Raw genomic sequence first — 57,671 nt, 5'->3', positions numbered from 1 at the left:
CGTTGGCCGCCTGCTCAACCACTTCAATACCACGCCATACATCGCCTTTGGCATCTTCAAAGGTCTTACCAAGCTCATGGCAGATGATAGTCGCAATCTCTTCCTGGTGCTCTTTTAACAAAGCCGCATAACGCATCATGATACGCGCACGCTCTGTTACCGGCACATTGCGCCAGGTTTTAAATGCTTCTTGTGCAGATGAAATCGCTGCCTGAACTTCTTCGTGCGTCGCGCACGGCACCTGTGCCAGCACTTCCTGATTGGCCGGATTGACGACATCCAGCCACTTGTCTGACTGAGACTGGGTAAATTCACCGTTGATGTATAATGGTACCTGGTGCATGTGCACTCCTCCCCCAATTAAAACGAAAAAGCGCCGCTTAATTATTGTCGTTGCGGCGCTATACTTAACTTAAACTTCGACGGCTAATGCCACCGCTTCGCCACCACCGATACACAGTGAGGCAATGCCTTTCGATAAACCGCGATTGCGCAGTGCATGAATAAGCGTTACCAGAATACGCGCGCCGCTGGCACCAATTGGATGACCCAGTGCACACGCACCACCGTTCACGTTTACTTTGCTCTGATCCAGACCAAGCTCGCTGATAGCCAACATAGTCACCATAGCGAACGCTTCGTTGATCTCCCACAGGTCGACGTCGTCTTTAGACCAGCCTGTTTGCTCAAGTAACTTGTTCATTGCACCTACCGGTGCCACAGTAAACTCAGCAGGCGCCTGCGAGTGTGTAGTGTGACCAGCAATTTTACACAGTGGTGTTAAACCGTGACGTTTCGCTTCTGATTCGCTCATCAATACCAGTGCTGCTGCACCGTCAGAGATAGAAGACGAGTTCGCTGCCGTGATGGTGCCATCTTTTTTGAACGCCGGGCGCAGTGATGGAATTTTATCCGGCCGTGCATTGCCAGGCTGTTCATCAATCGCTACTTCCACGTCACCTTTACGGGTAGCAATGGTGTGCGCAGCAATTTCATTATTAAAGCTGCCGTTTTCAATGGCGGCGTTGGCTTTGCTCAGTGAGCTCAGCGCAAACTCGTCCATGTTGTCACGGGTAATGCCGTATTGATCGGCCGTATCTTGTGCGAAGCAACCCATTGCTTTGTTGTCGTAAGCATCTTCCAGGCCGTCTGCCATCATGTGATCTTTAATTTCACCATGACCCATGCGCATACCACCGCGCGCTTTAGGAATGAAGTAAGGCGCATTGGTCATGCTTTCCATACCACCGGCAATGGCATTTTTAATGCTGCCTGCTTTGATCAAATCGTGCGCAAACATGGCCGCTTTCAAACCAGAGCCACAGACTTTATTTATAGTCGTTGCGCCCGTTGAACGAGCCAGACCCGCATGTAACATCGCCTGACGCGCTGGCGCCTGACCTAAACCGGCTGGCAGTACACAGCCCATGATCACTTCATCAATACTGGCATCTGACAGGCCAGTCTCGGTCATCACCGCTTTAATTGCGGTTGCACCTAAGTCAGTAGCACTGGCGCCTGACAGGCTACCCATGAATCCACCCATCGGGGTGCGTTTTGCGGCGACAATGACAACAGCTTCGTTACTCATTAAAAAAACTCCTGTTTACAAGCAAGTTGCTTGCTTTTAGTAATCTCTTACGTCGAGCATACCTAATATTTACGTTTACGCCAACGTAAATCTAAAATCAAGCAAATTGCGATCTCTGAAAGTGTAAAGTTAAGTTGCACATCGAGGTTGCCACTGGCGTGACTTCCGATGTGTCGTCCTCCTCGCCGTTCAGTCGCGGACAACGCGACGATACTGCTGTGTGACGTACCATCTGGAGTGCCTCAGCGGGTCTTCTGTAAGCTAAACGAATACCTAAAGTAGACCAGTATGGGCGGTTGCGATATGCGACCAATGGATGAAACAAACGCCATACTTTACCTTTACGTAAACTTCACTTATATTGGACAAATCAGTTTTGATGTAAGTGCGTAAACGATGCTAGACAACAAAGAACCAACTTATTCAATCAGCGAACTCGCCAAGGAGTTTGATATTACCACCCGAAGTATTCGGTTTTATGAAGATCAGGGATTACTTTCACCTGAACGCCATGGCCAGACCCGCATTTATTCTAAGCGTGACAAAGTGCGCCTGAAACTCATTCTGCGTGGTAAGCGATTAGGCTTCACCCTGGCAGAAACCGGTCGTTTGTTCGAGCTTTACGACGCCGATAAATCAAGCGCCAAACAGCTTCATACTATGCTGCAACTGATCGAAGAAAAAAAGGCCGATCTGAGTCAGCAAATGGACGACATTAAAGTGGTCCTGATGGAGCTGGTAACAGCGGAGCGCCGCTGTCTGGATACATTAAAGAATTTAGATGAATAGTGATTGAGCAATGTAGCACTTAAAGCAAGCCGCGGCGAGTGCTTAATCAAGAATAACTCTCACACAGGATAACTACAGATGAGCACAGTATCACTTTATAAAGAACTTAACTTTGGCCTGGGCGAAACCGCGGACATGATCCGTGACCACGTCAACAGCTTTGCCAGCAGCGAAATCGCCCCACTGGCAGAAAAAACCGACGAAGAAAATGCCTTCCCAAATGAAATGTGGCCTAAGTTTGGCGACATGGGCCTGCTGGGTATCACAGTGCCGGAAGAATTTGGTGGCGCCAACATGGGCTATCTGGAACACGTCATTGCGATGGAAGAGATCAGCCGTGCCAGCGCCTCAATCGGACTGAGCTATGGAGCGCACTCAAACCTGTGTGTAAACCAGATCAACCGCAACGGTAACCAGGCACAAAAAGAAAAATACCTGCCTAAATTGGTTTCCGGCGAGCACATTGGTGCGCTGGCCATGAGTGAACCAAACTCGGGCTCAGATGTAGTATCTATGAAACTCAAAGCCGAGAAAAAAGGCGATAAGTTTATTCTTAACGGCAATAAGATGTGGATCACCAATGGTCCGGATGCCGACGTCTTTGTGATCTATGCAAAAACCGATTTAGAAGCCGGACCACGTGGTATCACGGCATTCATCGTTGAGAAAGACTTCCCCGGCTTCTCTACTGCACAGAAGCTCGACAAACTGGGCATGCGTGGTTCGAACACCTGTGAGCTGGTTTTTGAAAATTGTGAAGTCCCTGAAGAGAATATTCTGGGTAACTATAATGAAGGCGTTAAGGTCCTGATGAGTGGTCTGGATTATGAACGTGTGGTACTGGCCGGTGGCCCGCTTGGGATCATGCAGGCTTGTATGGATGTGGTTGTGCCTTATATCCATGAGCGTAAGCAGTTCAATCAGTCTATTGGTGAATTCCAGCTTGTACAGGGCAAAATCGCCGACATGTATACGCAAATGAATGCAGCTCGCTCTTACGTATATACAGTGGCAAAAGCCTGCGACCGCGGCGAAACCACCCGTAAAGATGCCGCCGGTGCAATTTTGTATGCTGCTGAGCTGGCAACTAAAATGGCGCTCGATGCAATTCAGTTGCTGGGCGGTAACGGTTACATCAATGAATATCCTACCGGACGCTTACTGCGTGATGCCAAACTGTATGAAATTGGCGCGGGCACCTCTGAGATCCGCCGTATGCTGATCGGTCGTGAGCTGTTCACCGAAAGCCGCTAAGGAGGCAGCATGACAGTACTAAACTCGACTGTTAATAGTCATGATCCGCAGTTTAAGGCAAACCAGGACGCTATGGCGTCTTTGGTTGCCGACCTCAATGATAAAGTCGCCACATTGTCTATGGGCGGCGGTGAAGCGCTGATCGCCCGCCACCAGAGCCGTGGCAAGCTATTTGTCCGTGACCGCATTGAGCACCTGCTTGACGAGGGCTCTCCCTTTTTAGAGATCTCTCAGTTTGCCGCCTTCGGTGTGTATGAGCAAGATATTCCCTGCGCCGGTGTCGTGGCCGGTATTGGCCGGGTAAAAGGCGTGGAGTGCATGATAGTAGCGAACGATGCCACTGTTAAAGGGGGAACCTATTTCCCGCTGACGGTGAAAAAGCATCTGCGCGCACAGGAAATTGCTGAACGTTGCCACCTGCCCTGCATCTATTTAGTTGACTCGGGCGGTGCGAACCTGCCGGAGCAGGATGAAGTATTCCCGGACAAACTACACTTTGGCCGTATTTTCTATAATCAGGCGCGTATGTCTGCCAAAGGCATTCCTCAAATTGCCGTGGTAATGGGTCTGTGTACCGCTGGTGGTGCATACGTGCCAGCAATGGCCGATGAAAGTATCATAGTAAAAGAACAAGGGACGATATTCCTCGCGGGCCCGCCACTGGTAAAAGCAGCAACCGGTGAGGAAGTCAGCGCTGAAGATCTCGGTGGTGCCGATGTACACTGCAAAGTATCCGGTGTTGCTGACCATTATGCGGAAAACGATGAGCACGCGCTGTCTATCGCCCGCCAGTGTGTATCCCGCCTCAATCACCAACGCCCTGTTCGCCCCGTACTGAAAGACTTCAAAGCACCAAGATATGATATTCGTGAGATCTACGGAATCGTCGGAACAGACCTTAAAAAGCCGTTTGATGTACGCGAAGTCATCGCCCGTATCGTGGACGACTCACAGTTTGATGAATTCAAACGCTACTTTGGTGAAACCCTGGTTACCGGCTTTGCCGAAATTTATGGCCATCCAGTTGGGATAGTCGCCAATAACGGGATTTTATTCTCAGAGTCGGCGCAAAAAGGCGCGCACTTTATTCAGCTCTGTGCCCAGCGCAACATTCCGCTGCTGTTCTTGCAGAACATCACCGGCTTTATGGTAGGTCAAAAATACGAAGCAGAAGGCATTGCCAAACACGGCGCTAAAATGGTGACCGCTGTATCTTGTGCAGACGTGCCGAAATTTACCGTGCTGATCGGTGGCTCATATGGTGCCGGTAACTACGGTATGTGCGGCCGAGCGTATGAACCCACTATGATGTGGATGTGGCCAAATGCCCGTATCTCTGTCATGGGTGGCGAGCAGGCTGCCGGCGTACTGACACAGGTTCGTCAGGACGGTCTGGCACGTAAAGGTCAGTCGATGAGTGATGAAGAAGTGGCAGAGTTTAAAAAGCCCATTGTCGAGCAATACGAAAAGCAAGGCCACCCCTACTACGCCAGTGCGCGCTTGTGGGACGATGGCATTATCGATCCTGCCGACACGCGTACGGTTCTTGGTCTGGCGCTTGAAGCGGCTGCCAATGCACCAGAGCAGGATTCAAAATTCGGCATTTTCCGGATGTAAGGAGGCCCTATGTCAGTAACCTTAAATATCACCAAGAGCAAAGTCGCCATTTTGGAACTTAGCCGCCCGGAAAAGCACAATGCCTTCAATGCTGAGGTCATTGCCGAGCTAATTAAAAGTATTGAATACGCTAACGAGCTGGATATTCGTGCATTGGTTTTAAAAACTAATGGCAAGCACTTCTCTGCAGGTGCCGATCTGGCGTGGATGAAGTCCATGGCTGGTAATAACTACGACGAGAATGTCGCTGATTCTATGGAGCTGGCCAAACTGATGAAAGTGCTGGCAAACAGCCCGCATCCAACGGTTTGTCTGGTTCAGGGCGCTGCATTTGGTGGTGCGCTGGGCCTCATTGCGTGCTGTGACATCGCCGTTGCGACCCCGGATGCTAAATTCTGTCTGAGCGAAGTCAAGCTGGGGCTTATCCCCGCCGTGATCAGCCCTTATGTGATCCGCGCCATTGGCGAGCGTCAGGCACGTCGCTATTTCCTCAGTGCAGAGATCTTTACTGCAGACAAAGCACTGAACATGGGCCTTATTCACGAAATCGCCGAAGACTTAGCCGGTGCCGAATCTCACTTTATTGAAACCTTGCTGAACAATGGCCCGGTGGCGGTCAAAAATGCCAAGGCACTGATAGACGAAGTGGCAGGCCATGCCATAGACGACACACTGATTGCACACACCGCAAAACGGATCGCAGAGATCCGTGTTAGCGAAGAAGGACAGGAAGGCCTGAGCGCCTTTTTCGACAAACGTGCCCCCGGCTGGCAAAACGCGGCCAGCAAGTAAGGAGTACACTATGTTAAAGAAAATTCTGATAGCAAACCGTGGTGAAATCGCCTGTCGCGTGATGCGCAGCGCCAAGCGCCTGGGTCTGAGCACCGTGGCGGTTTACTCCGATGCTGACGCCAATGCCATGCACGTCCAACAGGCAGACGAAGCCTATCACATTGGCCCGGCGCCAAGTAAAGACTCTTACCTGGTTGCTGAGCGTATTCTGGACGTTGCCAAACGTGCCGGTGCGGATTGTATCCATCCGGGTTACGGCTTTTTGTCTGAAAACGAAGCCTTTGCCCACGCCTGTGAGCAGGCCGATATTGCCTTTATTGGTCCGCTGGCCAGTTCAATTGAAGCCATGGGCTCAAAAACCCGCGCCAAAGAGATCATGGCCGAGGCCAATGTGCCTTTAGTGCCCGGCTATTACGGCAAGCAACAGGATACTGATTTTCTGGCTCAGGAAGCCGAGAAAGTGGGCTACCCGGTGCTGATTAAAGCCGCTTACGGGGGCGGTGGTAAAGGCATGCGCGTAGTGCGCGAAGCCAGCGAATTTATCAGTGCCCTTGAAGGCGCTAAGCGTGAGGCCGCAGCCAGCTTTGGTAACGACTTGGTGCTGCTGGAGCGCTTTGTCGATAAGCCGCGCCATGTTGAAGTACAAGTGTTTGCCGACAGCCATGGTAACTGTGTTTATCTGGGCGATCGCGACTGCTCATTACAGCGCCGCCATCAAAAAGTCATAGAAGAGGCTCCTGCCCCGGATCTGAGTGCAGAGCTGCGCCGTGAAATGGGTGAAGCCGCTGTGCGCTGTGCTCAGGCCATCAATTACCGCGGTGCCGGTACCGTTGAGTTCTTACTCTGTGGTGACGAGTTCTTCTTTATGGAAATGAACACGCGCCTGCAAGTAGAACACCCGGTTACGGAAATGGTGACCGATCAGGACTTAGTTGAGTGGCAAATTCGTGTCGCCAATAATGAAGTACTGCCACTGACCCAGGATGAGATCCGTCTCAGCGGTCACAGCTTCGAAGCACGTATTTATGCCGAAGATCCGCAGGAAAACTTTATGCCCTGCTCTGGCGTATTGTCTCATCTGGGCTTCCCACAAGCCAAAGACGGTGTGCGCATCGATACCGGTGTACAACAAGGTGATGAGATCAGCCCATTCTATGACCCAATGATCGCCAAGTTGATTGTGCACGGTCGCGACCGTCGTACTGCGCTATTAAAATTACGCAGTGCGCTGGCAGAGGTACATCTGGCCGGTCTGAAGAGCAATATTGCCTTCTTACATCATCTGGCAGGTCACCCGGCATTCAGTACCACAGCACCGGATACTCACTTTATTGACACCCAAACCGAAACGCTGACAGCATCTCAGGCGCCTAATGACTTATTGGTTTGTCTGGCCAGTGCGGCCTATCTGGCGCATCAGCAGGCAGAAAAAGTCACCTCGCCGTGGCAGCTGTCGGGCTTTAAGCTCAATCAGCCGCGCCGTCAGGTACTGCCATTTGCCGACCATCTGGTGATAGCCGAAGCCAGTGGCAATCAGTGGCAAGTGTTTTATCAGGACCTCGACCATACGATGGATGTGCGCCTGGATGGGCATAGCCTGGTCGCCAACCTGGATGGTAAACGTTTGCTGGCGGATGTGGTGATCACCGAAGAGCAGATCACAGTGATGTTCGGTCCCTATCAATTTGATGTGGCGCTTAAGTCGAAGCACTACGTCAGCGAACATGAACATCAGGAAGCACCATTGGCTGCGCCACTGAACGGCACGGTCGTGAAACACCTGCAAAGTGTTGGCGCTCAGGTGAGCAAAGGCGACCCTGTAGTGGTTATCGAGGCAATGAAAATGGAATACACCCTGAATGCGCCGTTTGATGGCACGCTCACCAGCTATTGCTTCGATGAAGGCGAGCTGGTCAGTCACGGCGCTATGCTTGCGATTGTTGAGGAGGCCTGAAATGGCGAACTATCCTGCCCAGGTCAAAATCGTTGAAGTAGGTGCACGTGATGGCCTGCAAAACGAATCCAGTGTATCGACCGACGCGAAAATTGCGCTGGTCAATGCACTGGCCGAGGCCGGTTTGAAACACATTGAGGCCGGCGCATTTGTGTCGCCCAAGTGGGTGCCGCAAATGGCCGACTCCAGTGATGTGATCCAGGGCTTTGTGCGTCGTGATGGCGTTGAGATCAGCGCTCTTACGCCAAATCTCAAAGGCGCCGAACTGGCGCTTGCCAATCAGGTTGACGAGTTTGCGATTTTCACCGCTGCCAGCGAAGCCTTTACACAAAAAAACATCAACTGCTCCATTGAAGAAAGTATTGAACGCTTTCGCCCGGTGGTTGAGCTTGCACAAAAAAACAACATCAAAGTCAGAGGCTACGTAAGCTGTGTGGTTGGCTGCCCGTATCAGGGAGAGGTCGAACCAGAGCAGGTGCTGTCGGTGTGTAAACAATTATTGGCATTGGGCTGCTATGAGATCAGCCTGGGCGACACCATAGGGGTGGGCACAGCCAATCAGGTTAAGCAGTTGCTCACCTTATTGCTGTCACATATCCCGGCTGAGCGCCTTGCCGTGCACTTTCATGATACCTATGGCCAGGCTTTGGTAAACATACATACCGCACTGGAAATGGGCATTGCCACCATAGATTCAGCCGTTGCCGGACTGGGTGGTTGTCCCTATGCTAAGGGCGCGTCAGGAAATGTTGCCACTGAGGATGTTGTTTACTTGCTGCAAGGACTTGGCATTGACAGTGGAATTGATTTAGAAAGACTGGCAAAAGCAGGCTGGCAGATTTGTGAGGCGCTGGATAAAGCGCCAGTAAGCAAGGTGTCTCTGGCGCTGAAAAACAGCTGTCAGTCATAACAACCGAAAAACAACGAACAACTAGGAGTGGGCTAATGGCCGGTTTCGATAAAGTAGTTTCAAGCTATGAAGCAGCAATGGAGGGCCTCAAAGACGGCGATACCATTATTGCCGGTGGCTTTGGATTATGTGGTATTCCAGAAGGGTTAATTGCAGAAATTAAGCGCAAGCAAACCAAAGAGCTGACCGTGGTTTCTAACAACTGTGGGGTTGATGACTTTGGTTTGGGTATTTTGCTTCATGACCGCCAAATCAAGAAAATCATTGCTTCTTACGTGGGTGAAAACGCCCTGTTTGAGCAACAGCTGTTAGACGGCATTATCGACGTTGAACTGACGCCTCAGGGCACACTGGCTGAGAAAATGCGCGCAGGCGGTGCAGGTATCCCGGGTTTCTATACCGCGACCGGCTATGGCACCCCAGTTGCCGAGGGTAAAGAAGTCAAAGAATTCGATGGCCGTCCTTACATTCTTGAAGAGTCTATCACTGGCGAATTCGCCATCGTTAAAGCCTGGAAGGCTGATCGCTATGGCAACCTGGTATTCCGCCACACTGCGATGAACTTCAACCCTATGGCTGCAACGGCGGGTAAAATTACCGTTGCCGAGGTCGAAGAAATCGTCGAGCCGGGCGAGCTGGCACCAAGCGAGATCCACACACCGGGGATCTATGTTAATCGCGTAATTCAGGGTAGCTTTGAAAAACGCATCGAACGTGTCACAACCCGTAAGTAAGGAGATCACCATGGCTTTAAATCGTGAACAAATTGCAATGCGCGTGGCGCAGGAGCTTCAGGATGGTTATTACGTTAACCTGGGCATTGGTATCCCTACTCTGGTTGCCAACTACGTGCCTCAGGGTATCGAGGTAATGCTGCAATCTGAAAATGGTCTTTTAGGTATGGGTCCTTACCCAACAGAGGACCAGGTCGATGCTGATATGATCAATGCGGGTAAAGAAACCGTGACAGCAGCCACAGGTGCGGCTATTTTTAATAGCGCCGAAAGCTTTGCCATGATCCGCGGTGGTCATGTAGACTTGACGGTACTGGGTGCATTTGAAGTGGATCAGAATGGCAATATTGCCTCCTGGATGATCCCGAAAAAGTTAATCAAAGGCATGGGTGGCGCGATGGATTTGGTTGCAGGTGCACAAAACATCGTAGTGACCATGACTCATGCCAGCAAGCACGGCGATTCAAAGTTACTGGAGTCTTGTACTCTGCCGCTCACCGGCGTGAACTGTGTGAAAAAGATCGTCACAGATTTAGCTGTGCTTGAAGTGAAAGATGGCGCGTTCCATTTGCTAGAGCGCGCACCGGGTGTTAGTGTAGACGAAATTATCAGCAAAACTGCAGGCAAACTTATCGTCGATGGCGATGTTCCTGAAATGCAGTTTGCCAGCTAAATAAACACGGTCTGACACGAAAACACCAACTATGTACCGACCTCATTCCCAGTGCCAAAGGCGCTGAGTTACCCAAAATCCCTCGCAAGAGGGATTTTTTTTACCTGTTTTACCCTCAATTGGTGCGATTTTATTCAGTTAATAGCACATTCATTTACTTTTATATTCTAGCGCTTACACTTATAAACTAAGACTTTTTCGGCAAGGTGGTACACATACCCCGTTTTGGTCGGTTTATCTTAATTACATCGAAACGTCTTTTGGACGATAAGAAGACGATTGTAATGGCAAACCATTGGCGTGCCCATTACCGCTGTAACTAACATAAACCCATCGCATGCAGTTTGCATCAAAGCCGGGTGTTACAACTTTGCCATTTCATTTCTCAACTATGAGGTAACAATGGCAGACAATCACGATAAGTATAGTATCGATAATACTGACTATACGGTGGGCCAGGACAACGTACAAAAATGGGGGTTTGATGTTCATAACCCGGTTTTTGGCGTCAGTGCAGGCCTGATCTTATTATTCCTAATTGCAATCCTGGTAAGCGACGCCGAATCAGCAAAAGCAACACTGGATGGCCTGAAGTGGAAAATCATCGGCGCGTTTGATGCCGTCTTTATGTGGTCGGGTAACTTCTTTGTGCTGTTTTGCCTGGCGCTGGTGCTCTCTCCCTATGGCAAAATCCGCCTTGGTGGCGACGCGGCCAAACCTCAGTACACCACCCTCTCCTGGCTGGCTATGCTGTTTGCCGCGGGTATGGGGATCGGGCTGATGTTCTGGGGCGTTGCCGAGCCGGTGGCCTATTACACCGGCTGGTTTAAAACCCCGCTGAATGTTGTACCCAATACACCTGAAGCTGCGGAAATGGCCATGGGCGCCACTATGTACCACTGGGGCTTGCACCCCTGGGCGATTTACGCCGTCGTCGCGCTCTCTCTGGCTTTCTTTGCCTATAACAAAGGCCTGCCGCTGTCTATTCGGTCTATTTTCTATCCTTTGTTAGGCGACAGAGCCTGGGGCTGGCCGGGTCATATCATAGATATTCTGGCGGTACTGGCCACCTTATTTGGTCTGGCGACCTCGCTTGGCCTGGGCGCACAACAGGCCAGCGCAGGGATCCAGCATGTGTTTGGCATAGAGGCAGGTCTGGGATTGCAGATCATGGTGATCGTGGGCGTCACTTTGCTGGCCATCATTTCTGTGGTGCGTGGCATTGAAGGGGGCGTTAAAGTGCTCAGTAACACTAATATGCTGATCGCTTTTGCTCTGCTGCTGTTTGTCATGCTGGCCGGCTTTGCCGTGGCACTTGGTAATATTCCCACCACCATAATGGCCTATGTAGAGAACATCATTCCGCTGAGTAACCCACACGGGCGTGACGACGAAGCCTGGTTCCAGGGCTGGACTGTGTTTTACTGGGCCTGGTGGATCTCCTGGTCACCATTTGTTGGTATGTTTATCGCACGTGTCTCTGAGGGCCGCACCATTCGTGAGTTTATCATTGCTGTGCTGCTGATCCCGACTTTAGTCACCACCTTGTGGATGTCAGTATACGGTGGCATCGCCATAGATCAGGTTAAGTCTGGTGTGGGTGCACTGGGCGAAAATGGCCTGACGCAGGTACCGCTGGCCATGTTTGAAATGTTTGAACAACTGCCTCTGGGCGATCTCTTGTCATTTGTCGCCATCGTACTGGTGCTGGTGTTCTTTATCACCTCGTCGGATTCAGGCTCTCTGGTCATAGACAGCATTACAGCCGGCGGTAAAATTGATGCCCCGATTCCGCAACGGGTGTTCTGGGCCACGGTAGAAGGTGCTATCGCTGCGGCGCTGCTGTGGATCGGCGGCACAGAGGCCATACAAGCCTTGCAGGCGGGTGCCATCTCAACCGGTCTGCCATTTACGGTCGTGCTGCTGCTGATGTGTCTGAGCCTGATCCTTGGGCTGCGTACGGAGCAAACCAAGTCCTAAATTAGGGTATATCTGTAACAGGATAAGGATTGAAAATGGCATGTTTCTTAACATGCCATTTTTGTTTCTGTTTGATCACATCCACAGCGACTTGATGTCTGTGTGCTGCGTGTAGTGGTGCTGAAATTGTGCCTGAAATAACTCAGCCGTCGCCAGGGCATCACTGAGTGCGTGGTGCGCCACATAGTAAGGCAGACCATAACGTTTGCGGCTGTCGGCCAGGCGAATAGACGGGACCGGCTGGCGTTTTATCCGCTGCCAAAGCGTAAGCCGGTTGGTTTCAATGCGATGTTCCAGCGCCATGGTATCAATCAGTGGAAATTCAATCCCTTCGCCCAGCCGTTGCATTAGCGCCTGATTAAAGAACGGCCGCTCAATATGGCGGTAATGAACCACAATGACCTTACCGGCCAGACAAGTCAGCAGCTCTTCCAGTATGGCGTCCAGGTCGGGCGCTTCACTGACCTGCGAATGGGTTATCTGATGTACCACCACCGATTCTTTGTGCAGTGGCGTAGAAGGCTTTAAGATCCAATGCCTGGCATCGCGGCAATAGGCTCGTCGCGCGTCAAAGGGCACCAGACCGACGCTGACAATGTCATCGGTTTCATAATTCAGCCCGGTGGTTTCAAAATCTAGTGCCACGAACTGAGCCTGAGACACTGGCGTGTCGGGCGCCTGTACGCCCGCGGTATAAAATGCCCTGAGCCGCTCATCACTACTTTGCCGCGCTAAGTGAGCAAACCGGTTTGGCCAGGATAAAATGTCGCCTTGCATTGCCATTACTTGAGTATCGCCTTGTTCTGGTAGCGGATCTTGAGGTAGCTTTGCGCTTTGTCCAGTACCGCAAATGCTTCTTTGAGGTTGCGCTGTTCAAACTCAGATAGCCGTTTTGGCAAAATATTGTTGTCGGGCTGTTTACCCTGCTCTATTTGCCGGGCCTGATGGCGAATACGGATCATGGCAATATACTCCAGCGCCGCCTCTAAATCCTCTACTTTACCCGGTGGTAATAGCTGGGCCTCTTTAATGTCCTCAAGGCGCTCAAACGAGTTTTGTTTACGAGAGCCGATGGCCAGGGCATGCACACGCACCAAATCGGACAGCGGCGCGGTGCCACGGCGCTTAATATTCAGCGAGTGCTTATGTTCACCGTCCTGCTCCAGTACGAAGTCTTTAAAAAAGCCCAGCGGCGGGGTTCTGCGCAGTGAGTTACTGGCCATAGCCGCTAAAAACCGTGGCGTGATCTTCGCTTTCTTTGCCACCAACTCACTCAAGCGGCTGGCCAGCTGGGTACGACCAAACACCCCATCCAGGTCGAAGAAAATAGAACTGTGTAACAAGGCCTCGGGTTTGGGGTTATCCATCCAGTCTTCAAACTGAGCCTGCCAGTCACTGGCACTTAGGCGCCATTGCGGGTTGGTTGCCATAATGCCGCCATCACAGAGCTTATAGCCACATTGTGCCAGGCCGTCACAGACAAACTTGGCCAGCGCGGCAAAGTAGCTGTCATGTTTATCAGCCTCAAACGCATCATCCAAAATTAAGGCATTATCCTGATCGGTCACGATAAGCTGCTCATCCCGTGCCATTGAGCCCAATGCGATAAAGCAGTAAGGCACCGGCGGTTCACCCAATTTATCTTCGGCCAGCTCCAGTAAGCGCTGCTTGATGGTGCGGCCAATGACCGACATAGCCGTGCCCACCATGTGTGAGTTAGCATCTTCGTTGACCAGACGCACAAACACACTGGCCAGTGACTGCGCGTAGTGCGCCAGGTCCTCAACACTTTGTTGCTCCATGATCCCTTTAACAAACAGTAAGCTGCTCTGAGACTCATAGCGCAAAATATCCGACAGGGCTATCACACCAATGGGACGACGTTTATGCACCACAGGCAAATGATGCAGGTTGTCTCTGAGCATCATCATCATGGCCTCAAACACATAGGCGTTGGAGTCGACTATGGTCAGCTCCCGGGTCATGATAGTGGCAACCGGCTGGTTGGTGTCTAAGCCCTCCGCCACCACTTTGATACGCAGGTCTTTATCGCTCAGGATCCCGACAATTTGACCGTCATCATCCTCAGGATCGTCACTGACCGGTTTGCTTGGATCGTACACCAGTAAAGCAGATACCTGCTCTTCGGTCATCAGTTTTGCCGCATCGCGAATTGAGCGCGTCAGCTCTACCGACACCAGCTCGCGCAGTAACAGGGTTCTGACTTTGGCCGTGGTCAGGTCATTGCTGTCGGCCTGATCCGACACCGCCTGGATCAAACCGCCACTGTCATCGGCCTCAAAAAAGTCTGCAAATGCCTCGTGTTCATCACAAAATGCTTCAAACAAGGCCACGGGAATACAGTAAACCAGGGTGTCTTCCAAAGCCATCACCGGAAAACGTACTTTGCGATTCATCAACAAGCCGCGCTGACCAAACAGGCCCCCTTCTGAAATGCGGTTATAAAGCTCACCATTACGACGATATACCTCCACCGAACCGGCGCGCACCACATATAAATTAGCGATAGATTCTCCGTAATGAAGTATTTCACTGCGTGCACGGTAATAGCCAACCTCAACCTCACTGGCAAGTTGTTTGAGCGCGTCTTCGGGTAAATCGTTAAATGGCGGATGTGCAGATAAAAACTGCATGATCTCAAAGTGTTCTATTTGCATAATGACTGTTTTATGACCCTGATTATGACTATTGTGGGTAATTGCGCAGATGAACGCAAGGGAAGCACCTGAGTCGGCTTGTTCTGCGTATATTTTGTCACACTAATTTTTTATCGTATGACTTGTAATAATGGTCGTTTGCCATCATATTCACAGCGTGCTTTGGAAGCTGACAATACTGCAACTAAGCCTATGATAAAACGTCGTGTTGAAGGAAATGGATCCCGCACGGCGCTGTAGGCAAACGTACGCAAGTATAAAGAGTCCGACCGTAAAAACCGTGTTCGGTTTGGGCGGGCTGCAAACAATAAGTTGAGTATAAGCTTGAGGTTAAGATGAAACGAATCGTGCTATTTTTAATCACCAACCTGGCAGTCATGCTGGTACTGGGGATTGTTCTGTCTATCGTCATGTCTGCGTTAGGTCTGTCTAACCGCAGTTATGGCGGCATGTTACTGATTGCCGGTGTATTCGGTTTTGGTGGTGCTTTTATTTCGTTGTTTATGTCGAAGTGGATCGCGAAAAAATCAACGGGTGCTTATGTCATTGAGCAACCCCGTAATGAAAGCGAACACTGGCTGGTGCAAACCGTTGCCAATCAGGCCAAACAAGTGGGTATTGCGATGCCCGAAGTGGCCATTTACGACAGCCCTGAAATCAACGCCTTTGCAACGGGCCCGAGTAAAAACAACAGTCTGGTGGCGGTCAGTACCGGATTGCTGCACAATATGACTCAGGACGAAGCAGAAGCCGTACTGGCACACGAGGTATCTCACGTTGCCAACGGCGATATGGTCACACTGACGCTGATCCAGGGTGTGGTCAATACCTTTGTCATTTTCATTGCCAAAGTGCTGGCGAATTTGGTGGACGGCTTTCTCAATGGTGACGAAGAAGATAATGGCGTGAGCTGGACGTATATTATTTTCGATATGATTTTCCAGATCCTGTTCGGTATTCTGGCATCCGTCATTGTGGCTTACTTCAGCCGTCAGCGCGAATTTGCGGCCGACAAAGGCGCTGCTGATTTAGTGGGTGCACATAAGATGCGTGCCGCCCTTGAGCGCCTGCGCCATAACCATGAATCGCAACTGGAAGGGTCAATGATGGCCTTTGGTATTGCATCAGGCAAAAGCTTGTCTGAGATGTTCGCCTCTCACCCGCCACTTGAGCAACGTATTCAGGCGCTACGTTGATTCTGAGCTAAAAAGAAAAGGCTTCGCAGTGCGAAGCCTTTTTTGTAGATTAAACTGCAGATTACTTTTCTATCCAGGGCGTAACCGATACAACTTCGCTTAACGTATTAAAGCGTGCCGTGTCGTTTTCCCAGTCATCCGTTACCACAAACTGGCAAACCTGCTTATCGCAGCTAACACCCGGTGCTGACAAGTTAGGCTCACTGGCAAAGGTTACCTTGACGCCCTTTTGCTGTGGCAGTAAAAAGCCCATGAGCTTGCTGACAAAAAAGCCAGATAAGTCGGACAACAACTCATCAAATTCGTGGTGCAGCTGATACAAGCGTTGCTTGGTCAGATGTGTATTTGTGAAATACGCAGACTCAATTTGAAACTTGATCTGACAGTCGTGCTGCGGATTTTTTGGCTGTGCGACTATCACTGCCTTGTCTTTGTCGAGCTTCTCACTAAATGGCAGCAACAGCTGCGCCTGCTGAGTATAATTAAGCGGCTGCTCGGTGTTTTCTGTGACAATTTTACCTGACTGGATCTGACACGGTGCCAGTGAGGCAATGTCTACCAGGTAAAAATTAACCCGGGCAAACTCAAACTCGCCCTTTTCTACCACCTTGAGGCGGTCATAAAAGCCATCATACGAAACCACAAACTCTTCTTGCGCCTGCACGCTACTTGCAGCCCCAGCCAGCCCCAGTAAAAGTGCCAACATCCTATTCTTCATCAAAATAAGCCTTGTTATGTCTGATCATATCGTTAAGTTCTTCAATATAATGCACGCCACGCTCCGAGTATGACAAGAGTCCTGCGGTCAATGCCGTGGCTTCAATCGGCTTTTTCTGCGCGCGCAGCTCAGCACGCGTGGCCCTGAGGTCTTTATAGGCATCATGGGTATTGATGTTTCTAAAATACGACTTAACCGATGCCCGAACCGACTGAAAGGCAGCCACTTCGTGAGCCGCTTCATCGTCACGGCGTTTTGGGATCATCCCGCAGCCCTTTCGATAACACCACTGACCAAAAAAGTTCAACCCGATCCGTGCAAACCGGGATGTGCCCCAGGCCGATTCATTGGCTGCCTGCATCAGCGCCAGCTCTTTGGGGATGATGTCTACCCTGCGCAGCGCCCGCTTGAGATTCTCAACAGAGATGGTCTCGTCCTCTATTTTGTAGAGTTTGAACACCTGTTCGATTCTTTGCTGCTGAATGTCGCTCAGAGGCTCTTCAAACTGCAGCATCATCAGTGCAATTTCAATGCTGGCACGTTGCTGCAAGATCAGCTCGTTCTCCGCTTCAACGTGTGGCTTGATGAAATCAAAGAAACGTTTTTTCTTGGTGGCAATATCGCGAATTTTGCCAAACTCCGGCAACTTTACCTTGTGCAGTGGCTTTTCCACTTCTTTAACCTGAGGTTTCGTCACGGTCACTTCCGGTTCGGGCGCAGGTTCAGTCGGGGCTGGGGGTTTGACGATAAATGGATACAGAATCGCGAATATTGAAATCGCGACAATAATAACTTTAACTAGTAAACGCATGATTCTCCTCACACTAGTACCAACTACCAATTCAAAGTGCTGAAAACACCCGAAAAATGGCGTGACTTCGCAGGTTTTCTGAAGATCCCTAACAGAATAACCCTGCTGTACTTTGCTCTTTCATTTTCAAATTAGCGGACAATGATACCAAAATTTACCACTGAACGCGAATTTCCGCATTCTATCGTAGCTGCCCCTGGCTGAACATCAAAAAATCACCTAGCGCTTTGATTAGTTTTTCTTTTTCCCGGCACGCTCAGTAGATATACTGAACACAGTAACGTGTTTAATGAAGGACACCTATGAGCCAGTCTCCATGGCAGCAAAGACAGCTGGACCAGAAAAAACATCGCCCCAATGACAACCGCTCACCCTGGCAGATTGACCGCTCCCGGATCATTCATGCGGCAGCATTCAGGCGCCTGCAGTCAAAAACCCAAATTATGAGCATCGGCGTCAATGATTTTTACCGAACGCGTCTCACCCATTCGCTGGAAGTCTCTCAGATTGGCACTGGGCTATTACGCCATCTCAGAACCCAGCATCCGGATTTTACCTGGTTTCCCTCCTCCAGCCTGATGGAAACCATCTGCCTGGCGCACGATATAGGTCACCCGCCCTTTGGTCATGGCGGAGAAATCGCCCTCAACTATTTGCTGCGCGATCATGGCGGCTTTGAGGGCAACGCACAAACGCTACGGATCGTTACCAAACTGGAACCTTATTCCAAAGGGTACGGGATGAATCTGACTCGCCGCACTTTACTTGGCTTTATTAAGTATCCGGCTTTCATTGATGAGTTATGGCTCTGCCACCCGCAACCCGACCCAAACCAGCGTTTTATCTATGCTCAGCAATGGCTGCCCGCCAAAGGCGTCTATCAATGTGACAAAGACGTACTGGACTGGATCCTGCAACCGTTCAGCACAGCAGATCGGGCGCTGCTGCAAAGCCATACACCCGTGAATGAGTATAAAGCCAAGACCCGCTTTAAATCGCTAGACAGTGCCATAATGGAATATGCCGACGATTTTGCCTATGCAGTACACGACTTAGAAGACGCCATTGCCACTGAAACGTTGAGCGAGCGGGAATGGCAGCGGTACGCCCTGCCAGAATTGCAAAAGATTGATTCCCCCTGGCTGGATAAGCACCTCGACAGTATCAGTGAACGCTTGTTCTCCCATGACGAGTCGCTGCGTAAAGACGTCATTGGCGAGCTGGTGAATCTGTTTATCGTCAACTGTGAGTTGGTTATTCAGGATCCCGCTTTTAGCGATCCGCTGCTGCGCCATACCGTTAAGCTCTCTGCTGAGTTTGAAGCCATTTTAGGTGTGTTAAAGCAGTTTGTTTTTTCAAGGCTTATCCGCGACCCAAAAATGCAGCAAATTGAATTTAGCGGCCAGAATATGCTGATCGACTTATTTGGCGCGTTTCAGAGCGACCCTTTACGCTTACTGCCCCATACCACGCAAGCTCACTATGCGCAGGCAACAAATGAGACCGAGCAAATGCGGGTACTGGCAGATTACTTGTCAGGCATGACAGATGAATATGCTCGTCGCTGTTATCAGCGCCTGTTTGGCAACAGTCCAATGCAAGCTCCGGTGAAAAGCGGCCCGCATATGTGAGCCGTTTCTGTTGTCCATCGCAGTGCAATGACCCCTGACAGCAAAATGTGCCTAGTCTGAAAGTTTGGCTACTGGGGTCCCTCCTACATCCATCTGCGTTACCGGCATACTTTGGCGCAGCGCAACTGTATTTGCCGCTGTATTACCTAAGAACACGGTCTGAGCTCCTTTTGTAAAACTATCGTTGTGAATACACTGAGGCCGGATTGCCAATGCACTGCCATTGTTAGGTACTTCAAATACAGTAAAGTGGAACTGCTCCGTGGTTACTGTACGGTAGTACCCATCCTCCTGAGTATTATCAAGTCGGCGCCCAAGTAATATTCTGGATACAGTCGGCTCTTTGAACGCGGGGTCAGTGCCTGTTGCTGGCAACCAAATATGTGGAAAAGGGTGATGTTCCACAAACAATCCACCCCCTTTATTTGGGCTAAATTCATATTCCGTGACGTGTGACATTTGCTTGCTCCTTAACTTGATTTGCTCTGCGTATGTAGGCGCTTGATTGCCCCCTTTGGTCAGTAGAGTCTAAAAATGCCGCTTTTGCCATTACGGTTGATTACCTGAAAGTGAATTGAGACAGGGATGCACCTTTGCTTTCGGTTCTTTTTTGATAAAGATGCCTAGAATATGAGGAATACAGTACCGGAAGCTTGGACTTTGGTATGGTTGGTGATTACTGTGGTGGTACTGGCGTTTATTGTTGGTTTGTAGATCATGAAGATATACAGATACTTCAACCCGTTCGAACAGGCTGATCAAGACAGTATTGACCTTGCCCAGCTGACTTAAAATCGAGACGGATTTTTCACACTATTTTTATCAGGCTACTGAGCGGTCTGCAGGGTTTTATCTTGTATATCAAGCCGGCTCACATTGACCGGCTTGATATATTGCCAAAGTGCTTAGACGATTATAAACCGAACACCACTTTTTCACTTTTCAGCATTCTGCTGCTCAGGTAAGTAAACAGCGCAAACAATGCCAGCGTTAGCCCTGAAGCCAGCCCCAGTGGTGCAAGCGGTAAGGCATTGCCCTTGATCAACTCTATCATCGCGTATTGCTGAGCAGCGATCGGCAGCCACTGGATGGTCTCTGTGGCGATATCATAGCTGGTCATCATACTCAGACCGACGGGCACCATCAGCACCATAGTGACGTAAGACTGCGCCTCTTTAAACGACTTAGCCATAAAAGAAACAAAAATCAGCATACTGGCCGACATCAGCGCAATGGGGATCCCGATGAGCAGGCTGACTAAAATAAAACGCAGATCCAGGGTGATGCTAAAACCCAGTTGCTCCCAGGCCACCATGGCATAGGCAAACTTTGACACCACCAGTACCAATGCCAGTCCCAGAATCGAGAAAGCGGCAATCGCAGCGACCTTGGCTAGCACAATCTGCACACTACTGATAGGGTGGCTAAGCAGCAGCGCCAATGAATTACGCTCACGCTCACCGGCACTGGTGTCTATGCCCAGGTTCATGGCTGAATAAAAAATCGCTATGATGATAGACAAAGTGACGATACCAAGAAATAACCCGCCCTTTGCATCGGGCGTGGCCTGATCCTGCGTCTGTACATCCAAAGCACGCATCAGGCCGGGATCGATACCGCGCGCTACCAGCCGCAGCCCGGCCACTTCGCTGTTGTATCTGAGCAACGCCGTTTCCAGTCGACGGACCGACTTGATCAACTTGCTGTCAGACTTATCTGCCACTATCACCACAGTGGCGCTGCGGCCTGTTGCCATATCCTGTTGAAAAGCGGCGTCTATTTCGAGCTGGATCGACTTAGCTTCGGCATCATCGCTGTGGCTTATATCGACGCTGTCCAGATACTGCACCAGATTTGGCGCGCGCTCGGCACCTGAAATGGTGATTTTCAGCGCCTCTGGCGACGCCATTTGCTGCAAAAGCACCGAAAACAGCAAGCACATCACAATGGGCGCACCAAAGGCATAATACAGTCCGGCCATCACCGAGCGCTTATCACGATATGCATCCAGCAGCTCTTTTTTAAACAAGATAGTAATTTGCTTCATCATGCTGCTATCCCCTCGTCGCTGCCGATCAGCGCGATAAACGCTTCTTCCAGGCTTGCTTTACCCGTTTGCTCACATAATTGCTGCGGTGTGCCCTGCGCAACCACTTTACCTTTAGCCATCACCACAACGTGGTCGCACAATGCGGCTACTTCCTGCATTACATGACTGGAGAATAACACGCAGTGCCCCTGCGCTTTGAGCATCAGTAATAATTCGCGTAATACGCGGGTACTCATGACATCCAGGCCGCGGGTTGGTTCATCAAGAATGATGTTGCGCGGCTGGTGAACAATGGCCTGAGCCAGTGCGGTTTTCATCCGCTGCCCCTGAGAAAAACCCTGACAGCGACGGTCTGCAATGTCCGCCATTTTCAGCTGCTCAATGACTTTGTCTGTGGCTGTCTGAGCTTGCGAATTGGCCATGCCACTTAGCTGCGCATAAAACTGAATATACTCTCTGGGCGTCAACCGCTCATACAGGCCACAGGGGTCGGGAAATAACCCCAGCTGCTGCTTGGCTGCCATGGGATCTTCGTGCACCTTAACCCCATCAATTTCAGCATAGCCCTGATCGGCCTGTAACAATCCAAATACCGTTCTCAGGCACGTTGTTTTACCTGCGCCATTGGGGCCAAGTAGCCCGGTGATTTGGCCGTTTTCGGCACTGAAGCTCAGTCCGTCCAGCGCATTTACCGATGCGATTTGTTTTTTAAGATTATGTACTTTGATCATGTTATGGCTCCTGGCTTGCCACTGCGGGGCCATTGGGGTTCATAAAATAGCGTCTGACAGCGGTTTTCTCCAAACAGCCGGCATCAAGTTCTTTAGGCTCCGTGTGGTTTATAAACTCAGCAACCAGTTTGTCGGCGCAGCTTTGCGCAGCCACACCATGGGTTGCTTGTTCAGCAACTAAGTGCCGTGCATTTTTCATTTTGACCATAGCCAGCTCGGCCCAGCCTGGCGGCGTCGCGGGGTCGAGTCCACCTGATAGCAACAGGGTTGGAATATCTGTGCTGAGCGGCTGATAAAAATCTTTTCCGACGGCTTCAACCTGCCAGACAGGGCAGCTGGCATCGAGGGATTCAATCATCATGCGGCCAAAGTAACTCGCTGAAAAACGCGCTCTTGCTTGCTCCGTTAATAGTGGCCAGTCCTCAGCGCAGACAATCGCACTGTGCATACCCATCGCCAGCGAGCCAAACCCGGAATCACTGCCCATCAACCCGACCAGAGGTAAATAATTACCTTTTGCCGCCTCGCTGATGGCCAGCGGCACCAAGGCGCGGGAGGTATGGCTGTAAAGCGCCATACGGATGGCTGAGCGTACTTTGCTCTGCGTGAGTACCAGTGGGATAGTGTTGTGGGTTCTCGGATGTGGTACCTGAACGCTGGCAGGTTGCGCCTCAAGCTGGGTTAACAGCATTTGATATTGCTGTTCCAGCTGCGGATACTGACCGCGGCAATTCGCTTTATTGGCACAGTCGCTAAAAATGGCCTGCAATGAATCATCAATGGCGTCGCCAATAGCAACTAAGCTTTGCTGCATCGGCACGACCCCATCCAGTGTGGCACTGGCCACAGCTTGTGGGTAGCGACGCATATACTCCTGGGCAATACGTGTGCCATAGGAAGCACCAAACAGATGTAACTTCTGGTAACCCAGCGCCTTGCGGACCGCTTCAAAATCGCTGGCGGCGGCAACGGTGGTAAAGTGACTCAAGTCGGTATTGAGTTTGCTTTTACACTTTTGGGTTTCTTCCCGGCTGTATTCAAAAATGGGCAGCGCATCGTCATTAAAAGCAAACTGCGCCTCAAGAGGATCCATATCACACTGCAACAGAGTGGACTTTCCGGTACCGCGCTGATCCACCAAAATAATATCCCGTTCTTCTCGGGCATAGCGCAACACCCGTGCAAACACGGCAGCAACTTCAATAGCCGACTGCCCGGGGCCGCCGGCAAATGCCATAATAGCCTCAGTTGGGTGCACCAGCTTAATCGCTGGGATCACCGCAAAGTGTATGCTGATTTTTTCGCTATTGTTTGCCGATAAGGGCTGCTCAACACTGCCGCACATCAGCCTGTCCGCCAACCCCTTGGTATAGCAAGGCGTCAGACCGGCTGTGTCTGGACTGGCAGCATAACTCCCTGCGCTACTGAGCAGGCCCAAAGCAATCGCACTTTGCCTGATCTGTGTACGCAAGTGTCCACGTTTTTTTATCATTGTATCGTCCTTTTTTACGCCACTGCGGGCATTGGATACGTTATTTGGCCCAAGTATATCATTGTTAGAAAAGCAGTTCCCCTAATCAAAAACATTCGATTAATCCCCTAATCACATTCACTTATCTTTAAGAGTGATTTATTTCGTTGTTCTTTTTTTGTGTTTTAGTTTAAAAATTCACTGTGACGAAACGTTACACTAAACACAAAAGGAAACATCAATGAAACTATTTTCAGCCCTGGCGAGCTGCGTTTTAGCCGCTACTTTAACTTCAACTTCAGTCGTTGCTGACGATACGCAACTACAAAGTGCACCAGCCAGCTTAGTTGCTGAGCTGACACAAATGTGTGTTGAATGGGCTCAGGATGACGAAGTGGCAGCCGATGCGCTACGTCAATACGTTTTGCAGTGTGTTAACGAGGAGCTCTCTGCCGGCGGCTACGTGGCCGTGACAGAAGTAGACATCTGATCTCTAAGATCGAAAAAGGCCAGCATTGCTGGCCTTTTTGTTATCGGTTACACACTAACCGAAAGCGTACTTAAGATTTTGCGCTTTTGCGCTTTTTCTCTTCCTCAACCCACTTGCCGTTGACATAGGTCGCTTTCCAGCCTGTGGCTTTCCCTTCAACTTCTGTCATCACGTATTGTGACTTAGTTTTACGCGAATATCTGACAACAGCCAGATTGCCATCGCCATCCTGCTCAGGCGCATCCGCCAGATAATAAAACTTAGGCGAGATACGATCTCTGAAGCGCTTAAGCTCGGCCACTTTTGGCGCACGCGTTTCCCGCGATTTCGGGAAAGTATGTGCCGCCAGGAAAATACCCGATGCACCATCACGCAGCACAAAATAGGCTTCTGATTTCTCACACGGTAATTCTGGCAAGTGTACCGGATCTTCTTTTGGTGGCGCAGGCTCACCGCTTTTCAGCAGTTTACGCGTGTTTTTACAGTCTTCACTGGTACAATCGAAGTACTTACCGAAGCGGCCAGACTTAAGCTGCATATCTGAGCCACATTTGTCACACTCAATCACCGGGCCGTCGTAACCCTTGATCTTGAAGCTGCCTTCCTCAATCACATAGCCACTACAACCCGGGTTGTTACCACAAACGTGCAGCTTACGCTTTTCGTCTATCAGATAAGAGTCCATCGCGGTTTCACACTTTGGACAACGCTTCATCTGTCTCAGACTTTCGGTCTCCGCGTCTTCCACATCGGCATCAACCGCTTCATCGCCCGAGATCAGGTTCATGGTGGTCGTACAGCGCTCTTTTGGCGGTAAGTTGTAGCCCGTACAGCCCAGGAATACCCCGGTAGACGCGGTGCGGATCCCCATCTTACGACCACAGGTTGGACAGTCTATGTCAGTCTCAACCATGACATTCTGACGCATGCCACCTTCAGCTTCCTCTTTACCTGCCAGTTCCAGCTGACTCGAGAAGTCGGCATAAAACTTATCCAGTACCTGCGTCCAGACACGATCGCCCTCAGCAATTTCATCCAGACGATTTTCCATTTTGGCAGTAAAGTCAAAGTCCATCAGTTCGTCGAAGTTTTCGATCAAACGGTCGGTGACAATTTCGCCCATTTTTTCGGCGTAGAAACGGCGGTTTTCAACTCGCACATAGCCACGGTCCTGAATGGTCGAAATGATAGACGCATAAGTTGACGGTCGGCCAATGCCGCGCTTTTCAAGCTCTTTAACCAAACTTGCTTCGCTGAAACGTGCCGGTGGCTTAGTAAAGTGCTGCTTTGGATCCAGCGCCTGCAACTGCACGGTATCACCCACGGCAACCGCTGGCAGTGCCTGCTCTTCTTCATTTTTCTTACGTACCGCTGGCTGCACACGTGTCCAACCATCAAAACGCAATACACGACCGCGTGCTTTTAGCGTGTAATCGCCCGCACCGACTGTGATATTGGTCAGGTCGTATTCTGCCGGTGTCATCTGACAGGCAACAAACTGACGCCAGATCAGCTCATAGAGCTTCTTGGCATCGGCGTCTACGCCTTCTACATGGCCAGACAAAATATTTACGTCTGAAGGACGAATCGCTTCGTGCGCTTCCTGAGCGTTATCTTTTGCGCTGTATTTTATCGGTGCACCTGGCAGGTACTTATCGCCAAAGTTGTCCTGAATATAGCCACGTGCCATTTCAACCGCATCATTTGATAAGTTGGTAGAGTCGGTACGCATATAGGTAATATAACCGGCTTCATATAGACGTTGTGCCAGCATCATGGTCTTCTTAACACCATACCCTAGGCGGGTACTGGCGGCCTGCTGCATAGTCGAAGTAATAAAAGGCGCACTGGGGCGGCTTTTACTTGGTTTTTCTTCAACCTTAACAACCTGGTACTGTGCTTTTTGCAGTTCACTGACCGCTTTATTAGCCTGTGCTTCGTTCAGCGGCTTAAAAGCTTCACCCTGATATTTAGTCACGGCAAAACGAACGTCCTGATCAGCTAACGCTGTATCTGCATGAATATCCCAAAACTCTTCCGGGATAAATGCTTTAATCTCACGCTCACGCTCAACCAGTAAGCGCACTGCTACTGATTGTACACGGCCCGCAGACAAGCCACGTGCCACTTTTTGCCACAACAAAGGTGACACCATAAAGCCGACCACTCGGTCCAAAAAGCGACGTGCCTGCTGCGCGTACACCATGTCGGTGTTTAGCTGGCCCGGTGCTTCAAACGCCTGAGTAATGGCATTTTTGGTGATTTCGTTAAATACTACACGTTTGTATTTGCTTGCATCGGCACCAATCACTTCTTCTAAGTGCCATGCGATGGCCTCTCCCTCTCTATCCAAATCGGTTGCGAGATAGATGGTGTCGGCATTTTCTGCGAGCTTAGCCAGCTCCTGAACCACTTTTTCTTTACCGGGCAGCACTTCATAGTGCGGCTCCCAGCCTTTTTCCGGGTCTATCCCCATGCGGGCAACCAGGTTCGCGTAATCTTTCTTTTTTCTGTACTCAGCTTTTTCCTCAGGTGACATCTTTCTCACTTCAGCAGGAGATTTAGTTGCCAGGCCTTTGGTTTTGCCTGCGCCAGAGGTAGGAAGATCACGGATATGACCGACACTGGATTTCACAATGTAGTCTTTACCCAGGTACTTATTGATAGTTTTTGCCTTTGCGGGAGACTCTACGATTACTAGCGATTTGCCCATAGCTGCCTATTTGACTTCTGTCTGGTTGTTGCCCTTCATTGGGCGCGATTAAATATAGGTATATCCACAAATACCTATTGTTACAAGCTTTTCATTCGATCTTTTCGCCAAGCAGTGATTTTATGAACAATTGCTGCTGTTAATTTACCCAGGCGTATAGATTGCTTGATGGAAAGGGCGAATATAGCGGATATAAAAGGAATTTCAAGGGGTAAAGGTAAAGAGGGTAATTTAGGACGAATTTAAACGAGCTAGTCTGGACGAATTTTGGTGCCATCGAATAAAGGCCAGAGTTCCCTCTGGCCTGTCCAAATTAGGTCAAGTTAACCTGCATCTTCAACGGACACCGTATAGACTACGATTGAGCTGTCACCCCCCTCAAAAGCACTTGGGACAGTAAACTGAACAGTTAGATTGCCAATCGCCAGACTATTTGCTGCTTGCTCTCTTGATATTGTAACCGTCGCACTCTGGACGCCATCATTTGATGCTCTGGATACAGTACCCTGTAACCCACTGACCGTGGCGACGCCATTATCCGTTGTGATTTGAACTTCTGTTCCTTCTGGTAACGAATTGCCATAAAGATCTGAGTAATACACAACGAATGTAACATTATCGGTCGCAGGCAAAGTAGCATCTGTTAAATCGATACCGCTAAAATCACAGTAATTACTATTGTCTGACTCTTCCAGGCCCAATACACCACGTCGTGCAATATCAAAACCTCTGATATCTACCTTGCTCACACATGTATTGTCTTGATAAGCCAACCCAGAGACAAACTGAGGACAGTTAGTGCCATCCAAACTTAGGTTACCATCAACGCCAACAACGGGTGTGCCAATGTTTAGCGCACAAGCAGTGCCCAGGAACTGGGGTCCGCCGGCCACCGCATCAGTGTTATTGAACTGTAAGCAGTTTCTATTATCGAGATCCAAGTTACCATCAGTATTTAGCAGTGGCGCACCTTGATATAGAGGGCACTCAGCACCGGTTTCATATTGCACAGTGATATTATTTTTGAGGACTGCGAAACGAATATAGGGCGTACTGCCTGAGGCTATAATTTCGAACTGTTTACGAACCTCAATGAGATCTCTGGAACAATAAGGACCGCCTTCAGCATTCATGGCTTCTTCGGAACACAGCAACCCATTATAGATGCCATCTCCATTATCATAGATACCATTGTTGTTGCTATCATTAAAGGTTTCGTTATGGCCACCGCGCGTGCCGTTAGGCTCACACACACCACTACCATCGCAGACTACGGGTTCACCACAATTATTGCCATCAACATCACATAGAAACTTACCGTCTTCGTTGTGATCGACAAACGCTTCGGGCAAGTCGAAAGACGTATAAAATTCTCCCTGATCGAACCGGCCATTACGACGTTCAACGGTCACATTACCGTCACCGTCAACTGTACTGGGTCGGTCTATAAACGTCTCCTGCCCTTTCGCCGTTACCAGAACAGAAATTCGTCCTCCCCGGATTAAGATATCCCCATCCCGATTTACCTCTGGCCAGGCGCTACAAGGTGCAGGTGCCCCGAAATAATTATCACACACTTTATCCAGGGTGTTGCCCCACTTGGGGTCGGTAAATGGCATTTCACCCTGGCCGCGCCACTGCACGGTACAGCGACCGTCTACCGCTAAACACTCGTAGGTATTTGTGCCACCCTGACCATCAATACTTCCCACGATGCCCGCCTCAACTTGTACGTTTGCAACAATATTGTCACCCGTTAGCTGATTGAATTGGTCACCAAAAAATATACTAATGTCATTCGTGAACCCTATCGTGTCCATGGCATTCATATAATAAGTCGCGGCACCTGCATCAAAACTGTTTTGATCTGGCACACCAGATGACAACACAATCCCAGATGACACAGCATTAATTTGCTTGTCCGCCGCCAACAATTGCAGGGTTTTACCACTCGGACAACGCACATCGTTAGGCTCTGCGTTACAAATATCAATACGCGATTGCCAACAGGTGTAGTCTTGATCAGCCGGCAAGCTCGCCAGATCCTCATCTGAGATATAACAGGCTTCAACAATAATATCACCGGGCACTATACCCGAGCGGATTGTTGTCTGAGCAATACCTTCATTATCCGTGCTGCCAGTATAGGCAGTTAACAAGGCATCGCCCGTTAAATCTGAGAGTTTAAAATCGATCCGCTTTTGATTAAGGGGGCGGTTATCACTGTCGATCAACTTAAATCTGACGGTTGACGTAGTCGGCACACCGCCAATACCGGGCGGCAAACCGATAAAGCCCTCGCTGGCATCCAAAAATTGAATCGCCTGCGCTGAAGCTTCAGACACAGTGAAAGAGAGATTTGCAGGTTGATTCACGCCACCACCTGAGACCACAGTTGCAGTCACTGTATCCAGCCCTCTACAGCCGTTAGCACTGTATGTGGTACCTGCACGCCCTTCACTAGAACTTACCGTTTTATCAATTGTTGCAAGCCCTTCGTCAACACACCCAGATGTGAACTCAACATCTATAGGCTGCGTATAACGCGCCGATTTGAGTTCGTCAACGTAGATATCGGCGAATATCACCATACTACCGCCAGCATTCAATGGGTTATCCACAGAAGCCGATGCAGAAAGCTCGACAAACAAGCTTTGCAACCCGACCGAAAAGTTCACGTTGCCCTGCTCGCCTTCATACTCAGCGCTGATTGTGCCAGCGCCGCCAGAGTCACCCGGTTGGAATTTAAGTAACGCAATCCCAAAATTGTCGGTCAGTACACGGCCCGAGGCAGGCAGCACCTGGCCAATATCAGACGTCACAGTAATTATCTTATTAGGGACATTTGCATTGTCTTTATTAGTAACCTTAATAAAGACATCGGGCGTGTCTGTTGATTCAAGCTGATTGGTTTCTTCACACCCATTGGTCACAGGATCTGGCACAAGCTCAATTTCGTCCCTTTGAGCGTCCCAGCCAGTATTACAACTCTCAAGTACCCTGATATTGAATCTATAATCACCGTCGTCGTCCTCAACGCCATCAGAGTGGAACAGTAAGCTGCCACTTTCAAACACTTCACCGGCATCTGAGGTGTACTTGGCTCTGACCAGTCCAATGCTTTTTACACTCGTGGGGTTAAGGTCGATTGTCGCTATGCCATCGGCATCAGTTTGTGCCCGACCATCAACAGGACTCAAGGTTGCGACACTATCAGTCGTAAACTCCACTAACACCCCCACAAGCGGGTCATCATCTTTTAAGACTTTTGCTTTGACTACCCCTTTGGTGTTCTCACCCAGGGGGTTGGTACTCGAAATATCCCCCCCCTGGCCATCCTTCAGACTAATAATTTCAATCGTAATACCGCGTTCAACGGCAATAATACCGGCCGAATAAAAGCGGCCAGAAGCCGGCGAAAATGTTGGAACTTCTGGCAGCGATACGTTAAACGTACCTAATCCCCCCTGGGCTGTGGCTTTTATATCGAACGTCACCGAACCATCGGAATTGGTTTCAGCTTTGCCGTTACCACCATCAAATTCGGCCAAGGTCAAGTCATCAATTGAAACGACTTCCTTCGCCAACGCCACACCATTTTGCGTCAGTAAAACATTGATGGTGGCGCCGCTGGTCGCATTAAGCGGGTTCTGTTCAGTAATTGGGTTGTTGCTGCCGTCAAGCACTGTGATATTCATCTGAATACCGCCATCACCGGTACCTACATAGTTAGCAACGGTTCTTGCGACTTCTGCGCCATCAGCCGTATAGGTTGCGGTAAAGGCATCAAGTTGTTGATCAATCGTCGCTGTTTCTGTCGCGAAAATCTGAATCTCTGCGAGACCATTGGCATTGGTTCTGACTGACTCAGTGGGTTTTGCAAAACGCGCACTGGCTTCAACCGATACGGCGACTTGCGCATTGGTAACCGGTTGCTCATTTAAGGTCAGCTGAATTTTAGCCGTCAACGGGTTGGCCAGGGAGAGCTCGCTTGACGCTTGTTCAGTGGCGTCAACCAGCTGCACGCTCAACTCGTAGATTTCTTTGTCGTAAAACGGGTTACCTGCCGACTCAAAACCAATACGTGCACTGATATCTTCGTTGTATTTAACCTGTACATAACCTGCCCCAACTTTGTCTGTGGCGGCAATGATCAGGCGCGCAGCCCCGTTTGCGTCTGTTTGCACATTTGAGTTGCCATTGGTAACCAATAGGTCTTCACTGTCTACTTCTTTTGAGAACTCGAGTACCTGCCCTGATAGCGGCGTACCGTTGTCAGTCAAAATTGCGGTCACAGTCGCAACTTCTGCACCAGAAATAGGGTTGCTGGCATCAATGGGCTGGCCATCCGACCCGGTAATGCTCATTGCGATTTGGATACCACCGTCGCCGGTCGCGGCATACGGAACCGAACCACTCACAGTACTCTCACCCACATCAGCGGTAGCCGAAATAGTACCTGCGCCGGCTAAGCGATTGGCGATAATCGTGACTTTCGCTTCACCGTTGCTGTCGGTCAGTTGTGAACTAACCGAAGCAAAATCAGAGAATTCGTCATTGCTAAATTTAACCAGGTTATTGGCAACTGGTGCGCCATCATTGGTAAGTTTTGCCGTGATCGTAATGGGGTTGCTGATACTAAGACTGCCACCACTGTCGGAACTGGTACTCAATACCAGGTCATAATCGGTCGTTGTACCGTCACCTCCCGAGGTGTCTTTTTCAATCGAACCACCGCCACCACAGGCGATCATCAGCAAGCTGAGCAAAGTAATACTAAACCAGCGCATCAGAGACATTTTCGATTCTCCCTTGCAATCTAATAATTTTGAGTTATTTTCACCATGTTAACCCAATTGTGGATCTAAAATCACAACTTTTTGATGGCCGTCATCGATTTTTTCTGTTCATCTTCAACTATCCTGTTAGGCTATAGCGATTTTGTAAAATATAAGCGTTAGGACGATGTCAAAGGCTATGTCACACAACAAAAAAATGAGCCTAACAACCCGTATCATGCTGGGCATGGTATTAGGTGTTATTCTGGGTCTGTTAATACAAACCATACTGGGCGATAAGCCCGAAGTTGCCATCCCGCTGGGCCTGTTCGATTTACCTGTTAAGGGCTTTTTTGTCGATGGGTTATTCCATATCGGCGGCCAGATCTTTATTGCCAGCTTGAAGATGCTGGTTGTGCCTTTGGTCTTTATTTCTTTAGTGGTCGGTACCTGTAGCCTGAGCGATCCCAAAAAGCTGGGCCGCCTGGGTGGTAAATCCATCTTACTTTATTTATCGACTACAGCCATCGCTATCACTGTTGCTATTTCACTGGCATTGCTGATTAGCCCGGGCGGTGGCGTAGCTATTCCAACCACGGCCACATTTGACGCACAGCAAGCCCCAACACTTGCACAAGTCATCATCGGCATGTTCCCGACTAACCCAATCAACGCAATGGCCAGTGGCAAAATGCTGCAAGTGATTGTTTTCGCCTTGTTGTTCGGTATTGCCATGGCGCTGAGTGGTGACGCGGGTAAACGCTGTGCCAAGGTGTTCGAAGATTTAAACACTGTGGTACTGAAGCTGGTGACCCTGCTGATGAACCTGGCGCCATACGGTGTGTTCTGTTTGATGGCCAAGTTGTTCACTACCATCGAAATGGACCTGATTGTTGAGTTAGGCAAATACTTCCTGGTGGTGGTTGCTGCTCTGCTGATCCATGCCTTTGTTAATTACAGCATTATGCTCAAAGTTCTGACCGGACTGAGCCCGCTCACTTTCTTGGCCAAAATGAAAGATGCCTGTATGTTTGCATTTAGCACCTCAAGCTCAAGTGCAACAATGCCGGTTACGTTAGAAACAGCGACGAAAAAACTGGGTGCACATAACTCTGTAGCATCTTTCACTGTGCCGCTGGGTGCGACCATCAATATGGATGGCACCGCCATTATGCAAGGTGTTGCAACCGTGTTTATCGCCCAGGTCTTCGCCGTAGATTTAACCCTGAGTGACTATCTGATGGTAATTCTGACTGCCACTTTGGCCTCTGTTGGTACGGCTGGCGTACCAGGCGTGGGCCTGATTATGCTGGCCATGGTACTTAATCAGGTTGGCCTGCCGGTAGAAGGTATTGCCATTATCATGGGCGTTGACCGACTACTCGATATGACCCGTACTGCGGTGAATGTGACCGGCGACTGTATGGTCACCTGTGTGGTCGCTAAATCTGAAGGCGAGCTGGATATTGATGTGTTTAACGACGCAGACGCTGCCAAAGATCTGGAAGAAAACATGGATTTGGAAAAGCTGTCTAAAAAAGCTTAACTGAACGCATAAACAAAAAAGGCAGGTCGCCTAAGCGCCCTGCCTTTTTTAATGCCCGTTTAAGGGATTATTTTTTATCGTGAATTGCATCCAGACGAGCCAGCAAACTGGAAGTATCGAAGCGACCGCCCCCAAGCGCCTGAACATCCGCATAATACTGGTCAACCATAGCGGTCAGTGACAATGAAGATCCATTGCTGCGCGCTTCGTCCAGTGCAATGCCCAAGTCCTTACGCATCCAGTCAACGGCAAAACCAAAATCATATTCGCCAGCAAGCATGGTTTTATAGCGGTTTTCCATCTGCCAGGAGCCTGCAGCCCCTTTGGCAATGGTCTCTACCACTTTTTCACCATCCAGTCCTGCTTGTTTCGCAAAGTGCAGCCCTTCTGCCAGACCCTGCACCACACCTGCGATACAGATTTGATTGACCATTTTACACAACTGGCCAGCACCTACTTCACCCAACAGTTGGCTAAAGCGGCTGAATGCCGCCATAACAGGCTGCACACGCTCAAAGACTTCAGGCTCGCCGCCCACCATAACCGTCAGTACGCCATTTTCTGCCCCAGCCTGACCACCTGATACAGGCGCATCCAGGAATGCTACATTTTGAGCAGCAGCACGCTCGGCCACTTCGCGCGCGACTTTTGCTGACGTGGTCGTATGGTCTATCAGCACAGTACCTGGCTTCATGCCCGCCAAAACCCCTTCCTCGCCATAAACAACAGATCTGAGGTCATCATCATTGCCCACGCACATAAAGACCAATTCTGCTTCTGTTACTGCTTCTTTGGGGGTTGCAGCAAATGCGCCCTGATACTCTTTCGCCCAGCGCTGTGCTTTAGTGGTCGTGCGGTTGTAAACGGTCACCTGATGACCGGCTTGTTGTAAATGACCGGCCATGGGATAGCCCATCACCCCCAATCCGATGAATGCAACTTTGACTGACATAAATTTGTCCTATTTGGCTGTTAAGCTAGAAAGATGGAGTTGTTATACCTGAGCCATCTAAGCATGGCAAATGAAAAATACCAGCTATGAATCAAGTGATTAAAAAGAAAAAACATCAAGGAGCCTGACAGGATGGAGAACATATATCGTTTCAGCGTGAAACTACTTAACGGCGAGACGCTGGCACTCAGATCCTTACAAGGCAGACCGGTGTTGATTGTTAATATTGCCAGCAAGTGCAGTTTTGCCCCTCAACTCAGTGCACTGGAAAAGCTTTATAAGAAGTACCACCCAATGGGACTCGAGATCATTGCTTTTCCTTGTCATCAGTTTGGCCGCAATGAGCCGCTGGAAAACGAAATGCTCAGAGAGTTTTATCAGTCGCATTTCAATTTGAGCTTTCATATCTCGGAAAAAGTCCTGGTGAACGGGCCTGATGCTCACCCACTCTTTAATTACCTCAAGGTAAACACCCGAGGAATAGCGCAAAACCGCGCGATTAAATGGAATTTTACTAAGTTTTTAGTAAACTCAGAGGGCGTATTGTTGTCCCGTTATGCACCCAGGACAAAACCCGAAACCTTAAAATCGATAATAGAGAGTCAAGTGTCCAATGAGAGTCGCCCTATTCAGTTCGCAAAAGTATGAGCTGCCATTTTTTGAGCATGCGCTTACCCAGTTTCCTGATATTGAGTTTGAATTTTTTGAGCAAGCACTGAATGATAAAACCGTCGCACTGGCGCAAGGGTTTGATGCCATCTGCGTGTTTGTGAACGATCAGGTTGATGCCAATGTGCTGAGCGAACTCGCTGAGCTGGGCGTTCAGAGTATCGCGCTGCGCTGTGCAGGCTTTAACAATGTTGATATCGAAGCGGCCCACGCCCTGGGTATTAAAGTCGTACGTGTGCCCGCCTACAGCCCTGAAGCCGTGGCCGAGCATTGTATTGCCCTGATGCTGACACTGAGCCGTAAAACCCATAAAGCCTACAACCGGGTACGAGAAGATAATTTTGATCTCAACGGTTTACTGGGCTTTAACCTGCACAACAAAACCGTCGGTATCATTGGCTGCGGTAAAATCGGCCAGGCCCTGGTGGCCATTCTCAATGGCTTTGGCGCCCACGTGCTGGTGTACGACCCAAATATCGGAGAAGGCTCTTACACCCAGGTTTCTCTGGATATGCTGCTTGAGCAAAGCGACATTATCACCCTGCACTGCCCACTGATCGAAGCCACCCACCATCTGATAGACGACACGGCTTTTGACAAAATGAAGCAAGGCGTAATGCTGATCAACACCAGCCGAGGTGCGCTGGTAGACAGCAAAGCCTGTATCCGCGCGCTAAAATCCAGAAAGCTCGGCTATCTTGGCCTGGACGTATATGAACAGGAGTCTGAACTGTTCTTTAAAAACCGCAGCGATGAAGTCATTCAGGACGATGTCTTTATGCGCCTGGCAAGCTTCCAGAATGTGCTTATCACAGGGCATCAGGGCTTTTTCACCAAAGAAGCCTTAACCGAAATCGCCCACACCACAGTGACTAACCTCAACGCCATTCGCACGGGACAAGCGCTGGAAAATCAGGTTTGATTATTTGATTCTTCACCACACCAGCTCTTCTGCGCAGTTAAATAGAGTTGGTGTGGTGATATAAAACAGCGTTACGTTAGCGCCGTTTTGTCAGCCTCATTGAACCAGTCCAGGTGATTTTGTCTGAACAACTCCAAACCCCTTTGCCTTATTCGCTCTACCCAGTCTTCGGCAACCATTGCACCTACCTCATAATCATGTACCGCGACCTGCTCAAGGATCCGGTGCTCGTTGTCTATGGTAGTTGGCATAAGTGCCGCATCATCAGTATTGACGCAAACTGCTACCGGGCCTTTTCGTAACCCAAACTGATTAAATTTCCCCCCCTTTTTTAACCAGTTTTTATTCGGTGGATCCCAACGGTAGATAGGGTGCTCTTTGTAATGCTCGAACCGGCCAATAAAGATGTTAGACGTTGGACAGGCTTCGATAACGATACCTAAAGCGGCATAGTGTTCCATCTGCCAATCCTGAATGGCTTCATAGAGCGTCAGTTCTGCCGCAGACACGGAGTCAAAGTACTGGCCATGACTAAAGCCAAAGGTTTGTGCACTTTGCTGAGCAGAACAGTTTACGCTTAACAGCGTACTTCTTCTGTGACCGAATTCAGGGTCTCGGTTTGCAAACAGATATTTCTCCCAAAGCATGATGTGTTTTGTGTGGCCTGTCACTTTTGATTGTGCACCAAAGTCCATAACCCAGCCGCTCAATCTCGGGTCAAACTGTCCAACTTCAGGTAATTTAAGCGCCTCCTGCGTATCTGATTTGAGAATGATGGGGCAATTGCGCCTGAGCAGCCAGGCGTCGTATAAGCGCTTGGGTGGTTGGGCTTCGCCATACAGGAACTCGCTCCAATAGTGGATTTTCTCCTGCAACAGAGGCAACACACCGACCATCTCAGGTACAGACTGAATAACCGACAGGGCCTTTTGATGACACCAGACTAAGTTATCCAAATGCTCACCCACTGACAGGTAGGCCCTGTCTTGCCGACTGGCCCACTTTTTAGGACAAACACCTATGGCCAGTGCATGACCTAATCGGTCGCCCACACCATAATCACAAAATACAACGGCTTCATCTATCGCTCGCATACCAGATAAAAGATGACTAAAGTCCTCGCCAGCATGGACTGTAATAAATGGTTTAGGTAAGCGATTAAACTTCACACCCTGAGTCGGATATTTACTATCACGCAGTACCCGCAGTGCTGGCGCAAAAACTTCCACCGGTAACTGGTTTTCATTTCCAGCCACGTCATAACCACGGATAGCTTTGCGCAGGTCCAGGTATGCAAACTTCGCAAGTCCTGATATTGCCTCACATTCTTGCTCAGAAAAGGTAACCGAATGCGTAAAGTCCTGTAATAGTTCCGTCTGCTGTCTGAGGGCATGACGACGCGCTTCCTGGAGTTTGTCTTCTCGATTGCCCGAACGCGTGAAGTGCAATACAAAGTGCGCATTTTCAGCAAACGAATTCAGATACAACTGCTTTAGCGAGGCAAAAAATGCATCGGGCTTTATTTTTTGATTTATCCCTTTTAATAAAGTGTTGGGTGTTGTCCTGAACTCTCGCATCACCCCCTTATCCAGGTCAGCTTCGAGTGATTCATTCACAATGCCAGTGCCAGGCATATGACTTTCGCCTCGCTGATGTCGAGCGCCAAATCTAGACACCTCAACAAACTGAGATAAACCAACTCCCGACACCAACATATAATTTCGCAAAATATTTGTCAGGCGCGCGAGCAAAAGCAAAGAGCCAGACTCGATGCGTGGCTCCACCAGCAGACCAGTTAAGTACAACAACCAGCGCTTTGCCGAGGGTTGAGACTCACAAGTGGCTTTGGCAATAAACTGCTGCGGCGCTGTCTCTGCTTCGTAACACTTAATCGCATCCAGCGTTTTGTGCTCAAACTTATCGCCCGATGTGGTGTTGTCACGATACTGAATGGTTTTGTCATTGGTAAATACACCATAGGCGAGCGTGTCGCCAATCAGGCAGCACTGGGTGGCAATATCTTGCTTATTTAAGTAGCCACTTTCATACACTGTGTATTCAGGTCTGACAGGCCAGTGAAACTTGTCTTTAATTTCAGCGCCATACAGGCAAAAGCTCAGTAAGCTTGGGCCAAGGTAACCATGCCCACCCAGATGCACGTGATTGTCAGCAAACGACTTACTCATTCGCCTTGGCAGTGCAAATGGACACTGAAATGACTCAATACAATGCGCTAATTCAGACACCGAGAACTCAAAGTTGACGTGCAGATCCGCATAGGCCTGGGCAATGACCCAGCTGCCGTCAAGCAACGACAGTAAAGCTAGCCAGTCACTCAAGCGTTGAGGTTTTACAACAAAACAGTTGCCCTGCCAGTTCAGATACTCGTTTGCCAGTGACGACAACAAAGGCCGTATCGCGGTATTGGTATCGGATAATTGATACAAGCTTATCATTGCCTGTACATCGTCGGTGCGCAGCTTGCGATGCACATAGGGCTGGTAATCCAGGATTGCTTTAGTAAGCAGTCCTTTAGTGTGAGCACGTGACTTTGCCGGCAAGATTTCTGACAACACCAATCTGTCGGAGGATAAAAACGCCGCCAGCACCGCAGTGCTATCAGTGATCTTTATCATCGCCCAGATCCAGCCTTAGAATTGCTTTGACAAGGTTTTGTAATTTTTCGTCTAACTGTTCAAAGTCCTTTGAGAACAAAAAGTCAGGACCAAGCTTCCCAAGATGTTGTTTGACGTTAATAAGCACACTTAACAACTGCTCTTTTGAAATAACCGTAAGATTACGCCCACTAAGCGCAGACTCGAGCGACTCGTATATTTTATCTTCTGATTTGACACGTCCATCAATAATATTTGTTAGCAGCCAGCTTAGTGTACCAAGTACACTCACCCTGCTAATCTCATTGTCAAAATATCTCCCAAATTGCTCTATAGAGTCACTCAGTGGCGTTGACAATATTTTGTTAGTGTCTTTAGCTAGCAGGTTTTCAGCGAGACTTGCGTAGTCGAATAATTTGGAGCTTCTCAGCCGTCCTTTATAGCCGAGTTTCAGTTTTGGCTGAACACTCCCCTCTTTATCAAAAAGACAAAGCGCAAATATTGGGTGAACCGCCACAGCATCATGTAATGCTTTGATCAGTTCAACTTGTGCCACTTTGCTCTTTTGTGAGGCTTTTGCAGTACTGAGCTCCTCGTCAAGTAATTTAAGGTTGCGCTGATAGGCGCGTTCATAGTTGATGATATTTTGCTCTGTGCGAACGGTTTGTGATTTTGCACCGACCAGTACATTCGCATAAACCGCTTCACCTGCGATACCGCATCGGATCAGTGCGTTTAGCACATTGTATTTAAAGCGCAATACCATGTCGGTCAGGTGTTCATCGTTAAAACGATTAACACTATAATTGGCCTTTATCACATTGATTGCGGTGAATGCACTGTTAAAGCAGTAGGACAAAAGGGGAAGCATACGTGCACCTGCAAACTTCTCGAACAGCGCACTATGCTCTGCCCTCCAGTGCTGAATTTCTTCACATAGGATCAGGGCGCTCAGATGGCGCTGACTATTGGATTCATAAACATCCTCATCCATATCCGCCTCTCCCTGCAAAGCAATCTTAGTGTCGGTCAGTGCGGGCAGGCTATAGAAAGGTTTTCTTAACAAAATCTGGTAAACGTCTGACAACAAAGCTGATGCGTCTTTTTCAGTCAGTATAGAGTAAGTCAGCAGCTCGAAAGAGCGGCTGAAAAAAACAAACTTGTAACTATTTCTAAGCTGCGAGTAAAAGCCTGACTCCGTAAAAACATCAAGCAAAACGTCTTCGACGTAACACTGTCCGCTTAACTCCCACCCTTTGCCCGTCGCGGCCTTTATTAACGGCTCACTACTCACTGAAATGACATCGGATTTTTCACGCGCTACATCTTCCGTGACGTACAGTTTTTCAAGCAAAAACTCCAGCGGAGGCATGGCTTTTAAGCTCCTGCGCTCCCCACTCACGGTTGCGCCAAGTGCCGCCTGCAATAAGCTTGCGTTATTAATTTTCTCCCCACCCTGCTTTGCCAGTTCCTTTAACCTGCTTTCTTGCTCTTCCAGCACATGGTACTTTGCCCAGGGGTAAAGATTCGCATCTGTTTGTTGCACCAGATTAAATGCCAGAATTTTGCGTATATCAAAGACCGCTTCGCTGTCGTGCAGTAACGACAGAGCAGACTCGGCAAAGACCAGAGCTTCACCGTTTTTCTTCTGCATGGCCCAGTTTTTAAAATTGTTATAAAGTAAAATCTGGTTGCTGATATCCGCATCCTTTTCAGACTGCTCAAGTGATGTTGGCGGCAAAGAGCGAACCAGCTGGGTGAGCTCCCGGGCCGACTCTGGCATAGTCCAGTTTCTTCTGGCATCGCGGTTACGACAAAGAAAGTAAAACTGATTGAGCACGCTTTCCTGATAATCCAGATAAGAAATGCTGCGCTTACTATCCTGACCATATTTGAGCTGCATTTTATTGAGCAGGCGTTCAACCGAGAACAGATTAATTCGCATTGGCGAAGGAAAGACCTTGGTCAGATAAGCCATAGTTAAATGTTCACTCAGCTCCTTGCCTTTATCCGTCAGCTTGGCATCCCGGCAGCGATTGTCGTAGGCTTTATCGTCAAAGTGCTTCTGAGTCATATGCTCATACAGCTTAATTTCACCACTGACAATCGGGATCAAATAAGGGCAGCCCAGAAAACGCCTGACGTCGTCGACCACTTCAAAAGCGCGCTCCATTGCCATATCCACATCGTCAATTGAAACCACAATGGCCTTGCAGCCAAGTATTTTTATGGCTGATTCAACAAACAAGTGAAAGTAGCTTTCAAGCTGAATACCTGAGCTATACTTCAGGATTTTGTCTATCCCGATTGCGCCATTAAACTCACAGGTTTTACCCATCGCATCCGCCAGCTTTTTTAATCGGCGGTGGAAGTCATCCCGATCATTTCGGGATTGCTCATCGCAGCAATTAGAGCGTTCAAGTTTGTTGTTAACTGCCTGATATATTTGCGCAACGATGACATTTGCAAAAGAGTCTTGTGCCATCAACATGGTTGGGTCTATCACGTCAAGAAACAACAGAGCATCTTTCTTATCACTGTTTTCACTACGCCACATTGCTTCGCAATTGCGCAAAAACACCGTTTTTCCTGAGCCCCTGGGGCTGGTAACCAGAATTGCATTGTGGGACAACCAGGTTTCCCTTGGGTTAACCGCCCGGCCTCTTCCGTACTGCTCAGCGTCATTTAAAATAGAGGTTAAATTACTAACCAGCTGTTGCCTGGCATATACCTGCCAAAGCTCTCCACTGCCAGTTGACGAACTAAAATCATCATTGAATTCAGCCCGATTCAAATCAAACACATAACCTTCGCTCATTCTACTTCCTTAACCCCTTAATGATATTAAATGCGCTGTCATGGACTTTGTAATGATCCCCCATGATCTCTTTATCCAGTCGCGCTACATTGTCTTTTTCCAGTTGGAATAAACTCGCAAACGCGTCTGCCTGCACGCGCTCCAGCTCAAACTTGCCGCAGTCACAGCTTGCTATTTCATACTCACGTCGTAATCGTTTTAGGTTATGAATCATGATTTGATTTCGCGTCGTTGCAGAGGTATATCCGAACAGTCGATTGACCATATAAGTGCCAACAAAGATAATCACGTTTATTATTCCCGCAACCGCAACCATTTGCGGTGTAAAGCAAAACAGGAACAGTGACAAAAACAAGCCAACCTGCAAAAGCGGCAAGGTTTGTAGCAACCTCTCTTTACGATCAGCCAATTTGGGGTGGTATCTTGGGCCCAACATTATTGCCAAAAAAAGGTGCGCCAGGTTCAATTTCTGACGCGTACACACTATCAGTGCGACGAGAAATACGGGCAGGCCTAACACAATGGCAATGTTGAAATCATAACCATCATGAAGTGTCTGTATCGCAAACAGGTTGAGCTTTGGGAATGCCGTATTCAGTCCAAAATAGCTCAGAAACACAAAAGCAAGAATGGCCGAATTTGCACTGATAGTACGGGTCAACTTGCTGAGTTTTTGATATTTAAGATATGCGGGCTGATAAATGCTGTTAATAAACCAGTTAATTTCACTAATCACCGGATCCTGAAGACTTTTTTCGGGAAGTCTCCCACCGACTGCACAGTTTTCCATCTTATCCTTGTTCCTATTAATACACATCAATCTTACAAATTAAAATTCATTAGATTGATACATTAATGTCACAAGATATACAGATTAAATCGGCTTAGCAACTAATCGCGTTCAAAGTTGCGCTTGTTTCTACCGTGCGGTTGAATTGCTCACTACTCGATTGAAGAAAACACTAACCCTATGTATTTTAAATATAAAAAAGCCCGGCAATACCGGGCTATTCAGAGTTCAATTTGCTACTGTTACTTAAAAAAAGCCACATTAGCAAAAACGGCTGTCATCAGCACCGGGCAGACAAATCGTACATACTGAGCAAACCAATACATTTTTCCACTGCATTCCAGTGCCAGCTGGTTACCACGACGCCATACCCAGCCTACCGTGATAAAGTAGAACAAGCCCATCAGTGGCAACTGATAATGGGTTAAAATTTGGATCACCAGGCCAAACAACCAGTCGAAATTGAGGATAATAGCCCCTGAGCTTATCAACAGCACAAAAGTCACCAGCCAGGTTGCCTGGCCACGCTTAAAGCCATGATTTTCAACCAGGAATGACACCGGGATTTCGGTGGATGAAATCGTAGATGTCAGCGAGGCTATCGACATTAATATAAAGAAAGTCAGTCCAACGAACAGGCCTATTTCGCCCATGGTTGCAAACAGCTCTGGCAGAATCGCAAAGATAAGCCTGCCCTCGCCGACCAGTTTGCCATTTTGGAAAACTTCAACACCATTATTCTGTGCGATAAACAAAGCCGGGATGATCAAAAGTCCGGCCAGAAACGCCACGCCGGTATCCAGCATTGCCACACTAAAGGTGAGTTTTGGCAAGTTTTCATTAGGTTTTAAGTAAGAGCCATAAATCATCATACAGCCCACACCCAAAGACAAAGAGAAAAACGCCTGTCCCATGGCGGCGATGATCAATTCTGGGTCGCCTATTTTGCTAAAATCGGGCACAAGGTACGCTTTAAACCCGGCTGCAGCGCCTTCCAGCGTGCCCATGTAGGCAATCAGCGCCACCAACAGCATAAGTAGCACTGGCATGAGTCGACGCGACCAGGTTTCAATCCCGGATTTTACCCCTTGCAAAATAATGCCAGCCGTCAGCATCAGCATCAGAGGGGTAAAAATAAAGTTCCGTAAGGTCGAATCACCGGATAGAAAAGCACTGGCTTCATCCCAGCCAACTAAGCGTGCAACTGGCTCAAGCGAATGCGCCAACATCCAGCCGGCAACAATAGAATAGAAGCTGAGCATGACGATGGCACCGGCAAGGCCGATGTAACCCGCAGACGCACCGACTTTAGGCTGCTTTTCCTGCCAGGCTTGTTTTAACGCTTTAACCGGGTTGGCTTGCGCCTGATGCCCCAGGTACAGCTCAGTATACAAAGCGGGTAACGCCAGTAAGAAAATAACGATAAAATAGACCAGCAAAAACGCCCCACCACCGTGGTTTGCTGCCTGCGTGGGGAAGCCCCAAATATTACCAAGTCCGACTGCCGCACCGGCTGCCGCTAATACAAAGCCCAGACGGCTTTGAAAACCTTCACGCACTTGAGCCATAATCGAATGCCAAGTTAATTATTGTTGTAGACTGGCGATTATACGCACTTGTAAACAAAATGCGAGTGTCAGTGAGAGCAAATCGGAACAACCTGAAATGTCAGGTGCTTACCCTTGCAAATCGACGCAGTGCCACACCCAAAAACCTGCGTGATGGACGGCTTTGACAGGCTGCTAAACCATACTCAAAAGCTCGAGCCGGGCGTCTTTAAAAAAGCCAGCTCCTCATTACTCGATGCTCGTCCCAAAATGGCGTTGCGATGGGGATAGCGGCCAAATTGCTCAATGATCTTTTTGTGCGCCAATTCAAACTCATAATTTGGCAAGGACTTAAACAAGGCATCCGCCTGCTGATGTACTTTGAGGCTCTCACTGTGCATGAAAGGTAAATACATAAAGGTGCGCTGGGTTTTCTCCAGCTGCTGGTCAAAGCCTTTTTCTATGGCGTGTTGTGCCAGGCATAATGCCAGTGGATCGCTGGCAAAGGCGGCGGGTGTATCACGAAACATATTACGTGAAAACTGATCCAGTACGATTATCTCACACAGCGCCCCCACCGCAGTTTTGCGCCATTCGGCCAGCTCTCCGGCCATGGCCTGCTGGTGTAACTGTGCAAATCTGGCTGTAATTTTGTTATCAAACTGGACCGATTTTTGCCACCAGTCCTGCTCCTGACATTCAACAAACCAGAACTGATAAATTTCCTGATATTCCATGGACACACCTGTGAGTAAAAAATTTTGCTTTCAGAGCGAGTATTACCCGCTCCGGGTGATGTGTCCAGCCAGACTTAGCCTGCGTCTGGTTTATGCAGCTTCCAATAAACGACTATGGATCGCCTGAACCACGGCATCTGATTCACCCTGCTCAACGAGGAAGCACAAGTTATGGCGACTCGCCCCATGGCAGATCAAACGAATATTAAAATCTGCCAGTACCTGCATCAGGCTTGCTTCGCCATGGCGCAACTGAATTTCAGAGCCAATCATAGCCACCAGGGTCAGGTTGTTCTCTACACTTACCTGACAAAACTCACCCAGCTCATCCAGACACGCCTGCGCCAGTTCCGGGCGCGTGGCATTGGGGGCATTATCGAGTGTCAGCGCAACACTGATCTCCGAGGTAGTAACCAGGTCAACTGAAATATTGTGTGCACTTAAAATAGTGAAGATGCGTGCCAGAAAACCACTGGCTAGCAACATCTCTGGGCTTTTCAGGGTCAGCAAGATTTGGTTCTTGCGCTGTGTGACCGCGCGAATACCCGGCTCAGAGCGGTTGTTCTTTTCAATCCAGGTGCCACCGGCATGGGGATCTCTGCTCGAGCCAACAAACACCGAAATGCCACTGCGACTGGCCGGCAAGATAGTAGCCGGGTGCAATACTTTGGCACCAAAGGTGGCCATTTCGGCAGCCTCATCGAAACTCAGCCGGGCAATCGGCCGTGCTTTGTGGCAAAGACGCGGATCTGTGCTGAAGATACCTACCACATCCGTCCAGATATGGACGCTTTGCGCGGCAATGGCCTCCGCCAGTAGTGCTGCACTGTAATCTGAACCACCCCGCCCTAATGTGGTGGTTTGACCCTGATTATCGCTACCAATGAAACCCTGAGTCACCACTACCTGCTCAGAAAGCTGCGGTGTCAGATGGGCCATGGCTGCGTCGCGTGTTGCAGCCACGTCGGGCACAGCTTTGCCAAACTGGCGGTCGGTTTTGAGCACCTGACGTACGTCAAAACGGCTGCTGGTAACGCCTAAGTCTCTGAGAACCTGAGTGAACAAATAGGAAGAAAAACGCTCACCAAAGCTCAGCATTTCGTCACATTGCTGTGCATCCAGTGCGGGTAACTGAGCCAGCGCATAAAAAGCCTCTTTTGTGTCATTAAAGCCCGCTTGCAGATCTGTATCGAGTGTCAGACATGCCAGAATGTCCTGCTGGATCGTCATCACAGACTGAAACAACGCCTCACGCTCAGCCGCATCGACTTTTTGCTGTGTCAGGGTCACCAGGTGATTGGTTACACCGGCACTGGCACTGACCACCACCACGCGAACATCGGGATTATCATGGACAATAGCGGCGCATCGCTGCATGGCTTCGAAGTTTGCAACACTGGTGCCGCCAAATTTAGCAACGACATACTGGGAATTCATTTTATCTCCTTGGGATCACACGCGGCGATCAACATCAATAAGGAGAACTTGGCAATAGGATGGACTAACCATAAAGAAATGACCTCTGCCAGAAGCTCTCCACCTGAAAACGGTGACAGTCCCGAGGATTCAACCTCCAGGACCGAAAAATCACGCCGACGTAGCATGGTTTTCCTCGGCGAGTACTTCCCTCACTGATGGTCACGGGTTATCGTCACCTCACATCAGCTACCTAAGCATCGCGCCTCTTCTGTTTATTTTGCCGGGATTTAACTGAATCCTGGCAAAATAAAAGCCCGCATTTTGAGCGGGCTTGAAAAAGGTATCTTTTAGACGTCTAGGTGTCAAGTATAAAATTGACCCTGTCATTAAAGATTAAATAAATTGCCCCATAAAAAAGGCACCGGCATACCCTGCCGTGTAGGCAATTAACAAATATAGGCTCATTCTTAAGTAACTCGTAAAGGTTAGAGCCTTTACTTTACTCATTGCAATGATCCCCGCCGCCGAGCCGATGATCAGCATAGAGCCGCCCACGCCTGTCGCATAGGTGAAGGTCAGCCATTGCTGCGGGCTCATAACGATATCTGCTTTGAGCAAAGCAGCTGTCAGTGGCACGTTATCAACCGCAGCACTCATCAGGCCCACCAGATAGCTGGCATACTGAGGGTCAACGAACTCATACAGCTGAGTGAACATATTAAGGACACCCACCTCTTTTAGCGCCCCAACCAGCAAAAGTACACCCACAAAGAACAGCAAAGTGTCGTATTCAATTTCGCGAATATAATCGATGATCTTTTTATTGACGTCCTTTTTGCGCATCAGAAACTGGGCCATCAAAAACATCACCGACAGGCCACACAGGAAAGTCAGCATGGGCGGGACCTGATATTGTACGCTCAGATACAGCGTAGTCAGTACGGTCGTCATAAAGATCACCGCGATTGTAATGTCTGTTTTTTCAATCCGGCGCAGCGCTTGCTTTTCAAATACCAACTGATCTTTCATTCCCATAGACAGCATGGTTGCCAGCAAGAGTACGCTGACAATAGAAGGCGCCACCAGCAATAGCAAATCTGGGATCGTGACCTTACCAGCAAGGAAAATCATCAGTGTGGTCACATCACCTGTGATCAAAGACACGCCGCCTGAGTTAACACTGAAGATGATCAATGTGGCATACTTGATAAGCTTCTTCGGATCGAGTTTTAGCGACATCACCACCGCCAGCGAGATAAGCGTCGCGGTAATATTGTCAGAAATCGAAGAAAACAAGAAAGCAAAGCCCCCCACCAGGAACATCATTTTGCGTTCACTGATCTGGGTTGGCATCACCCGGTGAACGATGTTTTGAATAAAACCTTTAGAGTTCAGATAGGCAACAAAGGTCATCGCAGCCATCAGGAATAACCACAAGGTGGCGATTTCAAGAATGTTGTGGTCGAGCTGATGTTGTATAGTTTCTGAGCTTTCGCCATGAAGTGGGGAGATAAATAGGATAATCCAACATAAAGTGCCAAAAAAAAGGGTCGTTTTGGCCTTGTTTACATGGATAATATCCTCTATAACGATAAGCACAAAAGCGACCGCTATCAGGGTTAGGATAATGGGCGTGACCATATGCGTAAACAACCTGTAATCAAAAGTAAAAATTGTGAAGGGTAACGTTTTCGGCGCGGAGTCTATCACTTAGCAGCACACTGTGCCACGAGTAGTTACACATTATGACAATTTTCTTACCTGATACCGTCACAAAATTGATACACACTGGAAAGCTATGATCCCAGCCAAAAAAGTATTAAATACGCTGAATGAACACTGGGGCGTCCTGGAGCTGCTTTTTAAACGCTTTAAGATGGCCGATTTCAGCCTCAAAGATGTACAAAACATCATCAAAATGAAAAACCCCAACTGGTCGAGTGAGCGCATCTATAAAGAAACCAACCGCTTGCTTAATCAGGAAATTATTATTCCTTTGGCTAAATCGTCACAGCTCGAAATTAACCGTGCCGTGGCCGACTTTGCCAGTTTCTTATTACAAGAAGAACACCTTGGCCTGGCCGAAGAGATCACTGTATTAGTCAAAGATCTGCAACGTCTGGGTGAACGCCTGGCTCAGGCCGGTGACGAGGGCGACCACAGCGAGCTGCGCCGTTTCAGCCGCATTATGGATGAGCGGGTACGTAAAATCGTCAAGCTCTACCATCATAATGAAAGCGCCATCATGAATCTGGTCGAGCAGGCAAAGTCCGATCAGGGCAGTTTGTCTTTGCAAAAACGCTATCGGGCTGTAATTGAGGCATTTGACGAATACATTGAACCTATGCTGGAAATGGTGGATATTCATGGCCCCTTTCAGGCCTGTTTCACCACCATTGAGCATCAGATCAGTGAACAAATTGCGCAAATAGAACAACTTGGCCGGGGTGCACAGGACAAACGTATGCTTGAGCAACTACGTACCCGGATCCTCGATATGCACTTAATCGGCCGCGAAAGTTTAGGTAAAAGCGCCGATATGCTAATGCCACTGCGTGAAGAGCTCAGACGTAATACGCTTATTACGCGCCAGGCGGCCAAAGTGCTGGGCCTGATCCGTAAAAATGGCGTTGATCGCATGCTCGCACCGGTGCAGCCGCACTTTGTTTCAGACATTCAGCGTTTCAGCCTCGGCCAGCAGCGCCATATGGTGGCTTATATGGCCAGCCTCAGCGAGTTTGAGCACGAAGAATATCAGCTACCCGATCAGCAGGATGTGCCCGCTTACCAGAGCCCTAATATTCCCGATTATTCGGATGTACGTAAGTCGTTTAAAGGGTCTGGCAAAAAGCGCACCGCCCTGCTTGGCTTCCTGAGCGAGCAATACCCGGCACTGGAAGCCGATGAAATGCTGTTCCTGTATCAAAAGCTGATCAGCGATCCTGAACTGGACATCGCCCAGGATGAACAGCAGCAAACGATGCAAATCGCCAACACCCGCATTCGACTTTATCCGTTCAGTGCAGCGGACAAGCAAACAGATAACCACAATTAGTAATCACCATGACACAGATTAATCTAGACGAACTCAGCCAGTTACAGGCGATCAATAAGAAATTGGTCAGTGGCTACCATATCAGCGAACAGGACACCACACAGTGGCAGGAGCTGGATCAGCATATCGAATCTTACCAGGCACTGTTCAACGCCCTTGGCCACGATCTGCAACACGACAGTCGGGGCTTTTATTATCTGGCCAGCGACGAAAGCACCCCCAACATGGGTAAGATCTCCCGGGCCATCGCGCTGACCGTATTTATCCTGATCGAGCACTTTGCCAACCAGGGTAAAGATCCTTTGCGCGCCCTGTTTGACGAAGTATTAGACCTGGAGCTGATGCAGACTCTGGTGCAGCTTAACAAGCACCTGTTTGATCAGCTGGAGATTTTCTCGGGATCCGATCTGCGTAAAGACGTGTGTCTGCGCATGGTGCGCCTGGGACTCGCTCGCGAAGTAGAGCAAGGTTTTTCGCTGCTGGCGCCGGTTTATCGTTATATCGATGCGCTGATGGAAGTGAACGAAGACAATTACGACGCACTTGAGGATGAAGTATGAACAAGCTGTATGGTCTCAGTAAACTCGCCCTGCTCAACACCGCAGGTTATGCCAAGTGTGTGATCCCACTCGATAAAAGTGCATCTATCTGTGCCCCAAACAACACAGGTAAAAGCTCGGTTATCAACGCGCTTCAATTCCCGCTTATCAATGATTTACGCCTGACCGAATGGGATGGTCACGATCTGGAAGAAACCCGCAAATTCTACTTTTCAAGTGATCAGTCTTACATTCTGCTTGAAGCCAACCTGCCTCATGGCGACGTTGTCATCGGCGTCGCGGGCCTGGGCAAAATTGCCGGTTACGCGCATCAGTTCTTTTGCTATAACGGCAAACTCAACCTGGATGACTTTACCCAGGGCAAAAGCATCATAAAGTACACTAAACTGTTCAATCACTTGCAGGAAAAAGGTTTTAGCCCGGTTGAGTTAAAAGCGGCCGAGCTGAATGCATTATTGACTGGTGGTGCAACGCCATACGATGGTGACATCAACCTCAAGATGATCCCGCTGAATAATGTTCAGGATGCCGCTGTATATAAAGAGATCTTCCGCCGCATCCTGAACCTGCACAAACTGGGTGCCCATGACGTAAAACGCTTTATGCTCAAGGTGTTTGAACGTCATATGTCTAACTCCAAAGTCGACTTCTATGAAGTGTGGCGTCGTGCGTTTGATAAAGTAAATCGATCTCGCCGTGAGCTGAACGCACTGGAGTCTATGCAGGAGCCCATTGCTGCGCTGGAGCAAATGATCGAAGGCGAAGCGACGCTCAAGGGCAAGCTTGCCGCCTATGCGCCTAAGCTCGACAAAGCTATTGTGGAATTTGATGAGTACCAGCAGAGCCAAATTGGCGAGCTCAATGATCAGCTTGAAAACATCGAGCAGGAAAAACGCGATTTTGAAGAAAAGCAACAGCTGTATGTGCAGCAGTCTCGCGATATTGAGCGTAAACAAACTCAGATTGAGCAATGGTTTACCGACTATCACGCGCTCAAATCCGAATTTGAGCTGACTAATCATGCCACACTGAAAACCAACCTGACGCTGCTGAAAAAAGAGTACGAACAGCTGTCGTTTTCGATTAACAGTGCTCAGGGCCAGAGCCTGCACACCCTGGACTACCGGATTGGCGAAACACAAAAGCAGGTTAAGAGCCTGAAACTGCAGATGAAAAACCTGGAATTCAACCTCTTTACCCGAATGCGTGAAGACCTGTCACTCAAAGAAGTCGAGGAGATCTCACGCATTCTTAACCCGGATATTTTGTCTTTTGCTACCACAGGCAAGGGAGAAGTTGAGATCAGTGACGACGATGCCTTCGGTGATTTCCTCGCCCAGTTGTCCACGGCGGTCAAAGGCGGCGAACTTAAACTGCCCGGCGCCACCATCAAGCTGAAAAAGCTGGCGCCGGTACAAATGCAAAGCGGCGAAAACAAAGCCCAGTTGCAGGCAAAGTTAGACGCTCTGCAGCAATCGTTACTGGAGCTGAAGCAACAGCGCGAAGTGTCTGCCAATGTGGCCGAAAAGCAGCAAGAGCGTGATGCCCTGTACGATGAACTGATGGCCACCGAAGCGGCACTGAAGCGCTTTGAGCAATTCCAGACTATGGCGCAGTCGGCGGAAGCACAACAGGCATTGCAGGATCAGCTGCAGGCCGAACGTGAGCAGGTCGACGACTATCTGCAAGATGTACAGCGTAATGCAGGCTCCATTTCCGATCGCCGCTCTATTATCAAGAGCAAACAAGATTTGATCCTGCGCCAGGCGGATCGCCTTAAACAAGTGAAATCGGAGCGCATCGATCACACGCTGGATTTATATAGTGGTAAGCAAACCCCCTACCCGGTCGAGATCAATCTGGACTTTGACAACCTGGCGGAAGTGATCCACCAGTTCAACAAAGACTGTCAGGAACTGCGTAACCTGGATGTGAATGTGCGCAATACCTATTTGCACATTTACAATGCTGGTATTACCAAGTTCGACAATGAAACAGACGACGCGACAAAATACGCCAAACTGATCAGCGCCTATCACAACATCGACAACGAGCGTGATGCGGTGGAGCGCCAGGCCCGGGTTGCACTGACTGAAGTTGCAGCGACCATTAAAGGCCTGCGTGAAGACTTAGATCGCCTGCGCCGGGAAATGAACAGTTTTAATAAGGGCATTAGTCAGCACCGCATCTCGAACCTTAAGGCGTTTAAGATCAATGTGATCCCAAGAAAAATGCTGGTAGAGAGTATCGATACCATTATCGCAACCTCCGACTTGTACGAGCAAGGTGAGAGCTTTGATCTGCTGAGCGAGCAGCCGGCCGACAGTAATGCCGTTAACGAGGCCAAAGATCACATTATCAAACTGGCCAGTGATAAAGCCGGCCTGACACTGACCGACCTGTTTGATATCCGCTTTGAAGTGGTTAACCGCGCGGGCGATACCGAGCACTTTGATAAGATTGACTCTGCCGGTTCGAATGGTACACGGATCACCATTAAGTTGTTGTGTGGTATGTTGTTTATTCGCTACCTGCTTTCCGATCAGGAACAGGCGATGTATCGTATTCCGATTTACATTGATGAAGCGGCCGACATCGACCCGCAAAACCAGAAGGCGATCATCGAAACCGCCCTCAGCTTTGGTTTCGTACCGATTTTCGCCTCGGTGAAACCGCAAATAAGTTGTGATTATCTGGTGCCAATCCGCAGCGTCAATCAGGGCAGTCAGAACTGGGTTGACGAAAAAGACTGGATCGAAGTCGAGCACAGTTAATATCGAAAGGGCACAATTGAGTGCCCTTTTTTGTGATGATCTTCCCACTTCAACTGTCGTATACTAAGTTAGGCTTTAAATTGAATGCTTTTAAGGAGTAAACCATGCTGAACCAACTGAAAAAACACCTTGTCAGCACCCGGACCTTTGCCGTTGTGGCAAGTTTATTGATGCTCAGTGCCTGTGGCACTACACCGGATTGGGACTACGACAAGTCTGTTGAGTTTGCCAACTACAAAACCTATGCCTGGTCAGCTGAAGCCAGCTTGCAGGCACGTCCGCAAAACTATCAGGTCAACGGACTAATGGAAAAACGCATTCGTAACGCCATTACCGAGCAAATGGCCAGCCAGGGGTTCAAACTGGCAGACCCGGCTCAGGCCGATATATTGATCAATTACCACGTTGCCGTCGACAAAAAGCTTGAGGTAGATACCTTTAAAGTCAGCTACGGCGCGCGCTGGAATTATTGGGGCTGGGGCGTCGACCATCACACCACAGCACGAGAATATAAAGTTGGTACGCTGGTGGTTGATATCATCGACCGTACTTCTAATCAGTTAGTCTGGCGCGGTGCCAAAGAAAGCCGTTTGCGCGCAAAGCAAACCCCTGAGCAACGTACCGAGTCGGTCAATAAAACCATTGCCGAGATCCTGGCCAACTTCCCGCCTAAAGTTCAGCATTGATTAGCTACAAAAAAGCCAGTGCCTCTTTCGATAGCACTGGCTTTTTGCACGCTTACACCGTTAATTAAAACTGATAGCCAAACTTCAGATACACCTGACGACCCAACGCGCTGTGAGTCTTGTTATCAATCCCCATAGATTCAGACGGAGCCAAAGGCGCCTCTTCATTAAACAAGTTTGACGCGCCTATAGTCACGGTCAGTTTGTCATAGCCGACATAGCTAACGCTGGTATCAACCGTGGTCCAGGAATCAATTTCATATTTATCCCCGTTGCTGTCTGCAAGATCAAGATTCTTGTCGACATAGTTAAAGCTCAGGTTGGCAATATAATCATCCATTGACCAGTCAACACCAGCCGTCCAGCGGTACTTCGGATGCTGGTACTCACCATTGAGGTCTTCAACCACAGTGCTGGTATTGCCGTCATCATCACTTTCAAACGACTGCTCTTCGAAGTTCAGTGTATAAGTGAGGTTATAGTTGAAGCGCAGCTCACCCATCTCTGACGTGGTAAGCAGGTATTCGATGTCTAAGTCCAGGCCATCGGTTTCACGACCACCAATGTTCACAAAGGTATCATTGATTTCCAGGATGCGACCTAAGGTGCTGCCCTGACTCGGAGCACGTACCACCAGGTTAGGATCGGTTCCGCAACAGTCGACCAGCTTTTGCGCACCAATTTTCTTGATCAAGTCTTCCTGATCATAGTTCCAGTAATCCACGCCTATGCTAAAGGTATCCGTTGCCTGCCAGATCACACCCAGGTTGAAGTTTTCCGATTCTTCCGGTTGCAATAGCTTGTTACCGGCAACGATGGCGGTATATTCGGTTGGCGAACAATCGGCATCGGCGCCAGTCTGCTTACACCGCTCTTTATCGATTACGCTAGGCGATTCGTCGGTGCGGCCCAGGTGTAACTGAACAAGTGAAGGCGCGCGGAATGCTGTGCCCCAGGAGCCACGTACCACAACAGAATCGATGGGTGTCCAGCGAAAAGCCACTTTAGGATCTGTGGTATTACCAAAATCACTGTAATCTTCATGGCGCAGTGCTAACTGAAGTTCCAGGTTTTCCAGTAATGGCGCACTGAACTCCGCAAACACCGCTGTATTGTCGCGATCACCGTTCGCTTGTGTCGCTTCGGTTCCAAAGATCTCGCCCCTAAGGTACTGGTTATCCGGGTTGTCTTCTATTTTTTCATAACGGTGCTCAAAACCGAACGCTGCCGACACGTAGCCATCGCCAAATTCAAACAATTCACCAGAAATAGTACCATCGAGTGATTGCATGCTTGATGAGCCGTAACGGGTTGTCGTTGTTTCAAAGAAATCTAACCCTTCCTGTGTGTTAGTGCTGGGTTCGAATGGGTTCCAACGGCCTTCGTCAATGGCTTGTTGCGCAAGACGTTTATTGGGGAAGCCATCAAAGCCTTTTTCAACCGCGCTGGAGCGAATGGCAGAGTAAGCAAACTCCCACTCCCAATCCTGCCACTGACCGCGCATGCCCATGACCGCGCGATAGTATTCTGAATCAACGTCTTTTTTACGGTTACCAATATCCACCGTACGGCGTCGCATTGAGATGTCTACACCATGCAGGAAGTGATCGGGCTGATTGGCCAAAGGATGATTCGGGTTATCGCCCGCCATGGTGAGTTCAGTAAAGCTTGGGCTGGCAGCGCCCTGAATAAAGGTCGAAGCATGCTGCGCCGAAAACTCTGCAAAGCCCTCTACGCCATCCATGATCTCCTGAACACCGTTGTAGTTAAAGGTAACCCGCTCGGTTGAGGGCACCAGACTCATATGCGGCGCATAGTCATAACGGCATATATCGCCGATTATCATATCAGCAGGACAGACATCATTACCCCACACGTCAGCGAACAGGGTTTGACGAACCTGAGTGCCATCATCCTCAGTACGCACGACAGGCAGGCGTGCCCATTGTTCGTCACTCAATGAGGCACGCTCCACTTCAATACTGCCCGGGAAGCCAGACGAGCTCAGTGAATTATTACCGCCGCGGAAGGTCTGATCCGCCGTGGCCGTGTAATCCCGGTCTGAGTAAAACACATCACCGCGTTTGAAGTAATCAAGTGTAAAGTTGTGATGGCCTTTGTTGGTAGAGTTACCCCAAAGTAAGGTAAAGTTCTGCTCTTCACCACCACCATCTGCTGTATCAGAGACTTTAGCCGCAACTTCAAAACCGTCAATATCATTGCGTAGGATGATGTTGATAACACCCGCCACCGCATCCGAACCATAAGTTGCTGATGCACCATCTTTAAGTACATCAATGCGTTTTACCGCAGAAACCGGGATGGTATTTAAGTCAACAAATGAGGTTTCAATGTCTTTTGCAAATGGGCTTACGGCGACCCGGCGTCCATTAATCAATACCAGGGTTGATGATGCGCCCAAGCCACGCAGCGCCACACTGGAGCCACCGTTTGCTGTGTCATCGCTGGAGTTGCCCTGAGTACTGAAGGTACCCGTGCCCGCGACCGGGAGCTTTTGCAGCGCACCAATCAGATCGGTTGAACCTGTAGCAGCCAAATCGGATGCTGAAATGGATTGAACTGGCGAGGGTCCTTCCATATCAGAACGTTTAATGTGCGAGCCTGTGACCTCGATGCGTTCGACTTCGCCTTCTTCTGCCAGAGCTGTCTGAAAGCTACCAGCAAGGACTGTTGATACTGCCAGTGCAGTGAGTGTAATCCCCTTTTTCATTCTTACTCTTCTCCATAGTGTTAATTATATTTGTAATTACCAAATATTTTATAACATATAGAAAACACTTTAAGAACACATAAATATACAAGGCAAGATGTGATGTTACTAAAAATACACATTTGAGTGTTTGGTACGAGCACAAACTCAGTATCCGTGGCGCTTTGTCGGCCAGTGCGGGGAGATCAAAAAACCCGACACATCTGGCCGGGCTTTTATTGCATTATTTATTGCATTAATAACGGGTATTTAGATAGCCGTATTATTGATGTTTTTAATAAACTGCTTAACAGGTACATCATTGCACTTTAGGTTACGGGCCTGATGACGGTATTGGTTCAGGCTAGACAGCCCTTCTTTGGCAGCTTTAAGACATAGCTCAGTTGCAATCGTGTCATTTTTAGCTATCAGCTTCACTTTTGCCTGGCTGTTTGCAGACTTGGTGTCGGCCTGCTTGGCAAATGAGCGAATGTCTTCACCGTTACACTCTAGTGTTTTAGAAAAACGTGATACGAATACACCGTGCTTCGCTCCATATGCACGTGCAGCACTCAGACCTTGTTCCGCCGCGATAGCACATACTTTCGATTCTGGTGAAGCGTCAGCGCTTACAACCCGCGCCCCAGAGGCAGCTGTAGCTGAAAAAGATGCAACCGAGATCAATGTAACAAGAGAGAGAGACTTAAACATAATTTACCCCAAATGAACGAATTGGTGCGCATTATATATACAAGTTTTACCGTGTAAATGGTAAAACTCAACTTTCCTGATCATTTAATAGGCTATTCACAACTCCCTAATCAGGCGCTTTAAAGCGGTTACAATTTTCGCGTTAATTAACAAAAATAGCGGATATAAACCGCCGCATTTGGCACGATAATGGGACCTTAAATCAATCCGATTAAAGGTCCAACAGGACGTGGGAAAATCACGCTTGCCCCTCCATTCACGCAGACAAAAATGATAGACTTAGCACCACTGACTATATGCAAATAAAGAACAACAACGATGAAAGTTATCTCATTCAATATAAACGGCCTGCGCGCTCGCCTGCACCAGCTACAAGCCCTGATCGATAAACACCAGCCCGATGTTATCGGCTTGCAGGAAATTAAAGTGCATGACGAAGCCTTCCCGGTCGCTGATGTTGAAGCGATGGGCTACCACGTGTATTTTCATGGCCAAAAAGCCCACTATGGCGTTGCTATGCTTTCTAAAAAGCCTGCAAAACAGATCCAAAAGGGCTTTGCGACAGACACTGAAGAATCGCAAAAACGTATGATCATTGGTACCTTTGAAAGCGACAGCGGTGAAGATGTCACTATCATGAATGGTTACTTCCCCCAGGGTGACAACATTAACCACGAGACCAAGTTTCCGTATAAACGTCAGTTTTATGCCGATCTGATGACCCATCTGAACAGCACTGCCGATAACGGCGAGCATCTGATTGTCATGGGCGATATCAATATCTCTCCGATCGATTTGGATATTGGTATTGGCGAGCCCAACCGCAAACGCTGGCTGAAAACCGGTAAGTGTTCATTCCAGCCCATCGAACGTGAATGGCTGCAAACATTAATGGACTGGGGACTCAAAGATACCTTCCGCGAGCTCACGCCAGACGCCTGCGAAAAATACTCGTGGTTTGATTATCGCTCTAAGGGCTTTGATGACAATCGCGGTCTGCGTATCGACGTTGTCCTGGCCACAGAGTCTTTGATGGCCAAGTGTGTTGAAAGTGACATTGACTACGAGCTGCGTGGGATTGGGAAGCCCTCAGATCATGCGCCAGTCTGGGCAACTTTTGACTTGTAACCAATATGTTCATCGCGCTTATCGCCATGGGCCTGTTCGCCCTGAGCATCAACAAACACCAGTATCAGACATTGCTACAGACGCCGACAAGACAAACCGGCGTGCTGGCCAGTGCGCTGGTGCTGGCGCTGTTGTGGCAGATCCAAGCTGGCATTTTACCCCAGCTATCTATTCATATTCTCGGGATCACAGCGGTAACGCTCACGCTTGGCTGGCATATGGGCCTGCTGTGCAGCACGCTGGCCACGCTGCTTAGTTATTTCCTTGGCCCTATGCCCATCGACAATCTGTGGACATTTTGGCTATTCACAGCCCTGCTTCCGGTCTATCTGAGTTATGGCTTGTTTTTACTTTGCTATCACTTTCTCAGCCGCCACTTTTTTGTCTATATCTTTGTCTGTGCCTTTTTGTGCGGCGGACTGGTTGCTGCCAGTAAGATTATAATCAGTGCGCTATATTACCTGAGTATCG

43 protein-coding genes and 1 riboswitch (2 of these 44 cut by a window edge) are annotated in these 57,671 nt (G+C 49.1%); of the genes, 21 read left to right on the top strand and 22 right to left on the bottom strand.

Going from position 1 to position 57,671, the window contains the following annotated elements:
- Together TW77_RS04605 and TW77_RS04600 are read right to left on the bottom strand one after the other, a co-directional pair.
- Nucleotides 1–343 carry the start of a CoA-acylating methylmalonate-semialdehyde dehydrogenase gene (locus TW77_RS04605; protein WP_046003796.1) on the bottom strand. It extends 1,148 nt beyond the left edge of the window, so only the first 343 of its 1,491 coding nucleotides appear in the window; it begins with the start codon at nt 341–343; its stop codon lies off the left edge, out of view.
- Nucleotides 344–412: 69 nt separating this feature from the next.
- Nucleotides 413–1,591, bottom strand: coding sequence for an acetyl-CoA C-acyltransferase (locus TW77_RS04600; RefSeq protein WP_046003795.1), 1,179 nt, complete (start codon nt 1,589–1,591; stop codon nt 413–415).
- Between the two features lie 396 nt (nt 1,592–1,987).
- On the opposite strand from TW77_RS04600, the gene TW77_RS04595 reads away from it, so the two are divergent.
- The 9 genes from TW77_RS04595 (at nt 1,988) to TW77_RS04555 (ending at nt 12,294) form a co-directional block, all read left to right on the top strand.
- On the top strand, nt 1,988–2,380 hold the full coding sequence (locus tag TW77_RS04595) for a MerR family transcriptional regulator (protein ID WP_046003794.1): 393 nt from the start codon (nt 1,988–1,990) through the stop codon (nt 2,378–2,380).
- A gap of 78 nt (nt 2,381–2,458) precedes the next feature.
- Entirely contained in the window at nt 2,459–3,634 is a 1,176-nt protein-coding gene (locus TW77_RS04590; protein WP_046003793.1) for an isovaleryl-CoA dehydrogenase, read from the top strand.
- Nucleotides 3,635–3,643: 9 nt separating this feature from the next.
- Nucleotides 3,644–5,251, top strand: a complete 1,608-nt coding sequence (locus TW77_RS04585) for a carboxyl transferase domain-containing protein (protein ID WP_046003792.1) — start codon at nt 3,644–3,646, stop codon at nt 5,249–5,251.
- A gap of 9 nt (nt 5,252–5,260) precedes the next feature.
- Nucleotides 5,261–6,043 (top strand): enoyl-CoA hydratase/isomerase family protein, encoded by a 783-nt coding sequence (locus TW77_RS04580; protein ID WP_046003791.1) that lies wholly within the window; start codon nt 5,261–5,263, stop codon nt 6,041–6,043.
- 10 nt (nt 6,044–6,053) lie between these two features.
- Nucleotides 6,054–7,997 carry an acetyl/propionyl/methylcrotonyl-CoA carboxylase subunit alpha gene (locus TW77_RS04575; RefSeq protein WP_046003790.1) on the top strand — a complete coding sequence of 648 codons (1,944 nt, stop codon included), beginning with the start codon at nt 6,054–6,056 and terminating at the stop codon, nt 7,995–7,997.
- 1 nt (nt 7,998) lies between these two features.
- Entirely contained in the window at nt 7,999–8,907 is a 909-nt protein-coding gene (locus TW77_RS04570) for a hydroxymethylglutaryl-CoA lyase (RefSeq protein WP_046003789.1), read from the top strand.
- Nucleotides 8,908–8,942: 35 nt separating this feature from the next.
- Nucleotides 8,943–9,641, top strand: a complete 699-nt coding sequence (locus TW77_RS04565; RefSeq protein WP_046003788.1) for a CoA transferase subunit A — start codon at nt 8,943–8,945, stop codon at nt 9,639–9,641.
- A 10-nt stretch (nt 9,642–9,651) separates the two neighbouring features.
- Nucleotides 9,652–10,314: a CoA transferase subunit B gene (locus tag TW77_RS04560; RefSeq protein ID WP_046003787.1), complete on the top strand. Its 663-nt coding sequence runs from the start codon at nt 9,652–9,654 to the stop codon at nt 10,312–10,314.
- Between the two features lie 402 nt (nt 10,315–10,716).
- On the top strand, nt 10,717–12,294 hold the full coding sequence (locus TW77_RS04555) for a BCCT family transporter (protein WP_046003786.1): 1,578 nt from the start codon (nt 10,717–10,719) through the stop codon (nt 12,292–12,294).
- A gap of 75 nt (nt 12,295–12,369) precedes the next feature.
- Here TW77_RS04555 and TW77_RS04550 read toward each other — a convergent pair whose 3' ends face one another.
- Both TW77_RS04550 and TW77_RS04545 read right to left on the bottom strand, forming a co-directional pair.
- Nucleotides 12,370–13,077, bottom strand: a complete 708-nt coding sequence (locus TW77_RS04550; RefSeq protein WP_205623846.1) for a 3'-5' exonuclease — start codon at nt 13,075–13,077, stop codon at nt 12,370–12,372.
- The gene (locus tag TW77_RS04545; protein WP_046003785.1) at nt 13,077–14,972 is read right to left on the bottom strand and encodes a DUF294 nucleotidyltransferase-like domain-containing protein; all 1,896 of its coding nucleotides are present in this window, start codon (nt 14,970–14,972) and stop codon (nt 13,077–13,079) included. The genes TW77_RS04550 and TW77_RS04545 overlap by 1 nt, the downstream gene beginning before the upstream one ends.
- Before the next feature lie 335 nt (nt 14,973–15,307).
- Here TW77_RS04545 and htpX point away from each other — a divergent pair, with 335 nt between their 5' ends.
- On the top strand, nt 15,308–16,168 hold the full coding sequence (gene htpX / locus TW77_RS04540) for a protease HtpX (RefSeq protein ID WP_046003784.1): 861 nt from the start codon (nt 15,308–15,310) through the stop codon (nt 16,166–16,168).
- A 61-nt stretch (nt 16,169–16,229) separates the two neighbouring features.
- Here the strand turns inward: htpX and TW77_RS04535 are convergent, their stop codons facing one another.
- Together TW77_RS04535 and TW77_RS04530 are read right to left on the bottom strand one after the other, a co-directional pair.
- Nucleotides 16,230–16,886 (bottom strand): DUF2987 domain-containing protein, encoded by a 657-nt coding sequence (locus tag TW77_RS04535; RefSeq protein ID WP_046003783.1) that lies wholly within the window; start codon nt 16,884–16,886, stop codon nt 16,230–16,232.
- Entirely contained in the window at nt 16,876–17,700 is an 825-nt protein-coding gene (locus tag TW77_RS04530; RefSeq protein WP_046003833.1) for a glucosaminidase domain-containing protein, read from the bottom strand. Before TW77_RS04530 ends, TW77_RS04535 begins: the two co-directional genes overlap by 11 nt.
- Before the next feature lie 299 nt (nt 17,701–17,999).
- Here TW77_RS04530 and TW77_RS04525 point away from each other — a divergent pair, with 299 nt between their 5' ends.
- Nucleotides 18,000–19,328 (top strand): anti-phage deoxyguanosine triphosphatase, encoded by a 1,329-nt coding sequence (locus tag TW77_RS04525; protein WP_046003782.1) that lies wholly within the window; start codon nt 18,000–18,002, stop codon nt 19,326–19,328.
- Between the two features lie 51 nt (nt 19,329–19,379).
- On the opposite strand, the gene TW77_RS04520 is transcribed toward TW77_RS04525, so the two are convergent.
- From TW77_RS04520 to TW77_RS04505, 4 genes are all read right to left on the bottom strand, one after another.
- Nucleotides 19,380–19,787: a hypothetical protein gene (locus tag TW77_RS04520; protein ID WP_046003781.1), complete on the bottom strand. Its 408-nt coding sequence runs from the start codon at nt 19,785–19,787 to the stop codon at nt 19,380–19,382.
- 454 nt (nt 19,788–20,241) lie between these two features.
- The gene (locus TW77_RS04515) at nt 20,242–21,378 is read right to left on the bottom strand and encodes an ABC transporter permease (protein WP_046003780.1); all 1,137 of its coding nucleotides are present in this window, start codon (nt 21,376–21,378) and stop codon (nt 20,242–20,244) included.
- Nucleotides 21,375–22,109: an ATP-binding cassette domain-containing protein gene (locus TW77_RS04510; RefSeq protein ID WP_046003779.1), complete on the bottom strand. Its 735-nt coding sequence runs from the start codon at nt 22,107–22,109 to the stop codon at nt 21,375–21,377. The genes TW77_RS04515 and TW77_RS04510 overlap by 4 nt, the downstream gene beginning before the upstream one ends.
- A gap of 1 nt (nt 22,110) precedes the next feature.
- The gene (locus tag TW77_RS04505) at nt 22,111–23,601 is read right to left on the bottom strand and encodes an alpha/beta hydrolase (protein ID WP_082078832.1); all 1,491 of its coding nucleotides are present in this window, start codon (nt 23,599–23,601) and stop codon (nt 22,111–22,113) included.
- A gap of 220 nt (nt 23,602–23,821) precedes the next feature.
- On the opposite strand from TW77_RS04505, the gene TW77_RS04500 reads away from it, so the two are divergent.
- Nucleotides 23,822–24,070 carry a hypothetical protein gene (locus TW77_RS04500; protein ID WP_046003778.1) on the top strand — a complete coding sequence of 83 codons (249 nt, stop codon included), beginning with the start codon at nt 23,822–23,824 and terminating at the stop codon, nt 24,068–24,070.
- 70 nt (nt 24,071–24,140) lie between these two features.
- Here TW77_RS04500 and topA read toward each other — a convergent pair whose 3' ends face one another.
- A complete protein-coding gene (gene topA, locus TW77_RS04495) occupies nt 24,141–26,783 on the bottom strand; it encodes a type I DNA topoisomerase (protein WP_046003777.1) in 2,643 nt (880 codons plus the stop codon).
- Nucleotides 26,784–27,106: 323 nt separating this feature from the next.
- The gene (locus TW77_RS24125) at nt 27,107–31,582 is read right to left on the bottom strand and encodes a hypothetical protein (RefSeq protein WP_052713039.1); all 4,476 of its coding nucleotides are present in this window, start codon (nt 31,580–31,582) and stop codon (nt 27,107–27,109) included.
- A gap of 178 nt (nt 31,583–31,760) precedes the next feature.
- Between TW77_RS24125 and TW77_RS04485 the strand changes: the two genes are divergently transcribed.
- Entirely contained in the window at nt 31,761–33,107 is a 1,347-nt protein-coding gene (locus TW77_RS04485; protein ID WP_046003776.1) for a dicarboxylate/amino acid:cation symporter, read from the top strand.
- 67 nt (nt 33,108–33,174) lie between these two features.
- On the opposite strand, the gene TW77_RS04480 is transcribed toward TW77_RS04485, so the two are convergent.
- Nucleotides 33,175–34,059, bottom strand: a complete 885-nt coding sequence (locus tag TW77_RS04480; protein WP_046003775.1) for an NAD(P)-dependent oxidoreductase — start codon at nt 34,057–34,059, stop codon at nt 33,175–33,177.
- A 132-nt stretch (nt 34,060–34,191) separates the two neighbouring features.
- On the opposite strand from TW77_RS04480, the gene TW77_RS04475 reads away from it, so the two are divergent.
- Together TW77_RS04475 and TW77_RS04470 are read left to right on the top strand one after the other, a co-directional pair.
- A complete protein-coding gene (locus TW77_RS04475) occupies nt 34,192–34,707 on the top strand; it encodes a glutathione peroxidase (RefSeq protein WP_046003774.1) in 516 nt (171 codons plus the stop codon).
- On the top strand, nt 34,673–35,650 hold the full coding sequence (locus TW77_RS04470) for a 2-hydroxyacid dehydrogenase (RefSeq protein WP_046003773.1): 978 nt from the start codon (nt 34,673–34,675) through the stop codon (nt 35,648–35,650). The genes TW77_RS04475 and TW77_RS04470 overlap by 35 nt, the downstream gene beginning before the upstream one ends.
- 71 nt (nt 35,651–35,721) lie before the next feature.
- On the opposite strand, the gene rdrB is transcribed toward TW77_RS04470, so the two are convergent.
- The 7 genes from rdrB to nhaD all read right to left on the bottom strand — a co-directional run bounded on the left by rdrB (nt 35,722) and on the right by nhaD (nt 47,217).
- On the bottom strand, nt 35,722–38,286 hold the full coding sequence (gene rdrB, locus TW77_RS04465) for an antiviral RADAR system adenosine deaminase RdrB (protein WP_046003772.1): 2,565 nt from the start codon (nt 38,284–38,286) through the stop codon (nt 35,722–35,724).
- A complete protein-coding gene (gene rdrA / locus TW77_RS04460; protein WP_046003771.1) occupies nt 38,270–41,083 on the bottom strand; it encodes an antiviral RADAR system adenosine triphosphatase RdrA in 2,814 nt (937 codons plus the stop codon). Before rdrA ends, rdrB begins: the two co-directional genes overlap by 17 nt.
- 1 nt (nt 41,084) lies before the next feature.
- Nucleotides 41,085–41,873: a hypothetical protein gene (locus TW77_RS04455; protein ID WP_046003770.1), complete on the bottom strand. Its 789-nt coding sequence runs from the start codon at nt 41,871–41,873 to the stop codon at nt 41,085–41,087.
- 242 nt (nt 41,874–42,115) lie between these two features.
- Nucleotides 42,116–43,441 carry a sodium-dependent transporter gene (locus TW77_RS04450; RefSeq protein ID WP_046003769.1) on the bottom strand — a complete coding sequence of 442 codons (1,326 nt, stop codon included), beginning with the start codon at nt 43,439–43,441 and terminating at the stop codon, nt 42,116–42,118.
- 185 nt (nt 43,442–43,626) lie between these two features.
- Nucleotides 43,627–44,157, bottom strand: a complete 531-nt coding sequence (locus tag TW77_RS04445) for a DUF924 family protein (protein WP_046003768.1) — start codon at nt 44,155–44,157, stop codon at nt 43,627–43,629.
- A gap of 90 nt (nt 44,158–44,247) precedes the next feature.
- Nucleotides 44,248–45,594 carry a lysine-sensitive aspartokinase 3 gene (gene lysC, locus TW77_RS04440; RefSeq protein ID WP_046003767.1) on the bottom strand — a complete coding sequence of 449 codons (1,347 nt, stop codon included), beginning with the start codon at nt 45,592–45,594 and terminating at the stop codon, nt 44,248–44,250.
- A gap of 84 nt (nt 45,595–45,678) precedes the next feature.
- Nucleotides 45,679–45,852: riboswitch (Lysine riboswitch) on the bottom strand.
- 117 nt (nt 45,853–45,969) lie between these two features.
- Nucleotides 45,970–47,217, bottom strand: a complete 1,248-nt coding sequence (gene nhaD / locus TW77_RS04435; protein WP_046003766.1) for a sodium:proton antiporter NhaD — start codon at nt 47,215–47,217, stop codon at nt 45,970–45,972.
- Nucleotides 47,218–47,374: 157 nt separating this feature from the next.
- Here nhaD and TW77_RS04430 point away from each other — a divergent pair, with 157 nt between their 5' ends.
- From TW77_RS04430 to TW77_RS04415, 4 genes are all read left to right on the top strand, one after another.
- A complete protein-coding gene (locus TW77_RS04430) occupies nt 47,375–48,631 on the top strand; it encodes a hypothetical protein (protein WP_046003765.1) in 1,257 nt (418 codons plus the stop codon).
- Between the two features lie 8 nt (nt 48,632–48,639).
- Nucleotides 48,640–49,191 (top strand): condensin complex protein MksE, encoded by a 552-nt coding sequence (locus TW77_RS04425; RefSeq protein ID WP_046003764.1) that lies wholly within the window; start codon nt 48,640–48,642, stop codon nt 49,189–49,191.
- Complete coding sequence (locus TW77_RS04420) at nt 49,188–51,965, top strand: ATPase (protein ID WP_046003763.1); 2,778 nt, start codon at nt 49,188–49,190, stop codon at nt 51,963–51,965. The genes TW77_RS04425 and TW77_RS04420 overlap by 4 nt, the downstream gene beginning before the upstream one ends.
- 104 nt (nt 51,966–52,069) lie before the next feature.
- On the top strand, nt 52,070–52,651 hold the full coding sequence (locus TW77_RS04415; protein ID WP_046003762.1) for a DUF4136 domain-containing protein: 582 nt from the start codon (nt 52,070–52,072) through the stop codon (nt 52,649–52,651).
- Nucleotides 52,652–52,715: 64 nt separating this feature from the next.
- Here the strand turns inward: TW77_RS04415 and TW77_RS04410 are convergent, their stop codons facing one another.
- Both TW77_RS04410 and TW77_RS04405 read right to left on the bottom strand, forming a co-directional pair.
- Nucleotides 52,716–55,382 (bottom strand): TonB-dependent receptor plug domain-containing protein, encoded by a 2,667-nt coding sequence (locus TW77_RS04410; protein ID WP_046003761.1) that lies wholly within the window; start codon nt 55,380–55,382, stop codon nt 52,716–52,718.
- Nucleotides 55,383–55,631: 249 nt separating this feature from the next.
- A complete protein-coding gene (locus TW77_RS04405) occupies nt 55,632–56,072 on the bottom strand; it encodes a hypothetical protein (protein WP_046003760.1) in 441 nt (146 codons plus the stop codon).
- A 318-nt stretch (nt 56,073–56,390) separates the two neighbouring features.
- On the opposite strand from TW77_RS04405, the gene xthA reads away from it, so the two are divergent.
- Nucleotides 56,391–57,200 (top strand): exodeoxyribonuclease III, encoded by an 810-nt coding sequence (xthA, locus tag TW77_RS04400; protein ID WP_046003759.1) that lies wholly within the window; start codon nt 56,391–56,393, stop codon nt 57,198–57,200.
- Between the two features lie 5 nt (nt 57,201–57,205).
- Nucleotides 57,206–57,671: the 5' portion of an energy-coupling factor ABC transporter permease gene (locus TW77_RS04395; protein ID WP_046003758.1), read on the top strand. The gene runs 161 nt beyond the window's last position; the window shows 466 of its 627 coding nt (coding positions 1–466); it begins with the start codon at nt 57,206–57,208; the stop codon falls past the right edge of the window.

Origin of the sequence: Pseudoalteromonas rubra (genome assembly GCF_000967655.1) — a bacterium.
Lineage (GTDB): Bacteria > Pseudomonadota > Gammaproteobacteria > Enterobacterales > Alteromonadaceae > Pseudoalteromonas > Pseudoalteromonas rubra_A.
Note: the sequence above shows the minus strand (reverse complement) of the source record. Positions and strands in the feature narration are given on the sequence as shown.

Coding starts and splice junctions, on each gene's coding strand:
- TW77_RS04430 (WP_046003765.1), top strand. CDS start 47,375: ATGATCCCAGCCAAAAAAGTATTAAATACGCTGAATGAACACTGGGGC.
- TW77_RS04560 (WP_046003787.1), top strand. CDS start 9,652: ATGGCTTTAAATCGTGAACAAATTGCAATGCGCGTGGCGCAGGAGCTT.
- TW77_RS04470 (WP_046003773.1), top strand. CDS start 34,673: ATGAGAGTCGCCCTATTCAGTTCGCAAAAGTATGAGCTGCCATTTTTT.
- TW77_RS04455 (WP_046003770.1), bottom strand. CDS start 41,873: ATGGAAAACTGTGCAGTCGGTGGGAGACTTCCCGAAAAAAGTCTTCAG.
- TW77_RS04545 (WP_046003785.1), bottom strand. CDS start 14,972: ATGCAAATAGAACACTTTGAGATCATGCAGTTTTTATCTGCACATCCG.
- lysC (WP_046003767.1), bottom strand. CDS start 45,594: ATGAATTCCCAGTATGTCGTTGCTAAATTTGGCGGCACCAGTGTTGCA.
- TW77_RS24125 (WP_052713039.1), bottom strand. CDS start 31,582: ATGTCTCTGATGCGCTGGTTTAGTATTACTTTGCTCAGCTTGCTGATG.
- TW77_RS04410 (WP_046003761.1), bottom strand. CDS start 55,382: ATGAAAAAGGGGATTACACTCACTGCACTGGCAGTATCAACAGTCCTT.
- TW77_RS04510 (WP_046003779.1), bottom strand. CDS start 22,109: ATGATCAAAGTACATAATCTTAAAAAACAAATCGCATCGGTAAATGCG.
- TW77_RS04600 (WP_046003795.1), bottom strand. CDS start 1,591: ATGAGTAACGAAGCTGTTGTCATTGTCGCCGCAAAACGCACCCCGATG.
- xthA (WP_046003759.1), top strand. CDS start 56,391: ATGAAAGTTATCTCATTCAATATAAACGGCCTGCGCGCTCGCCTGCAC.
- TW77_RS04515 (WP_046003780.1), bottom strand. CDS start 21,378: ATGATGAAGCAAATTACTATCTTGTTTAAAAAAGAGCTGCTGGATGCA.
- TW77_RS04555 (WP_046003786.1), top strand. CDS start 10,717: ATGGCAGACAATCACGATAAGTATAGTATCGATAATACTGACTATACG.
- TW77_RS04415 (WP_046003762.1), top strand. CDS start 52,070: ATGCTGAACCAACTGAAAAAACACCTTGTCAGCACCCGGACCTTTGCC.
- TW77_RS04580 (WP_046003791.1), top strand. CDS start 5,261: ATGTCAGTAACCTTAAATATCACCAAGAGCAAAGTCGCCATTTTGGAA.
- topA (WP_046003777.1), bottom strand. CDS start 26,783: ATGGGCAAATCGCTAGTAATCGTAGAGTCTCCCGCAAAGGCAAAAACT.
- TW77_RS04425 (WP_046003764.1), top strand. CDS start 48,640: ATGACACAGATTAATCTAGACGAACTCAGCCAGTTACAGGCGATCAAT.
- TW77_RS04585 (WP_046003792.1), top strand. CDS start 3,644: ATGACAGTACTAAACTCGACTGTTAATAGTCATGATCCGCAGTTTAAG.
- TW77_RS04450 (WP_046003769.1), bottom strand. CDS start 43,441: ATGGCTCAAGTGCGTGAAGGTTTTCAAAGCCGTCTGGGCTTTGTATTA.
- TW77_RS04535 (WP_046003783.1), bottom strand. CDS start 16,886: ATGAAGAATAGGATGTTGGCACTTTTACTGGGGCTGGCTGGGGCTGCA.
- nhaD (WP_046003766.1), bottom strand. CDS start 47,217: ATGGTCACGCCCATTATCCTAACCCTGATAGCGGTCGCTTTTGTGCTT.
- TW77_RS04420 (WP_046003763.1), top strand. CDS start 49,188: ATGAACAAGCTGTATGGTCTCAGTAAACTCGCCCTGCTCAACACCGCA.
- rdrA (WP_046003771.1), bottom strand. CDS start 41,083: ATGAGCGAAGGTTATGTGTTTGATTTGAATCGGGCTGAATTCAATGAT.
- TW77_RS04575 (WP_046003790.1), top strand. CDS start 6,054: ATGTTAAAGAAAATTCTGATAGCAAACCGTGGTGAAATCGCCTGTCGC.
- htpX (WP_046003784.1), top strand. CDS start 15,308: ATGAAACGAATCGTGCTATTTTTAATCACCAACCTGGCAGTCATGCTG.
- TW77_RS04595 (WP_046003794.1), top strand. CDS start 1,988: ATGCTAGACAACAAAGAACCAACTTATTCAATCAGCGAACTCGCCAAG.
- rdrB (WP_046003772.1), bottom strand. CDS start 38,286: ATGATAAAGATCACTGATAGCACTGCGGTGCTGGCGGCGTTTTTATCC.
- TW77_RS04570 (WP_046003789.1), top strand. CDS start 7,999: ATGGCGAACTATCCTGCCCAGGTCAAAATCGTTGAAGTAGGTGCACGT.
- TW77_RS04480 (WP_046003775.1), bottom strand. CDS start 34,059: ATGTCAGTCAAAGTTGCATTCATCGGATTGGGGGTGATGGGCTATCCC.
- TW77_RS04500 (WP_046003778.1), top strand. CDS start 23,822: ATGAAACTATTTTCAGCCCTGGCGAGCTGCGTTTTAGCCGCTACTTTA.
- TW77_RS04565 (WP_046003788.1), top strand. CDS start 8,943: ATGGCCGGTTTCGATAAAGTAGTTTCAAGCTATGAAGCAGCAATGGAG.
- TW77_RS04520 (WP_046003781.1), bottom strand. CDS start 19,787: ATGTCACACGTCACGGAATATGAATTTAGCCCAAATAAAGGGGGTGGA.
- TW77_RS04550 (WP_205623846.1), bottom strand. CDS start 13,077: ATGGCAATGCAAGGCGACATTTTATCCTGGCCAAACCGGTTTGCTCAC.
- TW77_RS04445 (WP_046003768.1), bottom strand. CDS start 44,157: ATGGAATATCAGGAAATTTATCAGTTCTGGTTTGTTGAATGTCAGGAG.
- TW77_RS04405 (WP_046003760.1), bottom strand. CDS start 56,072: ATGTTTAAGTCTCTCTCTCTTGTTACATTGATCTCGGTTGCATCTTTT.
- TW77_RS04485 (WP_046003776.1), top strand. CDS start 31,761: ATGTCACACAACAAAAAAATGAGCCTAACAACCCGTATCATGCTGGGC.
- TW77_RS04590 (WP_046003793.1), top strand. CDS start 2,459: ATGAGCACAGTATCACTTTATAAAGAACTTAACTTTGGCCTGGGCGAA.
- TW77_RS04525 (WP_046003782.1), top strand. CDS start 18,000: ATGAGCCAGTCTCCATGGCAGCAAAGACAGCTGGACCAGAAAAAACAT.
- TW77_RS04505 (WP_082078832.1), bottom strand. CDS start 23,601: ATGATAAAAAAACGTGGACACTTGCGTACACAGATCAGGCAAAGTGCG.
- TW77_RS04475 (WP_046003774.1), top strand. CDS start 34,192: ATGGAGAACATATATCGTTTCAGCGTGAAACTACTTAACGGCGAGACG.